This is a genomic window from Erysipelatoclostridium sp. An15, assembly GCF_002160675.1.
Classification (GTDB): domain Bacteria; phylum Bacillota_I; class Bacilli_A; order Erysipelotrichales; family Coprobacillaceae; genus Thomasclavelia; species Thomasclavelia merdavium.
The window spans coordinates 1-57,671 of the sequence record NZ_NFLA01000017.1; the positions used below are offsets into that span (position 1 = coordinate 1).

At 30.8% G+C, this 57,671-nt stretch carries 56 protein-coding genes; 5 read left to right on the top strand and 51 right to left on the bottom strand.

Features of this window, described 5'->3' with window-relative positions:
- Nucleotides 1-212: 212 nt before the first annotated feature.
- Nucleotides 213-3,431, bottom strand: a complete 3,219-nt coding sequence (gene carB / locus B5E92_RS06960; RefSeq protein WP_087300565.1) for a carbamoyl-phosphate synthase large subunit — start codon at nucleotides 3,429-3,431, stop codon at nucleotides 213-215.
- Nucleotides 3,432-3,740: 309 nt separating this feature from the next.
- Here carB and B5E92_RS06965 point away from each other — a divergent pair, with 309 nt between their 5' ends.
- Both B5E92_RS06965 and B5E92_RS06970 read left to right on the top strand, forming a co-directional pair.
- A complete protein-coding gene (locus tag B5E92_RS06965; RefSeq protein WP_087300567.1) occupies nucleotides 3,741-4,211 on the top strand; it encodes a DUF1003 domain-containing protein in 471 nt (156 codons plus the stop codon).
- A gap of 61 nt (nucleotides 4,212-4,272) precedes the next feature.
- Nucleotides 4,273-5,157, top strand: a complete 885-nt coding sequence (locus B5E92_RS06970) for a glycoside hydrolase family 25 protein (protein WP_087300569.1) — start codon at nucleotides 4,273-4,275, stop codon at nucleotides 5,155-5,157.
- 20 nt (nucleotides 5,158-5,177) lie between these two features.
- On the opposite strand, the gene B5E92_RS06975 is transcribed toward B5E92_RS06970, so the two are convergent.
- The 5 genes from B5E92_RS06975 to B5E92_RS06995 all read right to left on the bottom strand — a co-directional run bounded on the left by B5E92_RS06975 (nucleotide 5,178) and on the right by B5E92_RS06995 (nucleotide 10,045).
- Nucleotides 5,178-6,827 (bottom strand): alpha-glucosidase, encoded by a 1,650-nt coding sequence (locus tag B5E92_RS06975; RefSeq protein ID WP_087300571.1) that lies wholly within the window; start codon nucleotides 6,825-6,827, stop codon nucleotides 5,178-5,180.
- Nucleotides 6,828-6,829: 2 nt separating this feature from the next.
- Entirely contained in the window at nucleotides 6,830-7,603 is a 774-nt protein-coding gene (locus tag B5E92_RS06980) for a ChbG/HpnK family deacetylase (protein WP_087300573.1), read from the bottom strand.
- An 88-nt stretch (nucleotides 7,604-7,691) separates the two neighbouring features.
- The gene (ilvA, locus tag B5E92_RS06985) at nucleotides 7,692-8,894 is read right to left on the bottom strand and encodes a threonine ammonia-lyase (RefSeq protein WP_087300575.1); all 1,203 of its coding nucleotides are present in this window, start codon (nucleotides 8,892-8,894) and stop codon (nucleotides 7,692-7,694) included.
- Between the two features lie 144 nt (nucleotides 8,895-9,038).
- Nucleotides 9,039-9,218, bottom strand: a complete 180-nt coding sequence (locus B5E92_RS06990) for a DUF4250 domain-containing protein (protein WP_087300577.1) — start codon at nucleotides 9,216-9,218, stop codon at nucleotides 9,039-9,041.
- Entirely contained in the window at nucleotides 9,218-10,045 is an 828-nt protein-coding gene (locus B5E92_RS06995; protein ID WP_087300579.1) for a Cof-type HAD-IIB family hydrolase, read from the bottom strand. The genes B5E92_RS06990 and B5E92_RS06995 overlap by 1 nt, the downstream gene beginning before the upstream one ends.
- 460 nt (nucleotides 10,046-10,505) lie before the next feature.
- On the opposite strand from B5E92_RS06995, the gene asnB reads away from it, so the two are divergent.
- Nucleotides 10,506-12,092, top strand: coding sequence for an asparagine synthase B (gene asnB / locus B5E92_RS07000; protein WP_087300581.1), 1,587 nt, complete (start codon nucleotides 10,506-10,508; stop codon nucleotides 12,090-12,092).
- Between the two features lie 57 nt (nucleotides 12,093-12,149).
- On the opposite strand, the gene B5E92_RS07005 is transcribed toward asnB, so the two are convergent.
- From B5E92_RS07005 to B5E92_RS07130, 26 genes are all read right to left on the bottom strand, one after another.
- Entirely contained in the window at nucleotides 12,150-13,340 is a 1,191-nt protein-coding gene (locus tag B5E92_RS07005) for a diguanylate cyclase domain-containing protein (protein WP_087300583.1), read from the bottom strand.
- A 136-nt stretch (nucleotides 13,341-13,476) separates the two neighbouring features.
- Nucleotides 13,477-13,908 (bottom strand): DUF188 domain-containing protein, encoded by a 432-nt coding sequence (locus B5E92_RS07010; protein WP_087300585.1) that lies wholly within the window; start codon nucleotides 13,906-13,908, stop codon nucleotides 13,477-13,479.
- On the bottom strand, nucleotides 13,896-14,474 hold the full coding sequence (locus B5E92_RS07015) for a rhomboid family intramembrane serine protease (RefSeq protein ID WP_087300587.1): 579 nt from the start codon (nucleotides 14,472-14,474) through the stop codon (nucleotides 13,896-13,898). Before B5E92_RS07015 ends, B5E92_RS07010 begins: the two co-directional genes overlap by 13 nt.
- A 2-nt stretch (nucleotides 14,475-14,476) precedes the next feature.
- Nucleotides 14,477-15,277, bottom strand: a complete 801-nt coding sequence (locus tag B5E92_RS07020; protein WP_239406419.1) for an immunoglobulin-like domain-containing protein — start codon at nucleotides 15,275-15,277, stop codon at nucleotides 14,477-14,479.
- A 362-nt stretch (nucleotides 15,278-15,639) separates the two neighbouring features.
- Nucleotides 15,640-17,070: a glutamate--tRNA ligase gene (gene gltX / locus B5E92_RS07025; RefSeq protein ID WP_087300589.1), complete on the bottom strand. Its 1,431-nt coding sequence runs from the start codon at nucleotides 17,068-17,070 to the stop codon at nucleotides 15,640-15,642.
- A gap of 1 nt (nucleotide 17,071) precedes the next feature.
- Nucleotides 17,072-17,554: a 2-C-methyl-D-erythritol 2,4-cyclodiphosphate synthase gene (ispF, locus tag B5E92_RS07030; protein ID WP_087300591.1), complete on the bottom strand. Its 483-nt coding sequence runs from the start codon at nucleotides 17,552-17,554 to the stop codon at nucleotides 17,072-17,074.
- Between the two features lie 56 nt (nucleotides 17,555-17,610).
- Nucleotides 17,611-18,315: a hypothetical protein gene (locus tag B5E92_RS07035; RefSeq protein ID WP_087300593.1), complete on the bottom strand. Its 705-nt coding sequence runs from the start codon at nucleotides 18,313-18,315 to the stop codon at nucleotides 17,611-17,613.
- 144 nt (nucleotides 18,316-18,459) lie between these two features.
- Nucleotides 18,460-20,064, bottom strand: a complete 1,605-nt coding sequence (locus tag B5E92_RS07040) for a CTP synthase (RefSeq protein ID WP_087300595.1) — start codon at nucleotides 20,062-20,064, stop codon at nucleotides 18,460-18,462.
- 399 nt (nucleotides 20,065-20,463) lie between these two features.
- Nucleotides 20,464-21,723, bottom strand: a complete 1,260-nt coding sequence (locus B5E92_RS07045; protein WP_087300597.1) for an HdeD family acid-resistance protein — start codon at nucleotides 21,721-21,723, stop codon at nucleotides 20,464-20,466.
- A gap of 121 nt (nucleotides 21,724-21,844) precedes the next feature.
- Complete coding sequence (gene adhE, locus B5E92_RS07050; protein WP_087300599.1) at nucleotides 21,845-24,478, bottom strand: bifunctional acetaldehyde-CoA/alcohol dehydrogenase; 2,634 nt, start codon at nucleotides 24,476-24,478, stop codon at nucleotides 21,845-21,847.
- A gap of 177 nt (nucleotides 24,479-24,655) precedes the next feature.
- The gene (locus B5E92_RS07055; protein WP_087300601.1) at nucleotides 24,656-25,342 is read right to left on the bottom strand and encodes a glycerophosphodiester phosphodiesterase; all 687 of its coding nucleotides are present in this window, start codon (nucleotides 25,340-25,342) and stop codon (nucleotides 24,656-24,658) included.
- An 18-nt stretch (nucleotides 25,343-25,360) separates the two neighbouring features.
- A complete protein-coding gene (locus tag B5E92_RS07060; protein ID WP_087300603.1) occupies nucleotides 25,361-26,152 on the bottom strand; it encodes a Cof-type HAD-IIB family hydrolase in 792 nt (263 codons plus the stop codon).
- A gap of 65 nt (nucleotides 26,153-26,217) precedes the next feature.
- Nucleotides 26,218-26,691: a superoxide dismutase family protein gene (locus B5E92_RS07065; protein WP_087300605.1), complete on the bottom strand. Its 474-nt coding sequence runs from the start codon at nucleotides 26,689-26,691 to the stop codon at nucleotides 26,218-26,220.
- Nucleotides 26,692-26,764: 73 nt separating this feature from the next.
- Nucleotides 26,765-28,195, bottom strand: coding sequence for a C40 family peptidase (locus B5E92_RS15960; RefSeq protein WP_087300607.1), 1,431 nt, complete (start codon nucleotides 28,193-28,195; stop codon nucleotides 26,765-26,767).
- A 374-nt stretch (nucleotides 28,196-28,569) separates the two neighbouring features.
- Nucleotides 28,570-29,127 (bottom strand): transcription termination/antitermination protein NusG, encoded by a 558-nt coding sequence (nusG, locus tag B5E92_RS07075; RefSeq protein ID WP_087300609.1) that lies wholly within the window; start codon nucleotides 29,125-29,127, stop codon nucleotides 28,570-28,572.
- A 1-nt stretch (nucleotide 29,128) separates the two neighbouring features.
- Complete coding sequence (gene secE, locus B5E92_RS07080; protein WP_087300611.1) at nucleotides 29,129-29,317, bottom strand: preprotein translocase subunit SecE; 189 nt, start codon at nucleotides 29,315-29,317, stop codon at nucleotides 29,129-29,131.
- Nucleotides 29,318-29,328: 11 nt separating this feature from the next.
- Nucleotides 29,329-29,478: a 50S ribosomal protein L33 gene (rpmG, locus tag B5E92_RS07085; protein WP_087300613.1), complete on the bottom strand. Its 150-nt coding sequence runs from the start codon at nucleotides 29,476-29,478 to the stop codon at nucleotides 29,329-29,331.
- A gap of 52 nt (nucleotides 29,479-29,530) precedes the next feature.
- Nucleotides 29,531-30,136: a sigma-70 family RNA polymerase sigma factor gene (locus tag B5E92_RS07090; protein ID WP_239404283.1), complete on the bottom strand. Its 606-nt coding sequence runs from the start codon at nucleotides 30,134-30,136 to the stop codon at nucleotides 29,531-29,533.
- A gap of 17 nt (nucleotides 30,137-30,153) precedes the next feature.
- Entirely contained in the window at nucleotides 30,154-30,879 is a 726-nt protein-coding gene (gene rlmB / locus B5E92_RS07095; RefSeq protein WP_087300616.1) for a 23S rRNA (guanosine(2251)-2'-O)-methyltransferase RlmB, read from the bottom strand.
- A gap of 26 nt (nucleotides 30,880-30,905) precedes the next feature.
- A complete protein-coding gene (locus B5E92_RS07100) occupies nucleotides 30,906-31,283 on the bottom strand; it encodes a Mini-ribonuclease 3 (protein ID WP_087300618.1) in 378 nt (125 codons plus the stop codon).
- Nucleotides 31,283-32,620 carry a cysteine--tRNA ligase gene (gene cysS / locus B5E92_RS07105; RefSeq protein WP_087300620.1) on the bottom strand — a complete coding sequence of 446 codons (1,338 nt, stop codon included), beginning with the start codon at nucleotides 32,618-32,620 and terminating at the stop codon, nucleotides 31,283-31,285. Before cysS ends, B5E92_RS07100 begins: the two co-directional genes overlap by 1 nt.
- A 200-nt stretch (nucleotides 32,621-32,820) precedes the next feature.
- Entirely contained in the window at nucleotides 32,821-33,357 is a 537-nt protein-coding gene (locus tag B5E92_RS07110) for a hypothetical protein (RefSeq protein ID WP_087300622.1), read from the bottom strand.
- Nucleotides 33,358-33,416: 59 nt separating this feature from the next.
- Nucleotides 33,417-34,199 (bottom strand): Cof-type HAD-IIB family hydrolase, encoded by a 783-nt coding sequence (locus tag B5E92_RS07115; RefSeq protein WP_087300624.1) that lies wholly within the window; start codon nucleotides 34,197-34,199, stop codon nucleotides 33,417-33,419.
- A gap of 133 nt (nucleotides 34,200-34,332) precedes the next feature.
- A complete protein-coding gene (glgA, locus tag B5E92_RS07120; protein ID WP_087300626.1) occupies nucleotides 34,333-35,763 on the bottom strand; it encodes a glycogen synthase GlgA in 1,431 nt (476 codons plus the stop codon).
- The gene (gene glgD, locus B5E92_RS07125) at nucleotides 35,763-36,872 is read right to left on the bottom strand and encodes a glucose-1-phosphate adenylyltransferase subunit GlgD (RefSeq protein WP_087300628.1); all 1,110 of its coding nucleotides are present in this window, start codon (nucleotides 36,870-36,872) and stop codon (nucleotides 35,763-35,765) included. The genes glgA and glgD overlap by 1 nt, the downstream gene beginning before the upstream one ends.
- Before the next feature lie 14 nt (nucleotides 36,873-36,886).
- Nucleotides 36,887-38,014 (bottom strand): glucose-1-phosphate adenylyltransferase, encoded by a 1,128-nt coding sequence (locus B5E92_RS07130; RefSeq protein WP_087300630.1) that lies wholly within the window; start codon nucleotides 38,012-38,014, stop codon nucleotides 36,887-36,889.
- A gap of 293 nt (nucleotides 38,015-38,307) precedes the next feature.
- On the opposite strand from B5E92_RS07130, the gene B5E92_RS07135 reads away from it, so the two are divergent.
- The gene (locus B5E92_RS07135) at nucleotides 38,308-38,727 is read left to right on the top strand and encodes a cell wall hydrolase (RefSeq protein WP_087300632.1); all 420 of its coding nucleotides are present in this window, start codon (nucleotides 38,308-38,310) and stop codon (nucleotides 38,725-38,727) included.
- Between the two features lie 24 nt (nucleotides 38,728-38,751).
- The gene (gene gerQ, locus B5E92_RS07140) at nucleotides 38,752-39,162 is read left to right on the top strand and encodes a spore coat protein GerQ (protein ID WP_087300634.1); all 411 of its coding nucleotides are present in this window, start codon (nucleotides 38,752-38,754) and stop codon (nucleotides 39,160-39,162) included.
- Between the two features lie 44 nt (nucleotides 39,163-39,206).
- Here gerQ and B5E92_RS07145 read toward each other — a convergent pair whose 3' ends face one another.
- The 19 genes from B5E92_RS07145 to B5E92_RS07240 all read right to left on the bottom strand — a co-directional run bounded on the left by B5E92_RS07145 (nucleotide 39,207) and on the right by B5E92_RS07240 (nucleotide 57,649).
- Nucleotides 39,207-40,367 carry a folylpolyglutamate synthase/dihydrofolate synthase family protein gene (locus B5E92_RS07145; RefSeq protein WP_239406420.1) on the bottom strand — a complete coding sequence of 387 codons (1,161 nt, stop codon included), beginning with the start codon at nucleotides 40,365-40,367 and terminating at the stop codon, nucleotides 39,207-39,209.
- Entirely contained in the window at nucleotides 40,354-41,013 is a 660-nt protein-coding gene (locus B5E92_RS07150) for a uracil-DNA glycosylase (RefSeq protein WP_087300638.1), read from the bottom strand. Before B5E92_RS07150 ends, B5E92_RS07145 begins: the two co-directional genes overlap by 14 nt.
- Nucleotides 41,003-41,833 (bottom strand): Cof-type HAD-IIB family hydrolase, encoded by an 831-nt coding sequence (locus tag B5E92_RS07155; protein ID WP_087300640.1) that lies wholly within the window; start codon nucleotides 41,831-41,833, stop codon nucleotides 41,003-41,005. Before B5E92_RS07155 ends, B5E92_RS07150 begins: the two co-directional genes overlap by 11 nt.
- Nucleotides 41,833-42,654, bottom strand: a complete 822-nt coding sequence (locus B5E92_RS07160) for an HAD family hydrolase (RefSeq protein WP_087300642.1) — start codon at nucleotides 42,652-42,654, stop codon at nucleotides 41,833-41,835. The genes B5E92_RS07155 and B5E92_RS07160 overlap by 1 nt, the downstream gene beginning before the upstream one ends.
- Before the next feature lie 113 nt (nucleotides 42,655-42,767).
- On the bottom strand, nucleotides 42,768-43,547 hold the full coding sequence (locus B5E92_RS07165) for an alpha/beta hydrolase (protein ID WP_087300644.1): 780 nt from the start codon (nucleotides 43,545-43,547) through the stop codon (nucleotides 42,768-42,770).
- 44 nt (nucleotides 43,548-43,591) lie between these two features.
- Nucleotides 43,592-43,879 (bottom strand): septum formation initiator family protein, encoded by a 288-nt coding sequence (locus B5E92_RS07170; protein ID WP_087300646.1) that lies wholly within the window; start codon nucleotides 43,877-43,879, stop codon nucleotides 43,592-43,594.
- Entirely contained in the window at nucleotides 43,849-44,259 is a 411-nt protein-coding gene (gene yabQ, locus B5E92_RS07175; protein WP_087300648.1) for a spore cortex biosynthesis protein YabQ, read from the bottom strand. Before yabQ ends, B5E92_RS07170 begins: the two co-directional genes overlap by 31 nt.
- Nucleotides 44,259-44,561 (bottom strand): sporulation protein YabP, encoded by a 303-nt coding sequence (gene yabP, locus B5E92_RS07180; RefSeq protein ID WP_087300650.1) that lies wholly within the window; start codon nucleotides 44,559-44,561, stop codon nucleotides 44,259-44,261. Before yabP ends, yabQ begins: the two co-directional genes overlap by 1 nt.
- A 49-nt stretch (nucleotides 44,562-44,610) precedes the next feature.
- Nucleotides 44,611-45,144: a GrpB family protein gene (locus B5E92_RS07185; protein ID WP_087300652.1), complete on the bottom strand. Its 534-nt coding sequence runs from the start codon at nucleotides 45,142-45,144 to the stop codon at nucleotides 44,611-44,613.
- Nucleotides 45,145-45,259: 115 nt separating this feature from the next.
- Nucleotides 45,260-46,069 (bottom strand): aminoglycoside N(3)-acetyltransferase, encoded by an 810-nt coding sequence (locus B5E92_RS07190; RefSeq protein WP_087300654.1) that lies wholly within the window; start codon nucleotides 46,067-46,069, stop codon nucleotides 45,260-45,262.
- 70 nt (nucleotides 46,070-46,139) lie between these two features.
- Nucleotides 46,140-47,507 carry an aminopeptidase gene (locus tag B5E92_RS07195; protein WP_087300656.1) on the bottom strand — a complete coding sequence of 456 codons (1,368 nt, stop codon included), beginning with the start codon at nucleotides 47,505-47,507 and terminating at the stop codon, nucleotides 46,140-46,142.
- A gap of 100 nt (nucleotides 47,508-47,607) precedes the next feature.
- Nucleotides 47,608-47,874: an RNA-binding S4 domain-containing protein gene (locus B5E92_RS07200; RefSeq protein WP_087300658.1), complete on the bottom strand. Its 267-nt coding sequence runs from the start codon at nucleotides 47,872-47,874 to the stop codon at nucleotides 47,608-47,610.
- Nucleotide 47,875: 1 nt separating this feature from the next.
- Entirely contained in the window at nucleotides 47,876-49,516 is a 1,641-nt protein-coding gene (locus B5E92_RS07205; protein WP_087300660.1) for a putative manganese-dependent inorganic diphosphatase, read from the bottom strand.
- A gap of 9 nt (nucleotides 49,517-49,525) precedes the next feature.
- The gene (locus B5E92_RS07210) at nucleotides 49,526-50,191 is read right to left on the bottom strand and encodes a transcriptional regulator (protein ID WP_087300662.1); all 666 of its coding nucleotides are present in this window, start codon (nucleotides 50,189-50,191) and stop codon (nucleotides 49,526-49,528) included.
- Between the two features lie 117 nt (nucleotides 50,192-50,308).
- Nucleotides 50,309-50,893, bottom strand: a complete 585-nt coding sequence (locus B5E92_RS07215; RefSeq protein WP_087300664.1) for an NAD(P)H-dependent oxidoreductase — start codon at nucleotides 50,891-50,893, stop codon at nucleotides 50,309-50,311.
- 87 nt (nucleotides 50,894-50,980) lie between these two features.
- Nucleotides 50,981-52,375: an NADPH-dependent glutamate synthase gene (gene gltA, locus B5E92_RS07220; RefSeq protein ID WP_087300666.1), complete on the bottom strand. Its 1,395-nt coding sequence runs from the start codon at nucleotides 52,373-52,375 to the stop codon at nucleotides 50,981-50,983.
- Nucleotides 52,375-53,223 (bottom strand): sulfide/dihydroorotate dehydrogenase-like FAD/NAD-binding protein, encoded by an 849-nt coding sequence (locus B5E92_RS07225; protein WP_087300668.1) that lies wholly within the window; start codon nucleotides 53,221-53,223, stop codon nucleotides 52,375-52,377. The genes gltA and B5E92_RS07225 overlap by 1 nt, the downstream gene beginning before the upstream one ends.
- A 231-nt stretch (nucleotides 53,224-53,454) precedes the next feature.
- Entirely contained in the window at nucleotides 53,455-56,217 is a 2,763-nt protein-coding gene (locus B5E92_RS07230; RefSeq protein ID WP_087300670.1) for a family 20 glycosylhydrolase, read from the bottom strand.
- Nucleotides 56,218-56,452: 235 nt separating this feature from the next.
- Complete coding sequence (locus B5E92_RS07240; protein WP_087300674.1) at nucleotides 56,453-57,649, bottom strand: tyrosine-type recombinase/integrase; 1,197 nt, start codon at nucleotides 57,647-57,649, stop codon at nucleotides 56,453-56,455.
- Nucleotides 57,650-57,671: the final 22 nt, after the last annotated feature.

Here is a 57,671-nt window from a genome sequence, read left to right on the forward strand (position 1 = left end):
AAAAAACATCTTATTGGCATATTTCATATTAACACTCCATTACTATAATATTTAAATAATTTTTATTGTTTAATATGCCAAAGTTATTTTAAAGACAGTTATATTATAGCATATAAAATACTATATATTATCTCAAATTTATCTCATTTTTATAAACGATAAATATACACAAAAAAAAGTGAAATCAGTTTATTGATTTCACCTTTTTACAATTACTTAATTGCTTTATGATATTCTTGTAATGATTTAACTTCATGGCTACCATGAATTTTCATTTCCATAATTCCTTCTAATGAAGCTTTAGCAGCTGCAATATTAGTTACATAAGGAATTTTCATCTTGATAGCTGATTTACGAATATAACTATCATCATGGGCACTTTGTTTTCCATTAGGTGTATTAATAATCATTGCTAATTCACCATTTGTTAAAGCATCTGAAATATTTGGACGTCCTTCATAGATTTTCTTGATTTTTTCTGCTGGAATTCCATTTTCTTTAATTAAGTTATATGTATTACTTGTAGCAACAATTGTAAATCCAGCATCATAATATCCTTGAGCTAATTCAACTACTTGTGGTTTATCTAAATCACTAACACTGATTAATACTTTTCCTTCAGTAGGTAAAATAGTTTTGGCAGCTTCTTCAGCTTTGTATAATGCTGCACCATAAGAGCTTGCAATTCCTAATACTTCACCTGTTGAACGCATTTCTGGTCCTAAAACAGGGTCTACTTCAGGGAACATATTGAATGGGAATACAGCTTCCTTAACTCCAACATGTGGGATTTTCTTTTCTTTTAATTCAGGTACTGGTGATTTACGTCCTGTTAAATCTAAAGTAACAATATCAGTAGCTATTTTAACCATATTAATGTTACATACTTTTGATACTAAAGGTACTGTTCTTGAAGCTCTTGGATTTGCTTCTAAAACATATACTTTATCATCAGCAATTGCATATTGCATATTCATTAAACCACGAACATTCATTTCTTTTGCAATTTTTTTAGTATATTCTTTAATTGTTTCTAAATGACGCATTGGAATATGTTTAGATGGTAAAATACATGCTGAATCTCCAGAGTGAATACCAGCTAATTCGATATGTTCCATTACTGCTGGAACGAAAACATTTTCTCCATCACTAATAGCATCTGCTTCGCATTCCATTGCATTGTTTAAGAAACGGTCAATTAAGATTGGACGATCTGGAGTAACTCCGACAGCTGCAGCCATATATTCTTTTAAGCTATCATCATCGTATACTACTTCCATACCACGACCACCTAATACATAAGAAGGTCTAACCATTAATGGATAACCAATTTTAGCAGCGATTTCTAATGCTTCATGTACATCAACAGCCATTCCTGATTCTGGCATTGGAATTTCTAATTTTTCCATCATTTCATTGAATAAATCACGGTCTTCTGCCATATCAATAGTTTCTGGTGTTGTACCTAAGATATTAACACCATTCTTTTTAAGTTGTGCTGCTAAATTAAGTGGTGTTTGTCCACCAAATTGAGCGATAACTCCAACTGGTTTTTCTTTTTCATGAATACTTAAAACATCTTCTAATGTTAAAGGTTCAAAATATAATTTATCTGACGTATCATAATCTGTTGATACAGTTTCAGGGTTACAGTTTACAATAATAGTTTCAAACCCTAATTTTTTTAGCGCTAAAGAAGCATGAACACAGCAATAGTCAAATTCGATACCCTGACCAATACGGTTAGGTCCACCACCTAAAATCATAACTTTTTGTTTATCGTGATGAATATCGCTATGATCTTCAGCATTATAAGTTGAATAGTAATATGAACTATCTTTTGTACCACTTACATGGACTGGTTCCCAAGCTTGATTAATTCCATTAGCTTTACGTAATTCTCTAATTGTTGTTTCATCTTCATCTAAAATTTGGCTTAAATATTTATCAGAGAAACCATTTTGTTTAGCGTGTTTTAAAACATCTACTGGTAATTCTTTACCTTTGTATGTTTTAATCATTTCTTCTTCTTCAACTAATTCTTTCATTTGTTCAATGAAATAAGTTTTGATTTGTGTTAGCTCATGTAATTCTTCAACAGTAGCACCTTTACGTAATGCTTCATACATAATAAATTGTCTTTCACTAGTAGGATTAGCTAATAATTTAATTAACTCATCTTTTGATAATTCATTAAAGTTTTTAGCATAACCTAAACCATAACGTCCGATTTCTAAAGAACGAATTGCTTTTTGGAAAGCTTCTTTGTATGTTTTTCCAATACTCATTACTTCCCCAACAGCTTTCATTTGAGTACCAAGTTTATCTTCAGCACCTTTGAATTTTTCAAATGCCCAACGTGCAAATTTAATAACTACATAGTCACCATCAGGTACATATTTATCTAATGTTCCATATTTACCACATGGAATATCTTCCATTGTAAGACCCGCTGCCAACATTGCTGATACTAAAGCAATTGGGAATCCTGTTGCCTTACTTGCTAAAGCTGATGAACGAGAAGTTCTTGGGTTAATTTCAATAACTACGATACGATCACTTACTGGATCATGAGCAAATTGAACATTAGTTCCCCCAATTACACCAATTGATTCAACAATTTTAAATGCTTGTTCTTTTAAACGATCTTGAACTTCTTGAGGTACAGTTAACATTGGTGCACTACAGAATGAATCTCCAGTATGAACTCCCATTGGGTCAATGTTTTCAATGAAACATACTGTAATCATATTGTTATTAGCATCACGAACAACTTCAACTTCTAATTCTTCCCAACCTAAAATAGATTCTTCAATTAAACATTGATTTACTAAACTAGCTTGTAATCCTCTAGAAACAACAGTTTTTAATTCTTCAACATTATAAACTAAACCGCCTCCGGCTCCACCCATTGTATAAGCAGGTCTAACAACAACTGGGTAACCTAATTTATCAGCGATAGCTAATGCTTCATCGACAGTAGTTGCAATTTCACTACGAGCCATTTCAATTCCTAATTTATCCATTTCTTTTTTGAATTCTAAACGGTCTTCACCACGTTCAATTGCATCAACTTGAACCCCTAATACTTTAACGTTATACTTATCTAATACTCCGGCTTCATTTAATTCAGAACATAAATTTAAAGCAGATTGTCCTCCTAAGTTAGGAAGTAAAGCATCTGGACGTTCTTTTTCAATGATTTGTGTTAATCTTTCTACATTTAATGGTTCAATGTATGTAACATCAGCAGTTTCCGGATCTGTCATGATTGTTGCTGGATTTGAGTTTACCAAAACAATCTTATAACCTAAACTTCTTAATGCTTTACATGCTTGTGTCCCTGAATAGTCAAATTCACATGCTTGACCAATAACGATTGGTCCTGAACCAATTACTAATACAGTGTTAATGTCTTCTCTTTTTGGCATCTTTTATTCCTCCATCTATAAATTTTATCTTACCCACAAAAAAACATATCAATAAAATGATATGTTAATTAAAAAAACAGAAATATAAAAGAATTGAAAATGATTAAACATAGCTAAAATTACTTTTTTCATCATTATCACTCCTTTTACTTTTTATCTACTCTAGTATACATAACCTAGAACAACTATTCAATAATTTTAAAATAAGTTATCACGATAATAACTCCTCCTTATTTCAACATTTTTTTCATTAAATAATCATTAGTTTAAAACAAATTTAAATGTAAATAATATAACTAAGGTGATTCAATGAAAAAGCTAACACATACAAAAATAATCAACGAAATTTTAGAAAATGTCCGTGATGATATGGCCGATGAAGAAATCATTCATCTAGTCTTAGAAAAAACAGTTTCCCTGCCTGATAAAAGCAGTACAACTAAAGGGCAGAAACTAGCAGATATAATAGCCAAAATTGCTGGAAGCTGGACTTTTATAATTATTTTCATTATTTTATTGGCGGCCTGGATGATTTTTAATCTCATTTTTAAAAATAGTATCGATCCCTATCCATTTATCTTATTAAATTTAATTTTATCTTGCGTTGCCGCTATTCAGGCCCCAATAATTATGATGTCACAAAACCGCCAAGAACAAAAAGATCGTTTACGAAATGAAAATGATTATAAAGTAAATCTAAAAACTGAAATTATCATTCAAGATTTACATAGTAAACTTGATGAAATTATCGAAGAATTAAAAAAGAACAATCAAGATTAACAATCATCAATTCGACAATATTTAATCAGTATGATAAAATTGTGTCATCGAGGTGATTTTAATGACAAAGAAAAAAAAGTTACCCATTTTAAGTCTCCATAAAATATGGCTTCTTTTTACTATTAGTGCCATTATTTTTTCATTATCACTTTATTATAAACAATATTTAGCCATTTACATAATTCACAGTATCGTCATTTTACTAATAATGTTAGTGGCGATACTGCCCTTTATTTTTAAAAAATATAAAAAGAAACAAAAATTACTTAAAATTATAACTATATTATTATCAATAGCATTAATAACCAGTGGTATTACAATCTATAATCATAACGACCGTCTAGCTAGTGAAGGACAATACATTGGTATTGATGTTTCTAAATGGAATGGCAACATTAATTTGCAATTAGCTAAACAAGAAATTGATTTTGTAATTATTAGATGTGGCTATACCTCTTTATCAGATGGTACAACGATCAAAGAAGATCCTTTATTTGAACAAAATATCAATCAATGTATTCAGTTATCAATACCATATGGTGTTTATTATTACTCACTAGCTCGTGATGAAACCCAAGCAAAAAAAGAAGCTGATTTTGTAACCTCTAAATTAAATGGTCATATTCCTGAATTAGGTGTTTTTATCGACTTAGAGGATGAAGAATATCAAGGTAATCTTTCAAATCAACAATTAGCTAATGTTGCTGTTTCTTTTCTTGATAATATTCAAAATGAAAATAAAAAAGGAATTTATGCTAATCATCACTGGTGGTCAACTAAATTAACAGATTCAAGATTAGATAACTATATAAAATGGAAAGCTCGTTATAATGATAATAAAGTTTTAGAAGATGGTTTTAGCATCCTGCAATATAGTGAAACTGGCAATGTTAAAGGTATTAATACTAACGTTGATTTAAACTTAATTACTAATAAATACTGGTAAAAGCCACGAAATCGTGGCTTTTATTCTACATACATAATTGTTTGATATGGTTTTAAAGTCTTTTGGTCATATTCATGATAATTATTTAGTATAATTTGTTTATCAGTAGAATATGATTGTTCTTGATTAGAGAAGTTACATACATTTACTACTGTTTGATCTTTATAACTACGTTTATAAACAATTAACAAATCATTTTCATGTTCTACTGGAATGAAATCACCAAATGTTAATACATCACTATATTCGCTTTTTTGTCTTAAAGCAATCATTTTCTTATAAAAACTATAAACTGAATCAGGATCATTAAATTGATTTTTAACATTAATTGTTTTATATGTTTCATTTAATGCTAACCAAGGTTCAACATTAGAAAAACCAGCATATTTACTATCATCAAAAGGCATTGGTGTTCTAGCATTATCACGACTACGTTTATTAACTAATTCTAATGCTTCTTCTTCACTAAATCCTTCTTCAAGCATTCTAGCGTATTGACCATGTGTACTAATATCATCATATTCATCAATTGAATGACGAACACAATTAGCCATACCTAATTCTTCACCTTGATAAATATATGGTACTCCTCTTAAAAAGAAATACATAGAACCAATCATTGTTGCACTATGATAACCATGATCGGCTTTATTAACGATTAACTTATCTAACGAGCGAGGCTGGTCATGATTTTCTAGAAAAGTCCCAACCCAACCGATCTTATTAACTTCAGTTTGTGAAGTAAAAATTAAATCACGGAATTGTTTAACAGTCCAATCTTTTCTAATAAACCATTCTTCATTATCTCCGATATCAAAATTAGAATAGTTAAAATCAAACATTGAATCGAAGCAGCCATCTTTTCCAATATAAATACCTAATTTGTCATATGATACTCCATAAGCTTCTGATATTGTCATACAATCGTATTTTGCAAAAGTATTTTCTTTTAATTCTTTAAAGAACACTTCAATTCCTGGCTGATTACGAGCAAATGGAATGCAAGATACTAAACCATCTTCACCATCAGGCTCACCATCTTGATAACGTTGATCTTTTTTAATAAAGTTAATAGCGTCAACTCTAAATCCGGCAATCCCTTTATCTAGCCACCAGTTAATCATTTTATATACTTCTTTACGTAACGTCGGATTTTCCCAATTTAAACATGGTTGTTTTTTTGAAAATGCATGGAAATAATATTCATCATCCCCTACTTTTTCCCAAACTGAACCACCAAAAATACTGCGCCAGTTACAAGGAGCATGTCCATCTACTCCTTTTTTAAAAATATAATAATCACGATATTTACTATCAGGATTTTTCAAAGCTTCTTGAAACCAGGCATGTTCATCAGAAGTATGATTGACTACTAAATCCATAATAATCTTGATACCTCGCTCTTTACCTTTTTCAATTAATTCATCTAAATCCGCCATAGTTCCAAACATTGGATTAATATCGTAATAATCACTAATGTCATAACCATTATCATCCATTGGTGAAGCATAAATCGGACAAAGCCACAAACTAGTTACTCCTAAATCACTAAAATAATCTAATTTTTCAATAATCCCTCTTAAGTCACCAATTCCATCATCATTACTATCTTTAAAACTTTTTGGGTAAATTTGATAAACAACTTCTTTTTGCCACCATTTTTCTTCCATTTTTATTTTCCTACCTTTTTTAAATCTCTAAATGAAATAATTTCAATTTGATTATCAGTTAACCATTTTTTTAATTTAGCACTCGTAACTAAAGCATAATCATATAATCGTGGTTTTAACATTGATGATGTTATTGCAACATCATAGTCAATAAAACCAGGATGAGTAACTAAAAGATTAATTCCTTCATTAATTTGATAATGTCCATCGATAAACACTTTTTCAAAATCACAATCATGATCATTATAATAATCATATTGGGCCATAGATTGTTTAAAAATATTATTATCAAAACATGTTTGATCAAATAAACATACCGGTACTTGATACTCACGATAAATTCTTAATACCGCATTTATTAAAGGTTCAATTTCTAAAACATGAACATCAATATATTCTGGAATTTCACCGACTAATTCAATATATCGCTCTATTTGATACTTTGCCTCAATATAAGCCTCTTCTTCGCTAAATAATTGTTCATTATTAGCCAGTTGTTTTCTTCTAATTGAACTTTTAATAAAATAGCCATCTTGATCAACTAAATTAGGAATTTTATCTTTTGGCGCTAAAGCTTTTCCGTTAGTTACATTAACATGTAACCCTAAACATAAACCTTTATGCTTTTTAGCTAAAACTACTGCCTCTTTAGCAAAAGGCATATTAACCATTAATGCCATACTATTTACTATCCCGTTTTGATAAGCTGATAGCATTCCCATGGTTACCCCTTCACTATATCCCAAATCATCACCACGAATTAGCAATTGTTTCATTTTGATAACCTCCATGTTTATATTATAAAACATGCCAACAAAAAATGGAAAACTATTTATTTAAAAAAATAAAAAGGACATGCGTCCTTTAATCGATTTTTGTAATTGTATATCCAAGTTTTGTAAACTCATCAATAATACTTTGAATATGAGCATGTCCATTAGTTTCGGCAGTAACTCGAAGTTCCACTTCAGAAAAACGAGCATAGTTTTTAAATTGATTATGATCAACACCAATAACATTAGCATTCATTCGTGCTAATACTTTAGAAATAATTTCTAATTGTCCTGGTTTATCTGCTAATTGAACAGAGAATGTAAAGATTCTACCACGAGATAACAATCCTTTATTAATCATTGAAGAAATAGTCAACACATCAATATTTCCACCACTAATTAATGAAACAACTTTCTTACCTTTAACATCCAATTTTTTCAACCCAGCTAACGCTAAAATTCCAGACCCCTCAGCAACAAGCTTATGTTTTTCAACTAATACTAAGAACGCTTCCATTAATTCATAATCATTAACTAAAACAATATCATCAACATATTCTTTAATGTATTTAAATGTTTTAGAACCGATTTGTTGTACTGCTGTACCATCAGCAATTGTATCTACTTCTTTTAATAAAACAACCTGATCTTCTTGAATAGCTGCTGAAGCACTAGCAGCCCCTTCAGGTTCAACCCCAATAATTTTAATATCTGGTTTAATCATTTTAGCAGCAGCAGCGATTCCTGAAATCAATCCCCCACCACCAATTGGTACTAATATCATATCAGTATCTGGTAATTCATCTAAAATTTCTAAAGCAATTGTTCCTTGTCCTTCCATGACATCTTCATCATCAAATGGATGAACAAAAGTATAACCTTCGCTTTCTTGCAATTCTACTGCTTTTGCGTAAGCATCATCATATACTTCACCAGCTAAAACTACTTCAGCTCCATGAGCTTTAGTGGCTTCAACTTTAATTAATGGTGTATGGCTTGGCATAACGATAGTTGCTTTAACTCCAAGTTTATTAGCAGCATAGGCAACTCCCTGAGCATGATTACCTGCTGAAGATGCAATTAGACCACGTTTTTTAGCTTCGTCATCAAGTTTTACAATTTTATTATACGCACCTCTAATTTTAAAAGCGCCAGTTCGCTGTAAATTTTCCGGTTTGATATAGACATCATTGCCACATTCTTCTGAAAAAGCATCACTATGAATCAAATGAGTTTCTAAAATTACTTCATCAACCCGTTTTTTTGCAGCTTTAAAATCTTCTAATTTTAACATTTGGCTATTCCCCCTTAATAAACGTATTATAGCATTTATCATTAAAAAGTAAAAGAGAGTATTTTTTAGCAAAAATTTCATTTTAGAAAATAATAAAAACGAAGAAAATAATAATTCTTCGTCTTTTAACAACCACATATAATATTATTTAGCTTTTATCTGATTATTACTTTCATCATAATAAAAACCATTAGCTTCTAATTTATTCATTATTTCTTCACTATTTCCATCATTAATTTCAATCACTGTTTCTAATGACATATCATCATCTCTTAGTTTCATATTTAACATACTTACTAACATATTAATATCATTTGGCAACATTAAATTTCACCTCTTTCTACTAACTTATTTAAACAATCATAAATTCCTTCATCATCATTAGATAAAGTAATATAATTAGCACGCTGTTTAACTTCATCAACAGCATTTCCCATAGCAACACCTAATCCTGAAAATTCTATTAAGCTAAGATCATTATAACCATCACCAAAACTAATAATTTCTTCTGGTCTAATATTTAACGAATCAGCCAATACTTTTAACGATGCCGCTTTATCAATATCTTTAGCCATAACTTCAATAAAATACGCTGCTGAACGATAAATACTTAATGAATCTTTAAACGGTGCTTTAAACTCATCTTCAATTTTAGCTGCATATTCAGGTTTACCTGTCAATAATACTTTATTTACCGGATAATCAACAACCGCTTTGAAATCATCTACCTGTTTTAATGGCATATTATTTATTTTAGATTCAATTTGTACATATTGATCAGCACTATCTTCAGTAATAATTTCCTGATCAGTATATGTCATAACTGCCAAATTATATTTTTTAGCTCGATCATAAACTAAATGAGCAGTTGTGGCATCGAATATTTTTTGAAAAATAACTTCTTTAGTTTGATAATTAACAACTTTAGCTCCATTAAATGATAACAAATAACCACCAAAGTCATTTAATTGCAACTCATTAGCTTCTGCATATAAACCTGCAGTAGGTCGCCCTGATGCTAAAACTATTACAATTCCTTTTTTAGCAAGCTCAATTAAGATTTTTTTTGTTTTGGGCAAGATTATTCTTCCCGTAGCATCACTACTTTTTAATGTACCATCTAAATCTAACGCAATCATTTTATACTTCATTTTCATACCTCACTATTTTGCCACTAGTTTATGATAAAACACCCATTATTGTCAATTGATTTATAATTATTATCATTTTTTAAAAATTTTTCTACTCTTTAATAAGAAATTTTATTTATATTAATTATTTTTTATTGCTTTTAATAATAAAATAGTATATACTAACTTCAATAAACAAAGGCATTGACGAGGAGAGTAGTTTTCTATCAAAACTAAAGCGAGTCAGGGATTGGTGCAAGCCTGATAGTGGAGTAGATTACCAAGAACACCTAAGAGCCGTCTACCGAAAGCTTTTGCAAGTAGGCTAGAACGTTACCAATGACGTTACCATTGGCGGGTATCGAGTACTCTATGAAGTATTTTCCGTACCATGTAACTAGGAAAAATATAGGTTATAAGGTACTCGCTACTTAGCGAGTTTTTATATTTATAACATTAATTTTTAAGGGGGAAATTAATTATGTGTGGATTTTTAGTTGTCGGTAGTAGCGATATCGAACTACAAGTTTTTAATGATGCACTAGACCAGGCGGCGTATCGCGGCCCTGATCATCAGCATGTAAGTGTTAACGAAGGAATCACTTGGGGATTTAATCGTTTATCAATTATGGACTTATCATCTAAAGGTAATCAACCTTTTGTTTATAAAGATTGTGTATTAGTATGTAATGGGGAAATATACAATTATCCAATCTTGAAAAAGGAATTAGAAAATGAATATACTTTTAAATCTGGTAGTGATTGTGAAGTTTTAATTCCTTTATATGATAAATACGGTATTGAGATTTTATGTAAATTTCTTGATGCTGAGTTTGCGATGGTTTTATATGATGTTAAAGAAAAAAAGATCATGGCTGCTCGTGATCCAATGGGGATTCGCCCTATGTTTTATGGTTATAGTAAAACAAGTGGTGATATTTGCTTTGCTTCAGAAGCTAAAAGCTTAATTTCATTATGTGATGATATTATGCCTTTTCCACCAGGTCATTATTATTTAGATGGTAAATTTATTTGTTTTAATGATTTAAGTGATCCTAAAACAATTAACACTGATGATTTGGATACTATTGCGATTAATTTAAAAACCAAACTAGAAAAAGCCGTTAAAAAAAGATTTATGTCTGATGCCCCAATTGGGTATTTATTAAGTGGCGGTTTAGATTCATCACTAGTATGTGCTATTGCAGCTCGTTTAAACAGCAGACCAATTAGAACCTTCGCTATTGGAATGGAAACTGATCCAATTGATTTGAAATACGCAAGACAAGTAGCTGATTTTTTAGGTACTGAACATACTGAGGTTGTTATGAGCAAAGAAGATATTCTAACCAATTTAAAAGAAGTTATCTTCCATTTAGAAACTTATGATATTACTACAATTAGAGCAAGTATGGGAATGTATCTTTTATGCAAATATATTCATGAACATACTGATATTAAAGTAATAATGACTGGTGAAGTAAGCGATGAACTATTTGGTTATAAGTATACTGATTTTGCACCTAATGCTTTCGAATTCCAAAATGAAGCTAAAAAAAGAATCAAAGAATTGTATATGTACGATGTTTTAAGAGCTGATCGTTGCATTTCTGCTCATGCTTTAGAAGGACGAGTACCTTTTGCGGATATTGATTTTGTCGATTATGCTATGAGCATTGATCCAGCTAAAAAAATGAATACTTATAATAAAGGAAAATATCTACTGCGCAAGGCTTTTAAAGACCAGGGATATTTACCAGATGAAATTTTATTTAGAGAAAAAGCGGCATTTTCTGATGCGGTAGGTCATTCTATGGTTGATTATCTTAAAGAATATGCTGAAAGTATTTATAGCGATGACGATGTTATTGCTGCTAAAAAGAAATATCCTTTTGCAACACCATTTACAAAAGAATCTTTACTATATCGTGACATTTTTGAATCTTTTTATCCTAATCAAGCTAAATGGGTAAAAGATTTCTGGATGCCAAATAAAAACTGGGAAAACTGTGATGTAAACGACCCAAGTGCTCGAGTTTTAAAAAATTATGGTGATAGTGGTAAATAAACTTAATAATAAAACTTCTCTAGTTAAGATTACTTAGAGAAGTTTTATTTTGGTGTTTTAATTTTTGAAAAACATGACTTGATTTTTACCATTTTGCTTAACTTCATACAAAGCTTGATCAGCTTTTTGGAAAGCCTGATTAAAATCAATTGTATTATCCACAGCTGTTACTCCAACACTATATCCTAAACAAATTTTATTTCCCTTTAAGACTAATGTTTTTTTACTCATCTTTAAAAGCCGTTCTATTTTTTGAACAACTTTTTCTTTATCACAATTTAAAAATAAAATGACGAACTCATCCCCACCATAACGACAAACATAATCCTCACGTTCTAACAACAAAACAATTCTTGAGGCTGTTGCACAAATAACTTCATCACCAACATTGTGACCATAATTATCATTTATTGCTTTAAAATCATCAAGATCAACAATACAAAGATAACCATCTTTATTCTGATTAATTTGAAAATACTTTTTGTAATAGTATTCAAACATTAACCTGGTCGGAAACAATGTCAAACTATCACTATATTTCAACAAGTTTTTACTAACCTGCATATAATTAACACCTTTTTTATCTTTAGTAGTAATTGGAATTAAATAATTCTTATCATGACCAATAAATTCAAACTGACTGCGAAATCTTGTTTCATAATTAATCGTTTGTTCATGAATTACAGCATTAAAAATATCATCATAACTTTGCCCTAAAACATGACTACCAATTAATTCTTTAAATGTCTTAGCTTCTTGATTATAATAATCACAGTTTTGAGCTCGTTTATTTTTATAAATGATTTCACCTTGGGCATTACTAATTACTATTTTATTAGGAATACTATTTAAATAAAATTCTAATCGTTCGCGTTCATAATCCAGACTTTTCATTTCAGTAATATCCATAATAGTTACATACCAGCAATTATTATCACGATCATATTTAGCAGTATCATGAACCCAAAAAATTTCGCCATTTTTCTTTCTTAATCTAAATTCAAAATCCAAATCTTCTTTTTTAGAAATCTTTTCATCAATAGCAATTAATATTGCCGATACATCATCAACTACTAAATCAGCAAAACGATTATCAAAATTATCTTTAATCTCTTTAGCAGTATAACCAATCATTTTATAAAAGTAATCATTAGCATAGATTATTGTTGAATAGGGATCATTTTTACAATAAAGCACCCCTGAATGAATATGATCTAATACCTCTTTATAATAAACATTGAAATCCATACCGATACTTTTCTCCTTATTACCATAATATTGCAATTATATAAGATATATTCTTTTATATCAATCAATGTGATAATTAATATTATTATTGTTAACTTAAAAGTTGTTATTATACAAAAAAGATGTATAAAATCATTTATACATCCAAGACTCTTTCTAATTGTTCTAAAAAATACTTTCGAACTTCACTATTTCTTTTTTTAGGCCCTTTCAAATGAACATTAGACCTTCTTTCTTTACTTGATAAATAACGTGACAATAACAATTCATCAATATTATCATTATCGATTATTTTTCCGGAAACATGCAAAACCTTAGCCTTTCTAGTCAATGCTAATGAAGCCAATCCATAATCTTGAGTAATAACAATATCATCTTCTTTAATATCATTAAATAACGCTAAATCAACATTATCTTTACCAGTTTCACAAAAAACAGTAACAGAATAATCATCCAAAATATTATGACTATAATCAACATACACAATCATCTTTTGAGCTTTTTTGATTGCCACATCTTTTATTAAATCAAGATCTGGACAAGCATCACCATCAACTAAAATCGCCATGACATACACCAGATCAATAACATCATTGCTAAAAAGCCACCAATTAAACCACCTAAATGACCCGCTTTAGATACCTGACGATTCATAAGTGTAAAAGCTATATTTATAACAATTATATATAAGTACTGTTGTAACATATATTCAAAATATCCACCAACAAATAAACCTAAAGCAATCATCGCTCCTAAATAGCCATAAAAAATACCACTAGCTCCCAAAGTAACAGTGTTGTAGCTAGATACAGAATGCTTTCCTTGATAATAACAAGCCAAACTAGTAGCTATACAAGTTACTAAAATTAAATATAAATATTGACCTGTTCCTAAAATATATTCAAAAAAATGACCTAAATTATATATACAGTACACATTCATAAAAATATGCAAAATATCAATATGAACAAAATTGGCAGTTATAAACCGCCAATATTCCTTTTTTATTTCAATCCTTGGCATGTAAAATGCCCCATATTTAATTGCTAATGAAACTTTATCATCACTTTTATCAACAAAATTAATAATGATAAATATTATAATCGATATTATAATTATCGCATTTGTTATCAACTTTAATCACCTGACTTTTTTGATTTTAAAACTGTTACCTTTCTAGTTCTTTGTAACGTATTTCCTTTATCATTAGTAACCGAATAGATTACTTCATATTCTCCTTCTTCTTTGGTATCAACATTATTTTTTAGGATTTTTATTTTACTTGTAATATCATTGCCATTTCCATCTGTTGCAGTTACACCGTTTAATGGATCAAACAATGTATCTTTTAAAATCTCGACATCATCAATACCAGATAACGTTGGATTATTACCATTTTGACCAACAACTATTTTAACTCTTAATTGGGCTGATTCATTTCCAGCATTATCCTCGACAAAGATTTTTTCAACATAAGAACCTTTTTCACTAAAAATTTTATAAGTAGCGATTTCGCCATTTTTATCTTTAAAATATGCTGTATATTCAGAATTATCTTCGACTGTTTCAATTAAGTCAATTGCATAAACTTCAGTATTCAAAGCAACATTGAATGTTACTGCTTTTAAAGTAAATACCGGTTTAGTTGTATCAACAATTTCGATTTCAAAAGGATATTCAACACCCAAATATGTTGCAGCTACTTGATATCTTCCTATTTCATTTTTCAAATCTGAAAAATCCAATTCTACCTGTTTTAATATTTCTTCGTTAGCATTAACATAATCCTGTGGCAAATTAGAAATCTCACTTCCATATTCATAGACAAAAACATCACGTTTTATTGTCAAAGGAGAAACATCAAAAGCACAGGCAATCAGCATTGTATCAACGATGATAAAAAAAACTAAAATTGCGGCAACAATTCTATTTTTCACGTCATCATCATCTCCTTTTCCAATAAATTTGTTCACGGAATATATTAGTCTTTTTCAATACAAAAATCAATGATAATAATCAATAATTAAGAGTTTTTATATCTTATAATTTTTAATCATTATGCTCGATACATATCATACTTAATCTATATGAACTTTAGATTAAACCCTCTATATTTATTATACCATCTCACCAATATTAAATCGAATATTACGATTATTTATCTAAAAAAATATCCACATATACTCACTTTATAAACTATAGTATTTCCAAACATTTATGATTAAAAAATAATTTTTGGTTTTAAAAAAAATCCACCAGATCAATCTAGTGGATTTAATAAAATACAATTATTATATATTTATAAACGAGATAATACTTTTTCTTTTCCTAATAAACAAATTGAACTAGCTAAATCAGGACCATGCATAATTCCAGTAGTTGCAATTCTTAGTGGCATATATAACATTTTTCCACGCACTTTAGCTTCTTTTTGAGTTGCTTTGATACAAGCTTGAACATTTTCTTTAGTAAAATCTTCAACAGCTTCTAAATGTTTTTTAAATACTGCCAATGTATTAGGAATACTTTCATCTTTCATAAATTCTTTAGCTTCATCATCTAATACTAATTCATCATTAAAGAATAAATCAACTAATCCTACAATTTCTTTACCATATGACAATTGATCATGATAAGTAGCAATTAAATCATTGATCCATTGTTCACTTTTTGTTGATAGATCATATGCTTCTTCTAAATAAGGACGACATAAAGCTACTACATCTTCTAATGATCTTTCTTTAATATAACGGTTATTAACCCATGTTAATTTATTTTTATCAAACATTGAAGGTGATTTTGAAAGACGTTTTTCACTAAATTCTTTAATTAATTCTTCTTTAGTAAAAATTTCTTGTTCTCCTTCTGGTGACCATCCTAATAATGCCATGAAATTAAACATTGCATCTGGTAAATAACCTTCATCTTTATATTGAGAAACAAATTGCATGATACTTTCATCACGTTTTGATAATTTTTTTCTTTGTTCATTAACAATTAATGTCATATGTCCATAGATTGGTGGTTGCCAACCAAACATTTCATAAAGCATTAATTGTTTTGGAGTATTACTTAGATGTTCTTCACCTCTAAAAACATGAGTAATATCCATAGTATGATCATCAATAACTACTGCAAAATTGTATGTAGGAATACCATTTGCTTTAACAATTACCCAATCGCCAATATCATTTGATTCAAATGATACATGGCCACGAATCATATCTTCAAATTCATAAGTTTTATTTTCTGGTACTCTAAGTCTGATTGTATAAGGAATTCCAGCTGCTTCTTTTTCAGCCACTTCTTCAGCTGTTAAGTTACGACATTTTCCATTGTACATTGGCGCTTTTCCAGCAGCAACTTGACGTTCATGTTCAGCATCTAATTCTTCTGGTGTACAGAAACATTTATAAGCTAAACCACGCTGTAATAATTCATTAGCATATTTACGATAAATATCCAAACGTTCCATTTGACGATATGGAGCATATTTTGGATTAGGATTTAAAGGTGATTCATCAGGAACAATTCCTAACCATGCTAAATTATCTAACTGACTAGCTTCACCACCTTCAATATTTCTTTCAATATCAGTGTCTTCTAATCTAAAAATAAAATCTCCATCATAGTGTTTTGCAAATAAATAATTAAATAATGCAGTTCTTGCACCACCGATATGCAAATGTCCAGTTGGACTAGGAGCATATCTTACTCTTACTTTTTCCATCTTATATTCCTTTCTTTTTTAACATTACTACACATTGGCTGACAGCTCCTTCACTTTTACCGACAAAGCCTAATTTTTCACCACGAGTAGCTTTAATATTGATTCTATCTGGATCACATTTTAAAATCCGGCTAATGTTTGCTTTCATTGTTGGAATGTGAGGTGCCATCTTTGGTTTTTCAATCAAAATAAGGGCATCAAGATTACTGATTTCATAACCTCGCTCATCCATCATTTCATAGGTTTTTTCCATTAAAACAAGTGAACTAATTCCTTTATAACGTTCATCAGTATCACTAAAATGTTTACCAATATCGCCTAAGCCTAAAGCACCGATAATACTTTCAATTACGGCATGACTTAAAACATCGGCATCACTATGACCTAATAAGCCTAATTCTGATTCAATTTCAACGCCACCAATTATTAACTTTCGACCTGGTACTAATTGATGAATATCTGTTGATTGTCCAATTCGATACATATTCTCACTCCTTCACGCCATATTCTAACACAAAAAAGCCCCATATTCTAGGGGCTTTAATCTTCTATTGTTCTTTTGTTCTTTTTACGTTTATAATCTTCTTTACAAAATGATATTGTAGCAACGGCAGTAGCACCTGCCAAATCAAGCATTAAATCTTTCATCGTATCCGCTAGTGCTTCATGACCAACTAAAGGCTCATCGGTTGTTTTATATAACGTTCCACGTGTAGTTTTCATATATTGTTGATTGTTCGTTTTAAAAACATCATCTACTAAATATTCACCAATCTCCCATAAAGCGCCTAATGATAGTGAAAATAAAACAACACTAATACAGATCCAAATATTTCCCATTGAAATATTCACATTATCTTTTTTTACAAAAAACTCTAATAAAACTATCCCAACATATGATAAAACAACGCCTGAAAATGCATGTAAAATCGAATCCCAGACCGGAATCTTGCCGTAGAAATCAAAAACATCACCAAGAACAAAGCCACAAAAAGCAAATACCGTTAATGTCGTTTCTAATAATAATGGTATTTTTAACCCAATTCTTTCTTTTAACTGTTCAGGTAAAATTATTATTACCATCATTAACAATAATTGCCCAATAGTAAAAATTAACCGTCCTTTACGATCTGGATTTTTTCCAATAAACAAAAAGACAATCGCTGTTAATAACATTGCTGCTGTAAACAACGTAATTATTTTCTTTATTACTTTCAAACTTTTATCCGTATTTAACTTAAGCATAATATTGCCTCCAATATGCTATGTATTATACCAAAATCTATCATTAAGAATCAACTGACTATAATAATTTACTAAATTAGAAATTTTTTACTACTTTAAATTTAAAATAAAAAACGCACATTAAGTGCATTTTTTTAATATTATTTATTGTTCGTATTTTCTTTTATGAGCCGCAGTTATCAACCCTTGAAATAATGGTTGTGAACGATTAGGACGACTAGTAAATTCAGGATGGAATTGACAAGCAACGAAATATGGATGCTCTTCAATTTCAATAATTTCAACTAAATTACGTTCTGGATTCACTCCCGAAATAATCAAACCATTATCAATAAGCACTTGACGATATTCATTATTAAACTCATAACGATGACGGTGCCGTTCTTCAATAATTTCTTTACCATACAATTTATGTGCTTTAGTTCCTTTTGTTAATTCACAACGATAATTACCTAGTCTTTGTGTACCTCCCATATCCATTAATGATTGATCAGACATTAATGTAATAATTGGTGTTTTACAGATTTCATCAAACTCAATTGAGTTAGCATCTTTTAAACCACAGACATTACGCGCAAATTCAATAGTTGCCAGTTGCATTCCTAAGCAAATCCCAAAAAATGGCAGCTTATTTACCCTAGCATATTCTATCGCAATGATCATTCCTTCTATACCTCGGTTACCAAATCCACCTGGCACGATCATTCCATCAGCATTCTTTAATTTTTCAGCAACATTATCTCTAGTTATTTCTTCAGAATCAACAAACTCAATATTAATAACACTATTTTCATAATATCCTGCATGTCTTAAGGCTTCATTTACTGATAAATATGCATCTGGTAATTGAGTATATTTACCTACTAATGCAATTGTAATTTCATCATTCAGTCCTTTTACTCGCTCAATTAACTGTTGCCATTCACTCATATTAGCTTTAGGTGCTTCAATTTGTAAATGTTTTAAAACTAAATCATCCATTTTTTGATCCAATAACATCATTGGTAACTCATATAATACATCAACATCATAATTAGAAATTACATTTTGAGTTGGTACATTACAGAATAAAGAAATCTTATCTTTTAATTCTTTATCTATATGCTTTTCACTACGACAAACTATGAAATCCGGTTGAATTCCTAGTCCTCGTAATTCTTTAACACTGTGTTGAGTTGGTTTAGTTTTAACTTCATGACTAGCACCAATATATGGTAATAAAGTAGTATGAATATACAATGTATTTTCATATCCTAAATCTAAACGCACTTGTCTAATTGCTTCAATAAACGGCAAACTTTCAATATCTCCAGTTGTTCCACCGATTTCAGTAATTACAATGTCAGCATTAGAACTAGATGCTGCAGCATAAATTTTAGCTTTTATTTCATTAGTAATATGTGGTACAACTTGAACAGTTGCTCCTAAATAATCACCACGACGTTCTTTAGAAATTACATCACTATAAATTCTTCCAGTAGTAATAGATGAATTACGATTTAATTGTTCATCGATAAATCTTTCATAATGTCCTAAATCTAAATCTGTTTCAGCACCATCACTAGTAACATATACTTCTCCATGTTGGTATGGTGACATAGTTCCTGGGTCTACATTAATATAAGGATCCAATTTTTGCATAAATACTTTTAATCCACGTTGTTTTAAAATTCTTCCTAATGATGCTGCTGTTAGTCCTTTTCCTAAACCAGATACAACACCACCGGTTACAAATATATACTTTGTCATAACTTATTCTCCTTCTATTACAAAATAAAAATGCCTTCCTAAGGAAGACATGCAGGTGCCCTTTTATATTCTAGCAAATTTTTATTATCTAAGCAAGAATTTTTTATTATACACTAATAAAATAAAAAGGAAACTTGGGGAGAGTTTCCTTTACTGTATAGGTCATTACTTGGGGAAGAAGGGGGTGACCTATACATATATATTATTATCTTGTCTTGACGACATTTGATAATATACAAAAGAATTATGAACATAATATGAACTAATGTCAAAAATGTATAAAAAAAGGAACATTTTTCATGTTCCTAATTTGCATAGATGATTAATATGGGAGAGGGGTCATCTATGCAGTATTATTGTCATACTTTGACATGAGTATAATACACCAAATATTATGTATTATTTTTGAAAAAAAGTCAATCTGTTATAAACGTTTTTCGAAACAACTACTCCATTAACACGTTGATACTCTTTTTCAAGATAATTTTGATACGTTCCTGGTGATATTATTCCATTTAAATCAATAATATCTAAACCCCCTTTTCCAACAACACGCTCTGCTAATTTTACACAATTCGAACCTAAAACAAAGTAAGTTTTAAATTTCCCTTTTTTAAATTTATAAAAAAATGCATTTGTAACTAAAAACAATTTGCTTGCATAATCCTTACAATCATTTTTATTATAATAACTACGTGGAAACCATCGATAAGTATCAACCATTAATTTATTTATCTCATTTTTTACACTAACTAATTGTTTAGCTGTTAAACTCAAACCATATGCAAAGATTGTTTGTCGATAGTTTTGAATACAAAAATTCAAATAACGATCACGATCAGCAACAAATAAAACACCATCACCTATGGCTTCAAACATTCTTATTGAATCATGATCGTAATTTCCATAGGAAATAACTTTTTCATCGATGCAAACATCACAGTGTCCTACAGTTCCAAAACCATCAGCACTTACATGAATAAAAATTTCAATATTATATACTTCTTTAGGATCTAGAAAATGTTCTTTTGGTTCTATTTGTAGACGCTCATTTATATAATCCATCATTACCTTTGGAATTAAAGCCGATATCAACAAAGGAATAGGTATTCTAATTCTTCTTTTTAAACTATCCTTTTTTTGTTGAGGAATCGCAATAAATATACCATCAATAATATAATTGATTCCTAGCAGCAATCCATATGCACCAATAAAAATCATCATATTTCTAACATTAGCATATTGTCCAATTAAAAGAGCCAATCCATAAATAATTAATAATAAAGCACCACATAAAACTGGAAAACGATAACTCACACGGTCTTTTTTATAATTCAAATAAGAAATTAAAGTGATTATTCCATTACATGTTATATAAAAAGCAAAGATAATCAAAACAAGCCTAATTGGAATAGCAGTATATCCAATGATAAAAATACCAGCAATAATATTTAAAATGACACTTATTAACGACCCTTTAAAATGCTTACGATAATAATTACTAAGCTCATGAAGACCGTTAACAATCAATATCCAGCCCAAAAGATCAAAAACACGCATTAAAAAATTTTCCTGGTAAATTAAAGCTAATAGTGAAAGAACTATTAAAACTACGCCCAAGATACAATAAAAAATAGAGTTGTAGATATTGCGTCGCATATTATCACCTCTTCACTTATATAATACTATTATATTATTGATATAAAAAGAAATAACAAAGACTAATTCAAAAAAAAGAGATAGTGCGTACACTATCTCAAAAAATACTATTTTTTAATAATTATTTTTTTGCATATTTGTTTTCATAATCCCAAGATACTCTTAAGATTTCTTCCATATCTTTAACCATAGGCATTCTAGGGTTTGCAGGAGTACATTGATCTTCATAAGCATTCATTGCAATTCTATGAATAGCTTCGTCCCAATCTTTCTTATCAATTCCTTGAGATTTGAAGTTAGAAGCTAAATGAACTTTTGCCATTAATTCTTCTACAGCATTAGCAAACATTTCAACCCCTTCAGCAGGTGTCTTTGGTTTTAAACCAATTAATTGAGCTAATTCCATATATTTAACGTCTGCTTTATAGTTTTCAATTTTTGGCCAAATGTTTAATTTAGTAGGAATAGAACCATTATATCTAATTACATGCGGTAATAAGATACCATTAGTACGACCATGAGGCACATGGAATTCTCCACCAATCTTATGAGCTAATGAGTGGTTCATACCTAAGAACGCATTAGCAAATGCCATACCTGCAATTGTTGCAGCATTGTGCATTTTTTCTCTTGCAAGAGGTGTACCTTTATTTACAGATTCTTCTAAGTAATCAAATACTAATTTAACTGCTTGTTTAGCCCATCCATCAGTAAAGTCTGATGCTAAGATAGAAACATAAGCTTCCATTGCATGAGTTAATACGTCAATACCAGTATCTGCAGCGATTGAAGCAGGTAAACTCATAACGAATTCAGGGTCTACGATAGCTACAGTTGGTGTTAAAGCGTAGTCAGTTAATGGATATTTTTTATTTGCTCTCTTATCAGTAATAACGGCAAATGGAGTAACTTCTGAACCAGTTCCTGAAGTTGTTGGGATACAGATTAATTTAGCTTTTTTACCTAATTCAGGGAATTTGAAAGCACGTTTTCTGATATCCATGAATTTTTGTTTGATATCATCGAAGCATACTTCTGGATGTTCATACATTAACCACATAACTTTTGCAGCATCCATTGGAGATCCACCACCGATAGCAATAATTGTATCAGGTTCGAATTTTCTCATTAATTCAACTCCAGCTTCAACTGTGTCAAGACTTGGATCAGGTTCAACATCGAAGAATAATTCGATATCAACTTTATTTCTTCTTCTTCTGATTACATCTTCAATTTTTTCTACATAACCAAGATTATACATACCTCTGTCTGTAATAATCATGGCTTTTTCCATTTCTTTCATGTCTCTTAAATATTTAATCGAATTTTTTTCGAAATAAATTTTTGGAGGAAGTTTAACCCATTGCATATTGTTATTACGTCTCCCTATTCTCTTAATATTGATTAAGTTAACAGCACTTACGTTGTTAGATACAGAGTTATGTCCATAAGAACCGCAACCTAATGTTAATGATGGAATGAATGCATTATAAACTGAACCGATTCCACCGAATGTAGATGGTGCATTTTCAATGATACGGATAGCTTTACATGCATGTCCAAAACGTTTAGAAATTTCATGATCTTCTGTATGAATTGCAGCAGAGTGTCCTAAACCGTTGAATTCAACCATTGCTGCTGATTTAGCAATACCATCATCAGTATTTTCAGCTTTTAATACAGCTAATACAGGAGATAATTTTTCTCTTGTTAATGGTTCATTTGGTCCTACTTCGCTACATTCAGCTAAAAGGATTTGAGTGTCTGCAGGAACTTTGATTCCAGCTTGTTCAGCGATCCAAGTTGCTGGTTTACCTACAACTGCAGGTAAGACACCTTTGTTTTTATCTGGGAACATATAGTTTTCTAATTTTGCTTTTTCTTCAGCATTTACCCAGTATACTTTAAAACGACTAATTTCTTTTTTGAATTCTTCATAGATTTCTTTATCAACAATAGCAGCTTGTTCAGAAGCACAAATCATACCATTGTCGAATGATTTTGATAATACGATATCATTTACTGCTCTTGGTAAAATACAAGTTTTTTCTACATATGCAGGAACGTTACCAGCACCTACACCTAATGCAGGTTTACCACAAGAGTAAGCTGCAGCAACCATTGCATTACCACCAGTTGCTAAGATAGTAGCAACACCAGGATGTTTCATTAATGCTGTAGTTGCATACATTGATTTAGTTTCCAACCATTGGATACAATCTTCTGGAGCACCAGCTGCTACTGCTGCATCACGCATAATTACTGCTGCCATAATTGAACATGCAGTTGCACTTGGATGGAATGAGAAAATGATTGGATTTCTTGTTTTTAAACAGATTAATGATTTAAAAATTGTAGTTGATGTTGGGTTAGTTGTTGGAACGATACCACAAACAACACCTACAGGTTCAGCAATTTCAGTAATTCCTAAAAGTGGATCTTCGTTAATAATACCAACCGTTTTTAAATGACGTAAGTTGTTAGTTACGTATTCGCAAGCGAATAAGTTTTTAACGGCTTTATCTTCAAATACCCCACGTCCAGTTTCATTTACTGCGGCTTCTGCTAAAGTACCGTGAGCATCAAGACCTGCTACCGAACATTTAGCTACGATGTAGTCTACTTGTTCTTGAGTAAAGTCTTCAAATTTTGATAAAGCTACTTGAGCTTTTGAAACCAGTTGATCGACATAAGCATCGATTTCTTCATTTGTCATTTCTGCTGGTTTGTTGTTAACAGCTTTCTTTTCTGCCATTATTTCTTCCTCCGATTCATTGTGAAATATTTAATTTGTTTCCACCGTTAGTGTACCTTAATTTATCAAAAAACACAAGCAATATTGTGCATTTTTTCACAATAAAATCACCTTCACCCTATGGAAACGTTTACAATATTATACCACACAAAAAAACTAGGGTAAATACTTTTTACCCTAGATATCTTTATTAGTAATAATAGTTTTTACACCCGCTTCAAGCAGAAAATCTTTAATTTCTTCATCGTTGACAGTCCATGTATTAACATCTAAATGATGTTTCAAATAATCCTTAATTTCTTGTTCGTTTAAAAACACATATTTACTATGACAATGAAAATGATGCCTTAAAACAAGTTCCTTATTTTTTTGATAATCATCTTCAAATAAATACCCTAAATATAAATCAGGATCAATTGACCGTAGTTTCAATAAACTATCTAGATGAAAAGATGAAAACATCACTTGTTTTAACATTCCTTTTTCCTTAACTAAATCATATGTCATTTGTTCAATGTTAGGATATTGAATCTTATCAGTTTTAATTTCCAAATTCAAAATAACATCTTTACCATAACAATAATCCAGTAATTCAGCTAATAATGGTATTTTAGCCTCAACATTTTTAAAGCGATAATTAAAATTAAACTTACATAATTCTTGATAAGTATAATCTTTAACATACCCTCTACCATTAGATGTTCGATTAATTGTTTCATCATGGATTAGAACCAGTTGATTATCTTTAGTTAATTGAACGTCTGTTTCTACACCATCAAAATTACCATTTATTGCCGCTTTAAAAGCCATCATTGTATTTTCAGGATATTTATCACTATATCCCCGGTGTCCTAATTTTATCATTTCATTTCTCCTGTAAAGCTAAATCAATCTAAATTCTTTTAAAGCTTTTACAATTCCATCATTTTCAATTCGATCAGTTTCAAAGTCAGCAACAGCCTTAGCTTCTGGGACCGCATTCCCCATTGCTACCCCCATAGCTACAGTTTCTAACATCTCAATATCATTACGACCATCACCAAAGGCAATTGTATCTGCCATATCACGTCCTAATCGCTCAACTAATTTTTCTATTCCGACTGCTTTAGAAACTCCTTTTAATGTTAAATCAAATGAATAATCGCTTTGATGACGTTGGACATCAAAATAAGGGCTTAATTTTTCAACAAGAATCGGAATATCTTTTTTATCATTAACAACAATCATTCCAATATAAGTTTCAATTTTTTCGGGATCAAAATCATCAATAATCGTTTTATCTTTCATCCCCCAATTATTCGCAAATTCAAGATGTCTTGAATCATTACGGTCACGAACATAAATATAATCACTACTTTCAAAATAATAATTAAAATTATGCTGATTTGAAAGTTCCATCGTTGCTTTAATAGCTTCACTAGAAACAATAGCTTTATAAATTGGTTGGTTTTTATATTCAACATAACCACCATTACATGTTACATAACCGCTAAAAGGATAATCCATTACCCCATCAGTAATAAAACACTTACAACGTCCAGTCGCTAAAAAAACATCATGACCGTTTTCTTTAAGTTTATCCAAAGCAATTCTAGTATTATCAGTAATTGCATAAATATCCTGATTACATTCTATCAAAGTTCCATCAATATCAAAAAACAATAACTTACCCATCTTTTTACCTCCGCTACTTTATTGTAACATAATCAAAGTAAGTTTCTACTTAAGAAATGTAAATATTACTGATATAATTCTCTAATAGCACCACAGGCAATAATTGCTCCAGCATTTCCTGAAGGCTGGCTAGTAAAATCATCAACTCCAGCATGAATAACGATTGTATGACCAACAATATCTTCAGGGGTAAATTTATCAATATAAACTGCCATCCAAGCTAAACCATCATTTGAAAATAGCGGTGGTAAATCACCTGTATGATAAGGGTGAGGGCAACTATTTGTACTGTAATGTCCACCAGTATCAGCAAATGGTTCATCAGCACTACCCGAACAATTACCACCTTCATGAATATGCATAGCATGTATTCCTAGTCCACAACCAGTTACTGGCAAACCAAATGCTTCTACTACAATAATGGTACCTTGTCCAAATTCATAAGCTAGCATCGACCCATTTACTATCGCTCCTCTAATAATCGCATAAGCTTTAGGGGTTTGTTGACATAAAGCTCTAATAATATCAAATGTATCCATCTTATACCTCCCCTATATTCTTATGACGATATATAAAAAAAGAAAGGACGTTTGTCCTTTCTTAATTACATTTTTATAAATATCTTCTTGCACAAACATAGTTACGGTTTAAACTAGAAACCTTAACAACATCACCAGTATGTGGTGCATGTACCATTTGCCCACCACCAATATAAATACCTACATGGGTAATATTGCTTGTACTTGATCCAAAGAATACTAAATCACCTGGCTGTAAGTTAGCACGATCAACAGGAGTTCCCCCTCTTGATTGTCCTTGAGCTGTTCTTGCAATTGAGATACCGTGTTGACGATATACCCAAGAAGTAAATCCTGAACAGTCAAAGGCGTTAGGTCCACTTGCACCATATACATATGGTGTACCTAATTTAGTATATGCAGTTTCTACAATCTTAGATCCTGGAGTATAAACTTTAACACTTAAAGTTGCTGTAGATTGATTTCCAGAACTATCACTTACTGAATAAGTAACAGTTTTATTTCCAGTAGAACTTGTATCAATTCCACTAACAGCAACATTCGCTGTTACATCACCATCTTTATTGTCAATTGCTGATACTAAATATTGACGTGGATCAAAAGCAGAATCTTTGACAACTTCTACTGCAGTTGTAGATAAGTTGATTTGTGGCCCACCGATATCTTTTACAGTAAAGTTTAAAGTAGTAACCACTTTATTTTCCGCTTCATCTTGAGTAGTAACTTCAATAGTTTGCACTTCATTTTCTTTAGTTGTATCAACAGTTCCAGAAACTGTATTAGTTACAACTCCTAAATCATCTGTAGCTGTTAAATAGTTTTCCAATTTAAATTCGCTACCATAATCAATAACAACATCGTTTCCTTGAGATAAAGTAACAACAGGTGCTGTTAAATCTGAAACAGCAAATTCAAAAGTCTTTTCTCTAACATTACCAGCAGAATCAGTTACTTTTAAAGTAATATCTTGAATTCCAGCTTTACTAGCATCCAAGGCTTTATCTGATTCAATAAAAGGTGAAACATCACCGTCAACGTTATCAATAGCGCTGACATAACTTGTTATATCGCTACTTCCATTAATTGGAACTTGAACAACATAACCTTTTTTTGCTCCGGCAATTTTAAATTCTGGAGCTTCATCATCAACAACTTCAACACTAACCGTTTTTGTAGTTACATTTGAAAAACTGTCAGTAGCCGAAACTGTCATACTATAAGTACCTAATTGATCAACATCTACACTGTTAACATTCCCTTCAACCACTAAATCTTGGCGTGAATCTTGATTATCAGTGATATCAATTACGTCTAAATCCAATTTTTCACCATATGGAACTTCAATACGATTAGAAACAATTACTGGTGCTTCTTTATCGATTGCAGCATAACCCACTAACATAAATACTGATACCCCTAAAATTGGGATAAACATTGCGCGTCTTTTGATAATGTTTTCATTAATAAAATCAATTAATTGTTCTTTATTACGTTTTTCTTTCATTAATTCACTTCCTATCTTGAACGTCCTTTGCATAATAACATATTTTGATACAAAATGCAAATTTTATCGATATAATCAAAGAAATTTCAATTATTAAAGAACTTGTTTAATATATAAAACAATAATTTTCTTATTAAACCCCCTATTTTACTACGTTTTTTTACTCTTTATAAAAATTACAAAACCTTAAATTTTATTAAATTTATTTTTTCATATTTTGAAAAAAATATTTTATATTTCCTATATCTTTAATAATTGCCATTTTGTAGTCATTTATACTTCTAATAAAAAAAGGCACAAAAAAAGGACTTAAACATATATTTTGTCTAAATCCTTTTTCAAAATTACACCATTTAACCCAAAAAAAGCGAATATTAAATATCCGCTTTTTCTAACTGAACTAAATCGATTTCGATTGGTGTTAAATTTCCTAAAAAATCTATTAAAACTTTAGCTGATTCTTTTTCAGTATCAATTGATTCAACTTTTCCACTCTTACCAGCAAATGGACCAGAAATTACATTAACTTCATCACCTGGTTCATAATTTACTGATACTTCTGAAGTACTAATACCCATTTTCTTTAAAATTGGTTCTAATTCACTTTTTGGAAGTGGGAATGGTTTAGCTCCACCACCAGAAGACCCAATAAATCCAGTTACTCCTGAAGTATTTCTTACAACATACCACGCTTCATCTGTCATGATCATTTCAACTAAGACATAACCAGGAAACATGTTTTTAGTTTTATTAATTTTTTTACCATCTTTAATTTCAGTTTCAACATGTTCAGGAATAACAATTTGAAATAACACATCTTGTAATCCCATTGATTCAACACGCTTTTCTAGATTTTCTTTTACTTTATTTTCATGACCTGAGTATGTATTAACAACATACCAGCGTCTTCCTTCATCATTCATTCCTGTCATTTTAATTCATCCCCAATGCTTTTAATATAAAGGCAATGATTGCATCACCAGCAAAAAAGTATAACCCTAAAACAAAACAAAATGCTAATACAGTAGCTGAATTTTGGGCCAATTCTTTTTTCGATAACCAGCTAATTTTTTTAATTTCACTTCTAATTCCTTTTAGAGTAAACCAATCACGAAATTTCACAGCTAAACCTCCTATTTAGTTTCTTTATGCAATGTGTGTTTTCCACATTTTTTGCAAAATTTTCTTAATTCTAATCTTTCTACATTAACTCGTTTATTTTTTGTAATTGTATAATTACGTGATAAACACTCTGTACAAACTAAAATTACTTTTTCTTTCATACTATCAGCTCATTTCTATGCTATAATAATTTATCATAAATACTAATGATAGTCAAATACATTTGAATTTTGCTATCTTTTTTTGGATTCGATAGTTCGCATTATAAACACTGCGAATATCAATATTTAGTATTCTGGCAATATCTTGATTTTTATAACCTGCCTGGTGATACTTTACTATCTTTTGTTCAAGTTCTGAACAAACTTGTAATAAATATTTATCAATTTCCTGCTGTTGCTCTTGTTCAATACAATATCGATTGGGATTTGGTGTTCGTTCATCAATCAAATTAGTAACATAACGAATTTTTTGAGTTGCATCATAATAATCATCTAATGAATATACTACTCTTTTTTCTCTAATTACTTTGCCACTATTTTTCAATACGATTGATTTTATCGCATTTTCAATCAGCATGGAAATAAAACTTCTCATTTTCATCCCTTTATCTGGACGATAATTATTTAATGATTTAAACACTCTTACCATAATAAGCTGAATATAATCTTCATACTCATCTTTATAAATTGTACTTATATAATACTTAGGTAAAATGATTTCTATTTGTTTATAACAAAATTTCATTAAATATCGTTTTGCTTCCGGACAATCCTGCAAATATAAATAATACAATTCTTCAACATCGTAACCATCCATGGTTACCTCCCTTCTGCTTATAAAGGGTTACGAGAATTATATACCTGGTATAAAATTACAGCAGTTGCTACTGAGGCATTTAGCGATGTTACATGCCCCACCATTGGTAAAACTACATTAAAATCACAATTTTTTTTCACTAGTCGTGATATTCCAAAACCTTCAGAACCAATTACAATTACTAAAGGCATGTTATAATCAATAGCTCGATAATCCTGAGATTGATTTAAATCACAGCCTACTACCCAAAAAGAACGTTTCTTTAATTCTTCTAATGTTCTTGATAAATTCGTAACCTGAGCTACTTTAACATGATCAATAGCCCCAGTTGATACTTTAGCTACCGTACCATTTAATCCAACACTACGATTTTTACCAATAATTACACCATCAACGCCTATTGCATCACATGTTCTTAAAATAGCCCCTAAGTTATGAGGATCTTCTAGTCCATCTAACATTAATAGCAATGGTTGTTTGCCCTCTGGAATAGCATCTAATATCTCATCAAGAGAATAGTAGCGATATCCCTCTACTTCTGCCATAATTCCCTGGTGAGTAACATTGCCAACTTTCTTGATAAATTCCGACTTATCAACCTGGCGATATGGAACTTTCGTTTTTTTACATAGTTCAATAATTTTATTGTCTTTAAAATTGTTTTGGACATACACAGTATATACACGTTTTTCTCCCTTTAAAGCTTCTAATATCGTGTTTTTACCATATATATATTGTTTCATATTTTTCACCTATTTTCGTCTCAAATTTATCTCAAATTTATATATTCTTTATATCGATTAAATATTTCATTCATTCTTTTAAAATCTTTTTGTAAATACAATGTACCAATTATTGCTTCAAAACCAGTCGAATGCAAATGCTCAATACTTTCATTTTTATTACCTTTATTATTACGACCCCGCTTATAAATTCCTACTTCATCTTCACTAAAAAAACCTTCTGATAACATATCATGCATAAACTTAGCATGGGAAGTTGCTGTTACATATTTAATAGCTTCTTTTTGAATTTCATGAGTCTTGGCAAGGCCACTTTCTCTAACTAAATAATCTCTTACTAAAAGTTCAAAAACACTATCTCCTAAATAAGCTAATACGCTAGGATTAATTAAATCTGGTCGCATTAAATTATCCCCTTATCAATTAACTCATCACGAATTTTATCAGCTGTTTGGAAATCTTTTTTAGCTTTAGCATCATTCCAGCTTTGATATAATTCTAGTTCATCGTCAGAAAGCTGTCTTGGCTCATAAACAAAACCAATTACATTAACCATCGCTAATAAAGTTTGATAAGCCTCACTAATTGCCTGATCATCTTTATCTTTTTGTCTAAATAATTGATTCAATACTTTTACTTGATTTAAAATCTTTGTTAAAGCTAAAGATGTATTTAAATCATCTTCTAAAGCACTTACCATATCATCAACAATTTGCTTATTAACTTCACCTTTAGCAACATGATTTACTTGTAAATATAATGAAACAGTTTTAATAACATTATCTACTTTTGCAACTTCTTTTTTTACAGTAGCTACTACTTCATCAGTTAAATTCAACGGATTGCGATAATGACTTGATAACATTAGCCATTTATAAACATTACATCCTAATTTAGCAATCATATCTTTAGCCCAAATTACATTACCTAATGATTTTGACATTTTTTGATTATCAATATTGATCATTTGATTGTGCATCCAAGTATGAGCAATTGGATGATGATGGCACGCCATTGATTGAGCAATTTCATTTTCATGATGCGGGAATTTTAAATCTTGTCCACCACCATGAATATCAATCTTACCATCTTCAAAAATATCATTGATCATTACAACACATTCAGTATGCCACCCTGGTCTTCCTTTAGACCATGGACTATCAAATTGAATCCCTTCATCTGTTTTTTTCCATAATGCAAAATCAGTTGATTCTTCTTTTTTATCATTTTCATCAACACGATCACTAGCACCAGCCACTAAATCTTCAATTTTAATTCCTGATAATTGACCATATTCTTTAATTTTAGATACTCTAAAATAAACATCACCATCGACTTCATAAGCATACCCAGCTTTTACTAACCCATCAATAAAATTAATAATAGCATCCATAGTATTAGTAACTCTTGGAGCGTAAGTTGGGAATAATAAATTCAAATCACGGCGAACATCTTCATATGCTTTGATATATTTGTCAGTCAATTCCTTTTCGGTAATCCCTTCTTCTTTAGCTGCTTTGATAATTTTATCATCAACATCAGTAAAATTTGATACAAAAGTTACTTTATAACCTAAGTATTCAAACGTTCTTCTTAAAACATCAAACACAATCATAGGTCGTGTATTGCCAATGTGTACGTAATTATACACTGTTGGTCCACATACATAAATGCTCACTTCACCTTCACGAAGCGGTTTAAAATCTTCTTTTTTATTTGTTAGTGTATTAAATAACTTCATCATTACCTCCATAAATAAAAAAGCATAATGCTACATTCTCGATAGCAGATGCTTTAATGTTAAATGTTTTAATAGATTTCGATAAGCATATATCAATCCCCATTTAATTTTCTACCATCAAGCAGTTTAAATTAATATCCAAATAAATTACTGCTCACTAACTATTTAATATCTTACCAAAATCAATCTAAAAATACAACTTATTTGCCGACTGCCATTGAAAAGCTTTCCAAATATACAGTCATTTCCTCTTCATTATCCGCAAATTCATCTTTTACAGTACGATAACCATAAATATAAGTTTTATCCTCTAAAAAATATACTATCTCTTTGCTCTTTACACCAGTTTCACTATATTCATATATATACTCATATACATCTAAGCCACTATCTAAAACCGGCTTTAATACCTCAACATCCGATGCTTTACTTTGTTCAAGCATTCCCGTATATAACTCATCTTTATCTTCAACTAAATTATCAGTATTATCATTTACCACAGTAAAATACAACATATTATTATCTTTTGTAAATTCTACTGTATTTACTCCATTTAAATCATCTAAATCAGAAACAACACTAATCTCATAATCTTTAGGATAATAAAAACTCACACCATCTTCAGTAGTATATAATTCCCCCGTTTTAGTTAAATTAACTTCTTTATCACGGGCACCACAAGCTGAAGTTAAACACATTAAAGAAACCATGATAAGAAACAGGATTGATTTTTTCATCATCATCCCTCCTTGCTATCATCATTTTACACAACTAACTAAGTTATTACAACCAAATTTTAGTCGATCAATTTAAAATGCTTTAAGGCACTTACAATTCCATCATTTTCGACAGTGTCAGTAACATAGTCACTACAAGCAATGGTTTCTGGATGCCCATTAGCCATACACACCCCAATGCCAACTAGCTTTAACATATCAACATCATTATGACCATCGCCAAAAGCCATAGTTTCTTCTAATTTGATACCATAATACTTAAGAACCGCTTTAATTCCTTCTTGTTTTCCACCATTTTTGGCAATTAAATCATATGCACCATCATGCCATTTAGTATATTTACAATTTTCTAACTCAGCAGTTAATTTAATAACATCCTCTTCACCTACAAATGGGTTAACTTGATAAACATCATTTTCTAAAGCTCTTTTAGCATCTTTAACTGGTGGTATTGACGTATTAATAGATTTCTGTGCTTCAACGACATAATCATTAACTAAATTAACATATAAATCATTACTTTCTACAAAACTGCACGCTAAATTATGCTCACTAATATAAGATACTATTCTTGCTATATCTTCTTTATTGATTGGATTTTTATAAATAACTTCTTTTTGATTATAACAATAACCGCCATTTAAAGTTAAATAACCATTGAAAATAAATTTATCATTAATCCCTAACTCCTCAATCTCTAAAGCATGGCGTCCACTAGCAATAAATAATTTTATCCCTTTTTCTCTTAAGCATTTTAAAGCATTAACTACACCATCACTTATTTGCGGATGATTTTTAGAAATTAAAGTTTCATCGATATCAAAAAAAATTGCTTTTATCATATATAGTCTCCCTTATAAAATTACCAGAAAAAAATTTTTTAATCGTTTATATTGTAAACAAAAAAATGTTAACATTCAATCGTTAATACGTTAAAAAAGGGCAGCTACTAACTGCCCTTATGAGGTTTCGAGTTTATCCTAACAATGAATTAAAAACTTTTAAATATTGATCAGCACTAGCATCCCAGTCAAGTTTTGCACTCATCGCTCTTGTCATGATACCTTTCCATGCTTCGGAATCTTCATTATATACTTTTAAAGCATAATCAATTGTTCTCATCATTTCATGAGCATTGAAGTTTGCAAAGCTAAATCCAGTTCCAGTGTGTGCATATTCATCATATGGTTGAACACTGTCTTTTAAACCACCAGTTTCTCTAACGATTGGAATTGTTCCATATCGAAGTGACATCATTTGTGATAATCCACAAGGTTCAAATAATGAAGGCATTAAGAACATATCACATCCAGCATAAATACGACAAGATAATCCAAAGTCATATTTTAACTGTAATGATACTTTATCAGGATGATGATCAGCGATACCTTTTAAAGCATCTTCATATACGTGATCCCCAGCACCTAAAATTACAATTTGAACATCACGGCTGCACATTTCACTGAATTGATTTAAAATCAAATCCAACCCTTTTTGTTTAGTTAAACGAGTTACTACCCCAATTAATGGTACATCTTTATTTTCTGGTAATCCAACTTCTTTTTGAAGTGCTAATTTATTAGCCACTTTGTCTTCAAATACTGTATTGATATCGTAATTTTTAACAATTTCTGGATCAGTAGCAGGATTGATTACATCATAATCTACCCCATTTAAAATACCATATAAATCATATTTACGCATTTCAAGGATATTTTGTAATCCTTCACCATATTCAGGTGTTAAAATTTCTTTTGCATAAGTTGGAGAAACTGTTGTTACGATATCACTATAGAAAATAGCTGCTTTCATCATATTAAAGCATCCATCATTACGACAATTTCCATTATAATATAGATAATTATCTAACCCAAATAATTCACTTAATAAATTAGGGTCTGCTTTTCCTTGGAAAGCAATATTATGAATCGTAAAGACAATTTTAATATTTTCATAATGTTCATAATAACAATATCTTTCCTTATACAACATAGCAATCATCGCAGTTTGCCAATCATGTAAATGTAAGATATCTGGTTTTAAATCTAAATGAGAAATCAATTCTAAGACTGCAAAATCAAAATATGCAAATCTTTCATTGTCATCATCATATCCATATAATCCAGGTCTTTTAAAGTATTGTTCATTATCAATAAAGTAGAAACGAACACCATCTAATACATAGGTAAATACACCACAATATACTTTACGCCATCCAACCCAAATATCGAAATTAGTTACATATTCAATTTTGTCTGCTAATTTCATATCTTGGTATTTTGGTAAAACAACAATACTTTCAACACCTTTTTTTACCATTTCTTTTGGTAAAGAACCTAATACATCAGCTAATCCTCCAGATTTAATAAATGGAGTAGCTTCTGATGTAGCAAATAAAACTCGCATTAAACTACATCTCCTTCTTTAATATATAATGGTGTTTTAGAATCCCCTTTTAAGTCTAATTGACGTTTAACCTTAGAATGTTTATCCATAATTACATTTTCTAAGTGAGCCCCTGGGCTAACAACAGATCCTGAGAATAAAATACTATTTTTAACTACTGCACCTGTTCCAATTGTAACATCACGTCCAATAATACTATTTTCAACAGTACCATTGATCATTGCACCATTAGCTACAAATGAACTAACAACTTCTGATTCAGATAAGTATTTTGCAGGAGGTGTATCATTAGTATTTGTATAAATTGGCCAGTTGCTTTTAAATACTGCAGATGAAACATCAAGATCCAAGAATTCTAATGAATATTGATAATAATGTTCTAATGAATCCATGCAACGTGCATATCCTTTATATTCATAAGCATTAATTTGTTTTTCATCACATAAATATGCTAATACATCTCTTAAACTAAAGAATGAACTAATTTTTTGAGCTTGTTTCATTACTTTTAATAAAGTTTTTGTATTGAAAACATATGTTTCCATTGAAATACTACAATCTTTACGGCTACCTCTATTTTTTTCAATTGCTGTTACTGTTTTATTTTTTACAGTTAAACAATCACATCCAATGTATGCTTCATTAGCATCATGAACTTTTTTATAAACCATAGTAATCTCAGCGCCAGATTTTTCATGACTTTCAATAGCATCATTGTAATTCATTGTAGTAATAATATGAGCAGGAGCAACAACTACATAATCAGCTTTATTGCTTTCTAAAAATGCAATATTTTCAATTAAGTTATTAATATCATGATTATAATTAGGGTTATTAGCGTATTTTTCGTTATATAACAAAGATACACCACCGGCTTTAGAGTTGAAATTCCAAGAATTACCATTACCTAAATGTTTTAATAATGATCTTGGTTTCTTTTGAATTAATACTCCAACTGCATCAATAGTTGAATTAGACATGTTTGATAAAACAAAGTCAATCAACGCATAACGTCCTAAAAAACTAACAGACGCTGCTGGTCTTCTTTCTGTAAGACCTACAAAATCTACATCTGAATGTAAATTTACTACACCAATTGCTTTAACCATCTCTATTTCCTCCCCTACTTACTATTATCACTAATCAAAGCTACATCTTTGGCTTCTTCATTAACTTTTGTATTAGCGCGAATTACAACACCTTCATCTACAATAGCTTTATAGACTTCAGCACCTTCTTCTACTAATACGCCTGGCATTAATACAGAATCAACGACTTTTGCACCTTCACCAATATTTACATTGTTGAATAATACAGATCCTTCAACAGTACCGTTAACCAAGCATCCTTGAGTAACCATTGAATTTTTGATACTTGCTTTGTCACCAATAATTTGAGGTTTTTCCAAAGTATCTTCAGTATAGATTTTCCAATCTCTTTTAATATTGTAAAGATCTAATTCTTTATCGTTTAATAAGTCCATATTAGCTTGCCATAAGCTTTCAACTGTTCCAACGTCTTTCCAGTATCCGCTAAATTCATATGCATATAATTTTTTGTTATCATTCAACATACTTGGAATGATATTCATACCAAAGTCATGTTTACTATTTTCATCTTTTGCATCATCAATTAAATATTTTCTTAATTCTTTATATGTGAAAATATAAATACCCATTGAAGCTAATGTAGATTTAGGTTTAGCAGGTTTTTCTTCGAATTCATAAATCGTACCATCTTCATTAGTATTCATAATTCCAAAACGACTAGCTTCTTTTAAAGATACATTTAATACTGCGATAGTAGCATCTGCTTTACGTTGTTTATGAGCAGTAAGCATCTTATCATAATCCATTTTATAAATATGGTCACCTGATAAGATTAAAACATATTCAGGATCATATTGATCTAAGAAACTAATATTTTGATAAATTGCATCCGCTGTTCCAGCATACCAAGTAGCTCCAACTTCACCACGTTCACGTGCTGGTAAAATTGCTGCCAATGATTGTTTACCATCAAGGCCCCATTTAGTTCCGGCACCAACATAAGTACCCAATAATACAGATTCGTATTGAGTTAACACACCTACAACATCAATTCCAGAATTTGCACAGTTACTTAAAGGAAAATCGATAATACGATATTTACCCCCAAAATGCACTGCTGGCTTAGCTACTTTAGCTGTTAGTGCTTCTAGACGAGTTCCACGTCCTCCAGCTAAAATCATTGCGACAATCTCTCTTCCCATTTTTTAAAATACCTCCTTGTCTAATGTAAGCGCTTTACCTATAATACTATTTTAGCATAAAATAAAACTAAATACGAGATTTATTATATAAAATATAAGTATTATATCTTGTCATTAATTATACTCTCTTTTATTTTTTTATTAAACTATAAATAAATGCATTCTTGTAAATTTTTTATTATGTTTTATTTAAAAAACACCAAATTATTCCACAAAACCATAAACAAAACGATTTAAACAATAATAAAGGTATTTTATTTTTTTTAATACATATATTATAACGGGGTGATAATTTGGCACGAGTTAAATATTCTAACGAAGAAGTCGAATTACTGGCACGATTGATTCAATCGGAAGCACTTGGAGAAGGCGAACAAGGAATGTTATTAGTTGGTAATGTAGTAATTAATCGTGTCGTTGCCAACTGTGATGTATTTAGAAATACACGTTCCATTACTGAAGTTATTTATCAAAAAAATGCTTTTTCTGGAGTAGATACTCCATTATTTAACGAACCTGTTAATAGTCTAGTTAGGAGTCTAGCCCTTCGCTGTATTAACGGTTATCGTAATGAACCAGCTACAAATGCACTCTGGTTCAAAAATCCTGGTGCCAATGTTGCTTGCCCGCCAGAATTTTATGGCAATCTTTCTGGTCGGTATAAACAACATTGTTTTTATAATCCAGGGCATGATTTAAGATGTGACTTATAAAAATTTTTAACAAGGAGACTGCATATGAATTATTTTAATGATTTAAATCCTTTTTTAGTACGTCAAGAAAATGACAATTCATCTGCTGAAAATCCCAGCGATTCTTCAACTAATCCTCCACCTATAACTACTCCTCCTAATACAAGTAATACTCCTGGTACTGGTACTACAATGGTTCCTGCTCCAGTAATTGATCAAACTTATATCGAAAACATTTTAAGATTAAATATCGGTAAACTAGGTACTTTTTATTTTACTTACTCAAATAGCAACGAATGGCGCGATAAAGTTTATCGTGGAATTATTCAACAAGCAGGACGTGATCACTTCATCATTCGCGATAGTAAAACCAATCATGAGTATTTATTACAATTAGTATATTTTAATTGGGCAGAGTTTGATGAACCAATAAATTACCAGCATCCATATCAATAAGGGATTTCCCCTTATTGATTAAATGCTGGCAATATATAACTATACTATTTTTTAGCTATCAAATATTTTCTAACCGCACTAATAAAATGCAGCGATCCAGTGACAACAATATTTTTGTGATTATTCCAATTATCTTTTAATACTTTTTTAAAATCCGGCGCATCAGATTTTAAACGTTCATCATCAAAACTAGCTTCTATAATTGAATAGCGACAAAGTAAGTCTTTCATAATTTTTGTATCTTTATCTTGCAAAGCACTAAAGATAATCAATACATCATCAATATTTTGATCGATCAAAGTTTTTATCAACGATTTAATACCATCTACATTATGAGCCCCATCTAAATAAACCTTATCAATTTTTTCAAAACGTCCTGGCCAGCTAGCCTTGTTTAAGGCTTGTTGTAACAAACTTGGCTTCAATTCAATTAAATCATTTGCAATCGTTATCGCTAATGAAGCATTAGCAACTTGATAACTGCCACAGTTTTTTAAAACATACTGCTGATTTAAACAAGTAAATACATAAGGATATTGATAGTCACATTGAACAGCTACCTTTATTAATTCACTTCTTTTTAAATTACATACATCTTCAAAAATATTTAATAATCCCGGATCCTTTTCAGTTGTATAACATTTTTGATTATCTTTAATAATTCCGGCTTTATGAACAGCGATTTTTTCTAAAGTATCTCCTAGCATAAACTGATGATCATAACCAATATTAGTAATAGCACTACAACGACTTGTTATTACATTAGTTTTATCATTCAAACCACCAATACCAGTTTCGATAATTCGAAAATCCAAATCAGATTCATTAAAATACTTAAGCATGATTAATGTATCGATTTCAAACATTGATAATTGATCATTTTCAATTATCGGTACTAATTCATTGATTATCTTTAAAAGACGATCATCGTCGATCATTTTACCATTAATACAAATACGATCATTATGACAAATTAAATAAGGAGAAGTAAATGTCCCAACATTATAACCGTGAGCCATTAAAATCTCTTTTAGATAATTTGTTGTAGAACCCTTACCATTAGTTCCGGCAATATGAATCATGTTTTTTTGATTAACATTAAATCCATATTTCTTTATAGTTGCTTTAAATTGATCTAGCGTTCTTTTAGCCCGTTTAGATTCAATATAAACTAACGCTTCATCAATTTCTTTAAATGTTTTCAATTTGCCAATCGATTGGCTCAATGCCATTTTTAACTAAAAACTGATTTGCTTTACTAAACGGACGCGATCCAAAAAAGCCACGACTAGCAGATAATGGCGATGGATGAGCACTTTCTAAAACAAGATGTCTAGAAGTATCAATATATTGCTTTTTAGCACGAGCATTATTACCCCATAAAATGAAAACAAGCGGTTTTTCTCGTTCGTTTAATGCTTTAACAATATTTAAGGTAAAAGTTTCCCAGCCAATACCTGCATGACTATTAGCTCGACCTTGTTCAACAGTTAAAACATTATTTAATAACAACACTCCTTGCTTAGCCCATTTCGTTAAATCACCATGATTAGGAATAGTAGTATTTAAATCATTATGTAATTCTTTATAAATATTTACTAGACTAGGCGGAACTCTAACTCCAGGCGATACACTAAACGCCAAGCCATTTGCCTGATGTAATTCATGATAAGGATCTTGACCTAAAATAACTACTTTTACATCATCATAGTCACATAAATTTAAAGCTCTAAAAATATTTTGCTTAGGTGGAAATATTGTTTTATGTTTATATTCGTTTTCAACGAAATCATGAAGTTTTTTATAATAATCTTTTTGAAATTCAGCTTGTGCAATATCTTTAAATCTCATTGAAAATAAACTTCTCTATTAATTCGGCTACAACGCCTTCATTATTATTAGCTTTTGTTGTATAATCACAAGCTGCTTTTACTTCATCAACAGCATTATTAGCTGCTACTGCTAATCCCGCTACTTTTAACATTGCCATATCATTATAATTATCTCCAACAGCAATTGTATCTTCAATTGCAATTGATAATTTGTCGGCAAGATCCATTAAACCTTGTCCTTTATCAACACCTAAAGCATTGAATTCCATATAACGATTAGATGAATAACTAACCGCACAACATCCATCAGTAATTGGTTTTAAACCATCTTCCAAACTCATTAAATATGGCACATCAGTATTTTGATACAATATTTTAGAAATTGGTGTATCTTTTAAGAAATCAACACTATTTTCCTCAGGATAGATTACTTCCAATCTTTGTTCCAATAATCTTTGTCGTTCTGATTCACTTAAATTAAACACATATAAATGCTCAGGGGTATAAACATGGATACAAACATCAAAATTCAACCCTGCTTCAAAAATCTGTTTCATCTTTTCAAATTCTAAGCCTTTAAATTCAATAAGACGATTACCCTTATTTTCAGTTAAAGCTCCTCCATTAAACGAAATAACATACTCCTCTGGTAAATCATATAATTGTAATTCTTTTAACTCAGGCTGAATTTGCATAAAGCCTCTTCCTGTTGCTGGAACAAATTTAACCCCATATTCTTTACGCGCTCTTTGAATCGCTTCAACATTACGCTTACCAACATGATGCTGGTCATTTAATAAAGTTTCATCCAAATCACATGCTATTAATTTATAACCCATTATTCTTCCTCCAAAATAAATTTTTCAATTACTTCTTTTACTGCTCCTTGATTGTAATCAAGTTTAGTTACATAATTGGCAATACTCTTTATTTCATCATCACCACAAGCTACACAAATACCAAGTTTGGCCTGTTTTATCATCTCAACATCATTATAGTTATCACCAATGGCAATTGTTTTATCTAAATCAATATTTAAATAACTAGCTAACCATTTAAGCCCATATCCTTTATTTACTCCAGGTGCATTAAATTCCAAATAACGATTTGATGAATAACTAGCACAAGCTTTATTTTCAATATCATCTTTAAGATCAGCTGCTATTTTCTTTAAATAGTTCATATCTTTTTTTTGATATAAAATTTTAGCTATTCGATCATTTTTTAAATTATTGATATTATAATCTTCAACTACAACAAACGGTGCTTTTTGGTCCTTTTTTCTTTGCACTTCATCAGGATCAGCATTATAGATATAACACATATCAACCGTAAATACCAATACACAAACATCATAATCACGGGCTTTATCAAATAACATCTTAGCAACATCAAATGATAACCCCTTAAAGTTCAAGATTTTACTATTTTTATTTTCTACAATTAATGCCCCGTTAAAACAAATCGAATATTCGTCTTCTTGATCATATGTACCAATTTCTTTTAAAATTTCTGGTATCATATTAAAAGCACGTCCTGTTGCTGGAACAAATTTCAACCCATGTTTACGCGCCTTTTTTATCGCTTCAACATTAAATTCAGGAACATGATGATTAACTAATAAAGTTTCATCCAAATCAGATAACATTAATTCATACATATTCAAACCCCTCTGTTATTTATTTTAATAAATAATAACATAAATTACTACCTGCTTTTTCCTTTTTTGCAAAATAGAAAACAAAAATAAAAAAATGAGGTCTTAATCGACCTCTACCGACGATAAAAAAGTTCCATAAAAATCGGCACTCGTTTTCGCCATTCAAATTCATTGTGAACAGCATCTTCAAAAAAGCGTGCTTCAATCTTGTCGCTTTTTTTAATTAACTCATTAAATATTCTTTCATTGCTTTCATAGTATATACGGCTGATGTTTTCATCACCATTACCTTCATTACCACCTAAATCCAAATAAAAACATTCTATTGGACTTAAATCGCTTTTATTAATCAAATCAATAAATTCGTCTACATAAAACCAATAAGCCGTCGAAAGTGAAGCTGTCTTTTTAAAAATATGGCTATATTTAATACCCGCATAGCTAGTAATTATACCACCCATTGAGCTTCCTACCATCGCACAATCATCAACTATTGTGGGAAAGTTTTTATCAATATATGGTTTTAACTGTTTTATGATAAAACGCATATATTTATCGCCTTCACCACCAACTTTAATACTATCATCACCATATTCCATTAACAATACTTCTTTTTTTATTGGCCATGGCCCATATTCATCTTCACGCTTATTTAATTTAAAATTGCATGGAATAGCAACCATAATAATATCTAAATTATTCTCTTTAACATAATCAAAAAAGCCCCAGCTAACACCCATATAAGACTCTTCATCAAAAAAGGCATTTTGGCCATCATTTATGTATAGAACTGGATATCTTTTATTACTAGTTTGATAATCATCTGGTACATAAATAGTGATTTTTCGCCGCCGTCGCAATGAACGCATATAGATATTTTTTTCAATAAACATCTTTTACCCCCTAAAAAACTAAAACAAAAATAAGCACTTAGTGCTTATTCTACTCCAGGAATGATAGATACTTGTTCGCCATCACGAGAAAATATATAATTTTCACGAGCATAACGAGCAACATAATCTTCATCATTCAATAATTCTACTTCATTTTGTAATTCGGCCTTTTCTTTTTCAACAGCTTTTTTTTGTTTTTCTAAAACTGCTATTTCATCCTGACGCTGAAGAACGTTCATAGCGCTGCTAAATAAAACAATCATCAAAGCACATCCAATGATCATAAAGGAAAAACCTTTAATTAATTTGAAAACTTTTCTTTTATTAGCCATCTAATCACCTTCTTCATGCGTCTTATTATACCATTTATTTTTCTAAAAATGAATATAATTGGGGATAAAATATATTTTAACATTTTCACAATCGCTTCAATTACAAAAAACATATAATAGCTATAATAATTAAGATAAAGAACATATCCTACTAATAAACTAATAATAAAATATCCTCTTATCACACCATTATTAATCACTAACAAACCAAGATAATAGCAATACCCAAAAACAATACCAACAATAATCTGTATAAAATATCTAAATATACTTTTGTGGTATTTATAAAACACACGATTGATAAGACTATAAACAAAAGTAAAGAGAAAGCCAAATACCAGTGAATAGCTGATCCCTTGAAGCTGCTTTATTAAATCCATTATTTAAGCAATTTATTAAAAACACTTTCTTTACTTTTGGGACTTTTTTTACTAGAAACATATGAAATAGCATCAATATTTCCTTTAATGCTTACTTCATTTTTTTCCTGATCTAATCGTGTTAAAGAAAGTTCGGTTCCTTTGATATTTAAAAAACCTAACGAAGTTTCTATCAAAAATTCTAAAGAATCAAAACTTTCAATTCTTTTCACCCCTGTTAATTCAATATTTTTACGATCTTTTAAATACACGTTATGATAAGGAGTATGTTCAAAACGTATACCATTACTGTTGTTGTCCATATAATTACCTCCATTAATAAATTATGCAAAATGGAGAAATTAAGAACCACTAAATTTGTTCAATATCCTTATGACGATATCGATTCACCGCTTTAGTTTCTATTTCCTTTGTAAATGCCGCTTTACCTTGCGTATACTTCTTAATATTTCTTGGATACTTTTTAGCTAATTTAACTTTCAAATCTTCATATTCTTTAGCAACCTCTGGATTATCTTTTAGATAATCATAAAAAGCTAGTAAAGCCTCAATTCGATCACGATTATTATCATCATAAGCGTGCACATGTACTGAGTTATCACTTTTCATAAAGAATCTTCTGCCTTTAATACCATCTTCTCCCAAACAACGATATCCTGCTGCTTCAAACTTTTCATTTAAATCATCTAATTTTTTTACATCTTTTACAAAAGCCAATATATCAATTGTTGGCTTTGCTTTCAAACCAGGAACCGCGGTAGATCCAATATGAGTAATAGTAATTAATTCACCGACAAGAATATTTCTAATTACATTAGCCTCATAAACATATTTTCGTGGCCATTGTTCATTATAATCAACTACTTCAACTTTATCCACCTTCATCACCGCCTTTGTTTAATTGTACTAGATTTAAACATCATAATACAAGCTACTTATTTATTTTTTTACAATTAAATATAATCATCGATAAAAAACACCAAAATCTTTGATAATATCTTTATTTTCTATTCTTCAACATCCATTCAAAAGCAAAATCACACAAAGATTTAACATCAATAAGTTTTGCTGATGCCTGCCCAACTAATCCATTGACCACATTATTTTCCTGTTCATATTTTCGTCCAATTTCTAAAAAATCACTTTCATCATAAGCAATTTCTAGAAACTCTTTCCAAATAACTTGACCATTTTCTTTAATACAAGCGCCATCTAAATACCACTGGTTTTCTTTATTCAACCAAACTTCAGCTAAGTGCATACAAGTACAACGATTATAATCAACCCCTAGTAATAATACCTTACCATTTAAATCATATACCCGCTGTAATGGCGAAAACCGTCCAAAACCTGGTGATAATTGATGATTTTCAATAATTGACTTAGCCAATTTACCATGTCCGCTCATAGAAACTTGAGGATGGTTAGAACGTAACGTTCCAGGATAGTGCCAAAAAGCCTCAGCTATTAATCCCATTTCTCTAGTTGGTGTTGTCAAAGGATCAAACGGTAACATTTCATTTTTAATCTGGTCTACCCAGCTAGCTGGTACAGGTGGATTTTGCCAAAGCTCAGGTTGACTATTTTCACCAGTAAAACTAGGCATGACAATTGTCCCTTGTAAGCCTACTACCTCCAATAATGCTTCAATAACTGCTATTTCTCGCCCGGCAATCCAGCCAATTTTAGACATTGAAGAATGTACTAATATTATATCGCCAGATTTCAATCCTAATGCCTGTAAATCTTTTTTTATGCTTGTTTTACTTTGGGGCTTATTACTTTGTTTTATAACATCTGCCTCCGACATAATCTAACCTCCCATCTTTATAATAATTATATTATGACATAAAAAAAGATATTTGGAAAAACCAAATATCTTAAATATTTTCTAAGAATGTTAAATAAGCTACATAAGCTTCATAAACATCTACTTTGCTTACAATTTCCATTGGCGCATGCATATTTAATACAGCAACACCAGCATCAATAACATTCATATTATAGTTTCCTAAAATATATGCGATGGTTCCCCCACCACCTTGATCAACTTTACCTAATTCAGCAGTTTGATAATATACATTTTTACTATCTAAAATATTTCTAATTTCTGCCATATATTCAGCATTAGCATCATTAGAACCACTCTTACCACGTGATCCAGTATATTTGTTAAAAACAATACCTTTACCTAAATAAGCAGCATTTTTCTTATCATTAACACTTAAATATAATGGATCAACACCAGCACTAACGTCACTAGATAACATTTTTGAATTAGCTAAAGCTTGACGAGTTTTTACAAAACTATCAGTTCCTTGTTTTGCAAGTAATTCAGCCACTGTGTTTTCAAAGAATAGTGATTGGGCTCCAGTAGCTCCAACACTACCGATTTCTTCTTTATCAACTAAGATACAGCAGCTAGTATATTCAGGAACGTTTACTTGTAATAATGCCATCAATGAAGTATAAGCACAGACACGATCATCATGTCCATATCCAGCTACCATGCTACGGTCAATTCCATAATCACGTGCTTTTCCACTAGGAACAACTTCAATTTCAGCACTTAAAAAATCTTCTTCTTCAAAATCATATTTTTCTTTTAAGATTTTTAAAACATTGGCTTTAACAGCTTCTTTTTCACTATCTTTTAAAGGAATACTAGCAATTGTAACGTCTAAATCTTCACCTTCAATAACTTTAGAAGCATCTTTTTTCATTTGATCAGCAGATAAATGAATTAATAAATCAGAAATTCCTACTACTGGATCATTTTCATCTTCACCAATATTAACATCAATTACAGTACCATCTTTTTTTACAACAACCCCAATTAAAGATAAAGGAATTGTTACCCATTGATATTTTTTTACCCCACCATAATAATGAGTATCTAACAAAGCAAACCCTTCACTTTCATATAAAGGATTTTGCTTTAAATCCATTCTTGGAGAATCAATATGAGCCCCTAAAATACGCATTCCTGTTTCTATTGGTTGTTTTCCAACTACAAACAATGCGATATTTTTATTCATATTATTAACATATACTTTATCACCTGGTTTTAAAGTTTCATATTCACTTAACTCTTTAAAACCTTTTTCTTTGGCTAACTCAATACTTTGTTTAACACATAATCTTTCTGTTTTTCCATTAGTAATAAAGTTTTTATAGCCTTCATTAAAAGCCATAACATCTTTTATTTGTTCATCAGTATATTTTTCCCAAGCTAATTTTGCGTACATAAAAATCTCCTTTCACTTCTTTATATATAGTATACCAAATTGCAATATCTATCAAACAATTTACATATATAATTATTATAAACAAAAGATATCTAGCTAACTAGATATCTCGTTGAATTCTTTCTTCCTTAATTATCTCATAAAGCATCGTGCTATCTTCTTTTAATACATGTTCTTTTAATTCTTTTACTTGAACCGTTAATAGACTACGTCCAAACTCAATTTCAATTTCATCGCCTACTTTTAAACGAGTACTTGGTTTAGCTACTTTCCCATTAACTTTAACTCGAGAACTTTCACTAATTTCTTTTGATAAAGTCCGACGCTTAATGATTCTGGATACTTTTAAAAATTTATCTAATCTCATTTTAATCACTCATAACTGCAGTAATTGCAGGAACTACTTGTTTTTTACGAGAAATAACACCTTTTAAAGTTGCTTGACTATCATTTAATTTAATATTAAATGCTTGTTCAACTAAATATGCTTTTGGTCCAGCTGCAAAAATTTCACTATTAGCATTAATTACATCTGTCAATAATAATGCCACAAAGTCTAAATTATTATCTTGAGCGAATTTTGTCATATATTCAAGCATTTCTGCTTTATATTCCGCAAAACCTTCAATATCCATAGTGTTTACTTGTCCAACACCAACTGTTCCATTTTCAAATAAGAATTTTTTGAAATCTTGATTAAAGATTTCTTCCACTGTTTTTCCAGCTAAAGATGTTCCAGCTTTAAACATATCCATTGCAAATTCTTGAATATCAACTTGAGCAATTTTAGCTAATTTACGAGCTATTTTTGTATCTGTTGGTGTACATGTTGGTGATTTAAACAACAATGTATCAGAAACAACTGCTCCAAGTAAAATTCCTGCAATTGCTTGTGGAATTTCAACATCAAATTCTTCAAACATTTTAGTAACAATTGTTGCTGTTGATCCAAGTGGTTCCCCTCTAAATAATAATGGTCCAACTGTTTGAATATCAGCAACACGATGGTGATCGACAATTTCTAAAATATCAGCTTCTTCAATTCCAGGAATTGATTGACCACGTTCGTTATGGTCGACTAAAATAACTTTTTTTCTTAATCCTTTTAACAGAGCAAAACGTGAAATACTTCCTACACATCTATTATTTAAATCTAATACTGGATAACTTCTAAAACGAGTTTCACTCATGACTTCTTTTACATGATCCAATGTATCATCAGTAGTGAAAATTTTCAAATCACCCTTTTGCATAATATATTCAACTGGAATAGCTTGAATAATTTGTTGTGAAGTTAAATATGTATTAAATGGTGTAGAAATAACACTAATCCCCTTATCTTTCAATTTATCAAGCATATCTTTTTCAAGTTCAAGAGAACCTGTCAAAATAATTAAAGATACTTGTGCTTCAATTAATGAATTAACAGCATCATCACGGTCACCACCAACAATAACAATATCCCCTGGTTTAATTCTTTTTTTAGCTTCTTCACCACGCATTGCAGCGATATGAAGATCACCACTGATTATTTTTAAATCATGGTTCAAATAAAGAATTGAAGCTTCAAGAGTATCGATAACATTTTCAATTGGTGTATGCGCATCTTTTAATAAACTACTATCCCATTTTTCCATGAATCCTTCAACAATATTTGATGTTGAAAGTAAACCTAATAATTGCCCATGGTCATCTAATATTGGTGCTGATTTTACATTTTGTTGTTTCATTAGATCCCATGCTGTTTTTAATGTTAATTCTTTAGAAAAAACAGTTACTTTATCATAGTTTAAATCTTCTACTTTTTGTTTTACTGTTTTCAATAAAACCGGTATCTCAACATCAAATCTTTTTAAAACATATTCAGTTTCCCGATTAACTTTTCCTAATCTAACCGGCATTGCATTATAGCGATTAATAGCTTTTAATAAATATGAATAAGCAATCGCTGAACAAATACTGTCAGTATCTGGATTTCTATGTCCACTAACATATACGACTTCTTTCATTTTAACCTCCTATTTTTCCATTTTCTTTAAATAACGATATACTGTTGGTTCAGAAACCGCTAGTTTTTCAGCAACTAAAACAATTGCTCCTTTAACTTTAAAGGTACCTTTTTCTTGTAGATATTTAACTACTTTGATCTTTTCATCAACATTTAATCGTTCTGCCAAGAAATAACTTGGGAAGCCCATTTTTTCTAGACATTCTTTAATATACATATCAATCATTTCATCTAAAGGTGAAGATAAAATTTCGACTGGATTATCCATTTTAAATTCAATATCTTTTTCATCTTTAATCCCTAAGATTTTTTTAATTGTTGCTGTTAAATACTCAAAATCAGAAATATTAACATTAATACAAAGCATTCCTACTGGCATCTCTTTATCGGATTCCTTAATAAAATAAGTAGCAGCTCGCATTAATTTACCGTCAGGTCCGGTAGTTTTATAATTAATTACATAATCATGATCAAGATATTGTTTTTCTTCTAAGTAATGTAATGATAAATTCGATAACTTAGCCCCAATTTCTCTTCCTGAGTTATGGTTATTGATTATTGCGACAATTTCTTGATCTTTTGAAGTTAAATCATGTAAAGCAATTTCGACATTGTCCCCTAATGCTTTTCCTAGAAATTCAACCATTGCAGCATATGGTTCCAAAAATTTATACATTTTTTATTATCACTCCTTTATGTCAATTATACACGAAATGATAAAAAATTAATAGCTTTTTTATCATGATAATAATTAATTCAATAATTTATAACTTTTTTATCACTTAAATACAAACTACAAATTATTTCCTATTTGATAAGCCATTTTTAAAAAACGTTCAAAATTAGCTTCTCGATTAGGATAATCTCTAGACATTCGATCAAAAACAATCATTTCTTTTTCTTTAGCTCGTTCATTGATACGATCTTCAAGCATAACTGTTTTCATTGCTTCTAATTGCTCCTGACGCACTAATTCATTAAGATCACCGCCCATTGTAACCAAAAACAATGCTTTATCTAATTGTTTCATTGCTGCATGATTACCATAGGCAAAGCCATAAGTCCAAACTCTTTGAAACCATCCTACCAGCTTAGCTGGTGCTTCAGTCCAAAACACTGGATAAATAAAAGTTAAAATATCAGCCTCATTAATTAACTTATGATAAGCTTTCACATCTTCACTAATTGACATCTCATCATTATAAAAAGCTTCTCTTGTATATTCTTGTTCACTAAAAGTCTCATTAAAATTTTCTTGATATAAATCCACTAAAGTATATTGATGTCCTGCTGCCACTAGTCCCTTAATAAATTCATCTTTAATCCGTGCTGTAAAACTATTATCGCTAGGATGACAATATATTATTAATACCTCCATTCAATCACCTCACCTTCATTTTAACATAAAGTGTTGCTAAAAATAAAAATCAACTCTAAATTAATAGAGTTGATCAATCTAACTATCTTATAATTTTGATAAATATTCGTCCATTGCTTTAGCAGCTGTTTTACCAGCACCCATAGCTAAAATTACTGTTGCCGCACCAGTTACAACATCGCCACCGGCAAAGACACCTTCTTTACTTGTTTTCATAGTGTCTTCATCAACAATAATTCCACCCCATCTTTGAGTATCTAGACCAGGAGTAGTTTGTCTAATCAATGGATTTGGACTTTGTCCAATTGCTACAATTACAGTTCCAGTTTCAATAACAAAGTTTGAACCTTCAATAACAACTGGTCTTCTACGTCCTGATTCATCAGGTTCACCAAGTTCCATTTCTACACATTCCATTGATTTAACCCATCCATCTTCACCTTCGATTTTAACCGGGTTAGTTAATAATTTAAAGATAATTCCTTCTTCTTTAGCATGATGTACTTCTTCAGCACGAGCTGGAATTTCATCAACACCACGACGATAAACAATATAAACATTTTTAGCCCCTAAACGTTTAGCTGTTCTTGCCGCATCCATTGCTACGTTACCAGCACCAATTACACAAACTGTATCAGTAATTTTAACAGGTGTAGGATGATTAGGGAATTCATATCCCTTCATTAAGTTAACACGTGTTAAAAATTCATTTGCTGCATAAACACCGTTTAAGTTTTCACCAGGAATATTTTGGAATCGAGGTAATCCAGCACCACTACCAATGAAGATACCTTGATATCCTTGTTCTTGTAATTCATCAATTGTAATTGAACGTCCTACAACAACATTTGTTTCAAAGTCAACACCTAAAGCAGCAACACTGTCAACTTCTTTTTGAACTAAATCTTTTGGTAAACGGAATTCAGGAATTCCATAAGAAAGAACTCCACCTGTTTTATGAAGTGCTTCAAAAACAGTTACATCATATCCTTTTTTAGCTAATTCACCAGCACAAGTAATTCCTGCAGGTCCAGAACCTACAATCGCTACTTTTTTACCATTTGGTTTAATATCTAAAGTAGCAGGTTTACCGTGAGCCATATGGTAATCAGCAACAAAACGTTCTAATCGACCAATACCAACTGCTTCACCTTTAATACCACGAACACATTTTCCTTCACATTGATTTTCTTGAGGGCAAACACGTCCACAAATAGCTGGTAAAGCATTTTCACTTGTAATGATTTTATATGCTTCTTCAAAATTTCCAGCAGCAACTTCTTTTATAAATTCAGGAATTGGAACTCCTACTGGACATCCTGTTTTACATGGCTGATGTTTACAGTTTAAACATCTAGTTGCTTCTTCCATTGCCATTTCTTTAGTATATCCTAAAGCAACTTCTTTAAAGTTTTTATTTCTTACATCAGGTTCTTGTTCAGGCATTTGAACCTTTGTAGGTGACATATTTGGTTTAGCCATTATTTGACACCTCCCATTAAATTACACATTCTATTAGCATTTTCACTTACTACATGTTCTTCTTCTTTAAACATTCTTTGACGCATCATTAATTCATCAAAATCAACTTGTAGTCCATCAAAATCAGGACCATCCACACAAGCAAATTTAACTTTACCGTCAACTGTTACACGACAGCAACCGCACATTCCTGTTCCATCAATCATAATTGGATTTAATGAAACTGAAGTTTTAATATTTCTTGGCTTAGTAACACCAACAACAGCTTTCATCATTGGTACAGGACCAATAGCGATAACTTCATCATATGTTTCACCTTTTTCTAATAAATCAGTTAAAACAGTAGTTACAAAACCTTTAGTTCCAAGTGATCCATCATCTGTTGCAATATAAACATTTTTACAGAATTTTTTAAACTCATCTGCCATTAATACATATTGAGCTTCACGACCACCAATGATAACATCTACTTCTACTCCACGAGCAGCTAGTTCACGAAGTTGTGGATATAGTGGAGCGCTTCCAACACCTCCAGCTACCCCAATAACTCTTTTAACTTCGTGGAATGTAGTTGGAACACCTAACGGACCAACAAAATCAGTTAGTTCATCACCTTCATTTAATTTTGATAATTCTTTTGTTGAATAGCCTACAATTTGATAAATGATAGTAATTGTTTCTTTTTCACGATCAAAATCTGCAATCGTTAATGGAATTCTTTCACCATCTTCCCCAACACGAAGAATAATGAATTGACCAGGTTCGCATTTTTTTGCGACATAAGGAGCATGAATTTCCATAAGTTCTACAACATCATTTAATACTTCTTTTCGTATAATCTTATACATGCTTAAATTCCCCTACTTTCTTATTCTTGTAATATTATATCTTTCTTGAATAAAAGAAACAATGGTATTTTAAAAAAATTATTCCTTTAATAACTTCTTTTTAATACCATGTTTTTTATTCATATACCACATCGCCCATGTATCATTATTATAGCACGTAGCCTCGTAGAAACAAAGATTGCTTTTACATATAATAAAAACTGGGTTATTTAATCCCAGTTTCTATTAAAATTAATTTTTTCTTTTTCTCATTTTAATACTAGCGTATATTCCTAAAAGAGATATTGCACTGACAAATACAGTTGCTAGAAGGGCAGTTTGATCACCAGTTTCAACTGAACCTTTTGAATTGTTTTGTCCATTTTGGCTTCCATTATCTTTTACAGGATCATTTTTATCTGGATCTTCTGGTGTTGGAGGCACTTGATTCTTTTGATATACATATACTACTTCTAATTCACCTTTTTCAATAACACCATTAGCATTTGCAGGCGCTTGTACTAATGTATAATTTTCAAATTCTTTTGCAGTAGAAGTATATGCCATGCCAACTTCATCTTCGATAACTATTGGATCGCATAAATCTTTATTAGTTTCATCAACATATTTAATTGTTACTTTTCCTTTATCAGCTACATATTCTACATTTTCATATTTATGAATTAATGTTTCAATTTCTTGAACAGTATATAATATTTTGTCATTAGGTGTATCTAACAAAGCGTTTAATTCATCAATATTCTTTTGTACGTTTATATCATCTGTTTTGATATTAGCTAGTCCATCTTTGATAGTTTTAACTACTGCTTGATAATCAGTTGCTGTGTATTTTTTAGCAACTTGGCTACCTAATAATTCTGGTCTTGGTGATTCAACAGCGTATGCTAAACGTTCAAATTCTTCATATGAAAGTCCGCTGTCATATTCAGCACCCCAAGTTTTGTATGCAAATCCAGCATATCTTGGGAATAATGTTCTTGAAAGTATGTATTCAGGAACATAACCATGAGCATCATCCCAAATTGGGAAAACTTGTCCTTGAGCTTGATCTAAGTTTTCTGTTAATACTTCATCTTGATTGTAGAATGGGTAATTAAATGCACTACCTGAATAAGTATATCTAGTAAAGTTTTCATATAAATTCTTTGGTGCTGGACGATCTAATTTATTTTGACCTTGTTGTGGCCATAAATCATGATAGTTTGATGAAGAACTTGACATTACATTATATCCAGCTTTAATTGCATCAGAAGCCATTACAGAACCATAAATTCCGCCACCCCAAACGTCAACTACAATTCTTTTATCTAAATCAACAACACTATCAAATGAGAAGATATTATCATTCCATACTAATACTTTCATTCCTTTATCTAAGAAAGGTTTGGCTGCTTCATTAAAGAATAATTTCAAAGCATCTCTTTGATCAGCAGCAGGATTTCCAGTTTGTTCTTGAGCCCAAGCTGATAATTTTTGATTACCTTCAACACCCCATCCTGATGTTTGGAAATATTCATCACCACCGATATGGATAGTTTTGGCATGGAACATATTAGCTGCTTCTTGATAAATTGCAAATATATATTCTCTAACTTCAGGTTTTGAAAAATCTAAATTTGAACAATTCTCAGTAATTTTCCATTCTTTATGATAATCAGCTTCTTGACCTGAGTGACCAGGGAAGTCTACTTCTGGAATTACTTCGATATTAAACTTAGCAGCATAATTTACTAATTCATCAATTTCTTTTTGAGTCCAGAAACCACCTTTTCGGTCAACTAATTCAGGAGCTACTTTAGAATCAAAACGAATTCCTTCGTTATCTTTGAGTCTTAATTGCAATACATTTTGTTTGTAATATGCCATTTGTTCAACTTGTTTTTTCAACCAATCGATTGAATAATAACGTCTACCAGAGTCAACTTGTAATCCACGAATATTTTGATCTGTATAGTCTTGAACAACACCACAATTTAGACTATCTCTTTGAACAAAAGCTTGTAAAATAGTCATTGAACCATTTTGAATTCCTTCAATGTAATCAGAGTAGATAGTTACTGCATTTTCAGTGATATCAATTTGATATGCATCTTTTTCACATTCTCTACCTTTAACCATATCATTTAATTCAAAAGATACTGGTTGTTTATAAAGAGTAATTCCTTTTGCATTACTAATATTATCAATAACATTTATAGTATAATTTTCAATAATTCCCTTTTCTTTCATTGACTTTGCTAAATATTCAGTTTTAGCTTTAGAGAATTCATCAGTTGAGAAAACTTGATTTCTCTTTGTCAATTTGTAAACACCACTTGTTTGTTCAAAATTTTGAATCGCTGGAACAGTATCAGGGAATCCAGTAGTTTCGCCGTTATAAGCTATTGTTTGAACATTATTTTCAACTGTTTCTACTTCTTTTATTTCAACATCATCAAAATAGAAAACACCAGCTCCACTTTCATTACCTGTCCATTCCATGTATGCAAATGCATAAATTTCATCTGTTCTTGGTCCAGTAGTGATTGTATGAACATTAGTTTGCCATTCAGTACTTTTTTGTGCATTTGTTTTAATATTAGATGCTAATTTCCATGGATATTCAGCTGAATAATCACCATCAACATCAAGAACACCTGTCGACATTTTTACGCCAGTTTCATTATAATAATGTGTAGTTACTTCATATGTTGTATTAGGTTTTACATTATCAATAATGACATTAACACTTCCCTTACCATAATTATAAGACCAGATTGGTATTTCATGTTCATTTTCTGGTTTATAATTTCCAACCTTAATAGACCAGTTTCCATCATAAGCTTTTTCTGAAGTTCTTTCAGCTTTATAAAGTTGAATTGCATTTCTATCAATTTCATTTTCAAAAGATGGATTTGTCATATATTCGTTACCTTGTGCATAGGTTATTTGACTAAACATACCAATAGTCATCGCACAAGCAAGCATTGATGCAAATATTTTTGTCTTTTTCATATTTTTTTCAAATCTTTATAAAAAAATGTAACTTTTTTACTTTTTTCTTCACAATTTTTAAAAAGAAAAACTTACTAAATTTCTGATTATCTTTTCATAAGCTGGTAAATGTCGGTATAGCCTGTATTTTAGGGCTTTATCGGCATTTTCCGTTTGGAAGATACTCTGCATAAGCTGGCATTTACCAGCATGAAAATGCAACCAAAAGTAGTAAATGAGTAGTACAATCACCGATTTAAGAAGCAAGAGCCAGTCTTTCAAGTTCTGCTTTTGCTGAATTGAAAGTACCGTGTGCGTAGTACCCTAATGTCATGGTGATGTTTGCGTGTCCCATGACGTATTGCAGGGTGTTCGGGTTCATTCCTTTGTTTGCCATGTTCGTGCAGTAGGTATGTCTGAATGAGTGTGGTGTGATGTTGGGTAGCTGGTCTTTATGTGTCTTGTTGTATTTCTTCACAAGCCCACGCAACATACTTTCGTAGTTACCAGCCACTTTAGGGAAGCCCTTTTGGTTTAGGAACAGGAAATTGCTGTAACCGCCTATGATGATAGGCTCCGCCTTTCCTCTGTTCTGTAACACTCGCTTAAAGGCTTGATAAGCTCTTTCTGTCATTGGAAGCTGGCGTTCTCCTTTTTTGGTCTTAGGCGTTTCAATGTAGTAGCCGATTTCGCTGTCTTTCAATAGCTGGTGGTCTACATTGATGATACGGTTCGCCATATCAATATGGACTGTCAGACCGCAAAATTCAGAAATACGAAGCCCTGTTTCCAGAAGAATAACCACTTCATCATAATACTTGCTGTACGTCTTGTCCTGTTCCATAAAGGCAAGCATTTTTTCTTCCTGCTCTGGCGTGAGAATGACTTTAGGCTCTGAATTATCTTCCAGAACGTCACTCAATTTGAAATTGAAAGGATTTTTTCTGATACAGTCGTCCTCAATCGCCATATAGAATGACGCTTTCAGTGAACGCTTGTAATTGCTAATCGTCTTGTAGGAAAAGCCATTCTCATACATTCGCATAGCCCATTCCTTACCGTCCGATAGCTTCACCGTATCAATCGCCCTCATACCCAATGGGTCATTTTTCAAAGCGTTCATAAGATACTGGCGACCTTTTTCTGTGTTGCGTTTCACATTTTTCCTCTGGCTGTTCTTCTTTGCGTAGAGCTGGCAGACTGTCATTTTCCCGCCTATGGTATTGATACCGTCGGCAAGGTCTTTCTTAATCTGCTTTTCTTTTTCTCTCAACGACAAATCTTCACGTTTCCCAGCGGGTGTCTTGTCTGTCGGAACAAGTTTCCAAGCATACTTAAACTGTGGTTTTCCGTATATATCGGTATATTTGTAAACGTATCTTCCGTCTTTTCTCTGGCTCTCTCCAAGTCGTAAATTGCGTCCCTTATTGTCTTTTCTCTTTACATTAGACATAGTGCGAAGCTCCTTTCCGTCA

Excerpts from the sequence above, each read along its gene's own strand:
- carB (WP_087300565.1), bottom strand. The coding sequence starts at position 3,431 with ATGCCAAAAAGAGAAGACATTAACACTGTATTAGTAATTGGTTCAGGA.
- B5E92_RS06965 (WP_087300567.1), top strand. The coding sequence starts at position 3,741 with ATGAAAAAGCTAACACATACAAAAATAATCAACGAAATTTTAGAAAAT.
- B5E92_RS06970 (WP_087300569.1), top strand. The coding sequence starts at position 4,273 with ATGACAAAGAAAAAAAAGTTACCCATTTTAAGTCTCCATAAAATATGG.
- B5E92_RS06975 (WP_087300571.1), bottom strand. The coding sequence starts at position 6,827 with ATGGAAGAAAAATGGTGGCAAAAAGAAGTTGTTTATCAAATTTACCCA.
- B5E92_RS06980 (WP_087300573.1), bottom strand. The coding sequence starts at position 7,603 with ATGAAACAATTGCTAATTCGTGGTGATGATTTGGGATATAGTGAAGGG.
- ilvA (WP_087300575.1), bottom strand. The coding sequence starts at position 8,894 with ATGTTAAAATTAGAAGATTTTAAAGCTGCAAAAAAACGGGTTGATGAA.
- B5E92_RS06990 (WP_087300577.1), bottom strand. The coding sequence starts at position 9,218 with ATGTTGCCAAATGATATTAATATGTTAGTAAGTATGTTAAATATGAAA.
- B5E92_RS06995 (WP_087300579.1), bottom strand. The coding sequence starts at position 10,045 with ATGAAGTATAAAATGATTGCGTTAGATTTAGATGGTACATTAAAAAGT.
- asnB (WP_087300581.1), top strand. The coding sequence starts at position 10,506 with ATGTGTGGATTTTTAGTTGTCGGTAGTAGCGATATCGAACTACAAGTT.
- B5E92_RS07005 (WP_087300583.1), bottom strand. The coding sequence starts at position 13,340 with ATGGATTTCAATGTTTATTATAAAGAGGTATTAGATCATATTCATTCA.
- B5E92_RS07010 (WP_087300585.1), bottom strand. The coding sequence starts at position 13,908 with ATGGCGATTTTAGTTGATGGTGATGCTTGTCCAGATCTTGATTTAATA.
- gltX (WP_087300589.1), bottom strand. The coding sequence starts at position 17,070 with ATGGAAAAAGTAAGAGTAAGATATGCTCCTAGTCCAACTGGACATTTG.
- ispF (WP_087300591.1), bottom strand. The coding sequence starts at position 17,554 with ATGTATCGAATTGGACAATCAACAGATATTCATCAATTAGTACCAGGT.
- B5E92_RS07035 (WP_087300593.1), bottom strand. The coding sequence starts at position 18,315 with ATGCTTAAGTTAAATACGGATAAAAGTTTGAAAGTAATAAAGAAAATA.
- B5E92_RS07040 (WP_087300595.1), bottom strand. The coding sequence starts at position 20,064 with ATGACAAAGTATATATTTGTAACCGGTGGTGTTGTATCTGGTTTAGGA.
- B5E92_RS07045 (WP_087300597.1), bottom strand. The coding sequence starts at position 21,723 with ATGCGACGCAATATCTACAACTCTATTTTTTATTGTATCTTGGGCGTA.
- adhE (WP_087300599.1), bottom strand. The coding sequence starts at position 24,478 with ATGGCAGAAAAGAAAGCTGTTAACAACAAACCAGCAGAAATGACAAAT.
- B5E92_RS07055 (WP_087300601.1), bottom strand. The coding sequence starts at position 25,342 with ATGATAAAATTAGGACACCGGGGATATAGTGATAAATATCCTGAAAAT.
- B5E92_RS07060 (WP_087300603.1), bottom strand. The coding sequence starts at position 26,152 with ATGGGTAAGTTATTGTTTTTTGATATTGATGGAACTTTGATAGAATGT.
- B5E92_RS07065 (WP_087300605.1), bottom strand. The coding sequence starts at position 26,691 with ATGGATACATTTGATATTATTAGAGCTTTATGTCAACAAACCCCTAAA.
- B5E92_RS15960 (WP_087300607.1), bottom strand. The coding sequence starts at position 28,195 with ATGAAAGAAAAACGTAATAAAGAACAATTAATTGATTTTATTAATGAA.
- nusG (WP_087300609.1), bottom strand. The coding sequence starts at position 29,127 with ATGACAGGAATGAATGATGAAGGAAGACGCTGGTATGTTGTTAATACA.
- rpmG (WP_087300613.1), bottom strand. The coding sequence starts at position 29,478 with ATGAAAGAAAAAGTAATTTTAGTTTGTACAGAGTGTTTATCACGTAAT.
- B5E92_RS07090 (WP_239404283.1), bottom strand. The coding sequence starts at position 30,136 with ATGGATGGTTACGATGTTGAAGAATTGTATTATTTATATTTGCAGGAT.
- rlmB (WP_087300616.1), bottom strand. The coding sequence starts at position 30,879 with ATGAAACAATATATATATGGTAAAAACACGATATTAGAAGCTTTAAAG.
- B5E92_RS07100 (WP_087300618.1), bottom strand. The coding sequence starts at position 31,283 with ATGCGACCAGATTTAATTAATCCTAGCGTATTAGCTTATTTAGGAGAT.
- cysS (WP_087300620.1), bottom strand. The coding sequence starts at position 32,620 with ATGAAGTTATTTAATACACTAACAAATAAAAAAGAAGATTTTAAACCG.
- B5E92_RS07110 (WP_087300622.1), bottom strand. The coding sequence starts at position 33,357 with ATGAAAAAATCAATCCTGTTTCTTATCATGGTTTCTTTAATGTGTTTA.
- B5E92_RS07115 (WP_087300624.1), bottom strand. The coding sequence starts at position 34,199 with ATGATAAAAGCAATTTTTTTTGATATCGATGAAACTTTAATTTCTAAA.
- glgA (WP_087300626.1), bottom strand. The coding sequence starts at position 35,763 with ATGCGAGTTTTATTTGCTACATCAGAAGCTACTCCATTTATTAAATCT.
- glgD (WP_087300628.1), bottom strand. The coding sequence starts at position 36,872 with ATGGTTAAAGCAATTGGTGTAGTAAATTTACATTCAGATGTAGATTTT.
- B5E92_RS07130 (WP_087300630.1), bottom strand. The coding sequence starts at position 38,014 with ATGGGAAGAGAGATTGTCGCAATGATTTTAGCTGGAGGACGTGGAACT.
- gerQ (WP_087300634.1), top strand. The coding sequence starts at position 38,752 with ATGAATTATTTTAATGATTTAAATCCTTTTTTAGTACGTCAAGAAAAT.
- B5E92_RS07150 (WP_087300638.1), bottom strand. The coding sequence starts at position 41,013 with ATGAGATTTAAAGATATTGCACAAGCTGAATTTCAAAAAGATTATTAT.
- B5E92_RS07155 (WP_087300640.1), bottom strand. The coding sequence starts at position 41,833 with ATGGGTTATAAATTAATAGCATGTGATTTGGATGAAACTTTATTAAAT.
- B5E92_RS07160 (WP_087300642.1), bottom strand. The coding sequence starts at position 42,654 with ATGTATGAATTAATGTTATCTGATTTGGATGAAACTTTATTAGTTAAT.
- B5E92_RS07165 (WP_087300644.1), bottom strand. The coding sequence starts at position 43,547 with ATGTTTATTGAAAAAAATATCTATATGCGTTCATTGCGACGGCGGCGA.
- B5E92_RS07170 (WP_087300646.1), bottom strand. The coding sequence starts at position 43,879 with ATGGCTAATAAAAGAAAAGTTTTCAAATTAATTAAAGGTTTTTCCTTT.
- yabQ (WP_087300648.1), bottom strand. The coding sequence starts at position 44,259 with ATGGATTTAATAAAGCAGCTTCAAGGGATCAGCTATTCACTGGTATTT.
- yabP (WP_087300650.1), bottom strand. The coding sequence starts at position 44,561 with ATGGACAACAACAGTAATGGTATACGTTTTGAACATACTCCTTATCAT.
- B5E92_RS07185 (WP_087300652.1), bottom strand. The coding sequence starts at position 45,144 with ATGAAGGTGGATAAAGTTGAAGTAGTTGATTATAATGAACAATGGCCA.
- B5E92_RS07190 (WP_087300654.1), bottom strand. The coding sequence starts at position 46,069 with ATGTCGGAGGCAGATGTTATAAAACAAAGTAATAAGCCCCAAAGTAAA.
- B5E92_RS07195 (WP_087300656.1), bottom strand. The coding sequence starts at position 47,507 with ATGTACGCAAAATTAGCTTGGGAAAAATATACTGATGAACAAATAAAA.
- B5E92_RS07200 (WP_087300658.1), bottom strand. The coding sequence starts at position 47,874 with ATGAGATTAGATAAATTTTTAAAAGTATCCAGAATCATTAAGCGTCGG.
- B5E92_RS07205 (WP_087300660.1), bottom strand. The coding sequence starts at position 49,516 with ATGAAAGAAGTCGTATATGTTAGTGGACATAGAAATCCAGATACTGAC.
- B5E92_RS07210 (WP_087300662.1), bottom strand. The coding sequence starts at position 50,191 with ATGTATAAATTTTTGGAACCATATGCTGCAATGGTTGAATTTCTAGGA.
- B5E92_RS07215 (WP_087300664.1), bottom strand. The coding sequence starts at position 50,893 with ATGGAGGTATTAATAATATATTGTCATCCTAGCGATAATAGTTTTACA.
- gltA (WP_087300666.1), bottom strand. The coding sequence starts at position 52,375 with ATGGCTAAACCAAATATGTCACCTACAAAGGTTCAAATGCCTGAACAA.
- B5E92_RS07225 (WP_087300668.1), bottom strand. The coding sequence starts at position 53,223 with ATGTATAAGATTATACGAAAAGAAGTATTAAATGATGTTGTAGAACTT.
- B5E92_RS07230 (WP_087300670.1), bottom strand. The coding sequence starts at position 56,217 with ATGAAAAAGACAAAAATATTTGCATCAATGCTTGCTTGTGCGATGACT.
- B5E92_RS07240 (WP_087300674.1), bottom strand. The coding sequence starts at position 57,649 with ATGTCTAATGTAAAGAGAAAAGACAATAAGGGACGCAATTTACGACTT.